Source organism: Steroidobacter agaridevorans, assembly GCF_009932555.1.
Classification (GTDB): Bacteria; Pseudomonadota; Gammaproteobacteria; order Steroidobacterales; family Steroidobacteraceae; genus Steroidobacter; species Steroidobacter agaridevorans.
Window position 1 is genome coordinate 687,249 of record NZ_BLJO01000002.1, and the last position, 57,671, is coordinate 744,919.

At 61.3% G+C, this 57,671-nt stretch carries 51 protein-coding genes and 1 tRNA gene (1 of these 52 only partly in view); 26 read left to right on the plus strand and 26 right to left on the minus strand.

Translation table 11 applies throughout. The features are described 5' to 3' along the window. The coding region (locus GYH35_RS09790) for a rhamnogalacturonan lyase family protein (RefSeq protein WP_456115294.1) at nt 1-1,090 on the minus strand (1,090 nt) is incomplete at its 3' end. 491 nt (nt 1,091-1,581) lie between these two features. Between GYH35_RS09790 and GYH35_RS09795 the strand changes: the two genes are divergently transcribed. From GYH35_RS09795 to GYH35_RS09820, 6 genes are all read left to right on the plus strand, one after another. Beyond that, nucleotides 1,582-3,780 (plus strand): FG-GAP repeat protein, encoded by a 2,199-nt coding sequence (locus GYH35_RS09795; protein WP_161828279.1) that lies wholly within the window; start codon nt 1,582-1,584, stop codon nt 3,778-3,780. A 286-nt stretch (nt 3,781-4,066) separates the two neighbouring features. Continuing rightward, nucleotides 4,067-5,128 carry a DUF3500 domain-containing protein gene (locus GYH35_RS09800; RefSeq protein ID WP_161815787.1) on the plus strand — a complete coding sequence of 354 codons (1,062 nt, stop codon included), beginning with the start codon at nt 4,067-4,069 and terminating at the stop codon, nt 5,126-5,128. Between the two features lie 188 nt (nt 5,129-5,316). After that, nucleotides 5,317-5,466 carry a hypothetical protein gene (locus GYH35_RS09805; RefSeq protein ID WP_161815788.1) on the plus strand — a complete coding sequence of 50 codons (150 nt, stop codon included), beginning with the start codon at nt 5,317-5,319 and terminating at the stop codon, nt 5,464-5,466. A gap of 497 nt (nt 5,467-5,963) precedes the next feature. Beyond that, complete coding sequence (locus tag GYH35_RS09810; RefSeq protein ID WP_161815789.1) at nt 5,964-8,138, plus strand: hypothetical protein; 2,175 nt, start codon at nt 5,964-5,966, stop codon at nt 8,136-8,138. Next, nucleotides 8,139-8,738: a hypothetical protein gene (locus GYH35_RS09815; RefSeq protein ID WP_161815790.1), complete on the plus strand. Its 600-nt coding sequence runs from the start codon at nt 8,139-8,141 to the stop codon at nt 8,736-8,738. A gap of 188 nt (nt 8,739-8,926) precedes the next feature. Next, the gene (locus tag GYH35_RS09820; RefSeq protein ID WP_161815791.1) at nt 8,927-9,547 is read left to right on the plus strand and encodes a LysE family transporter; all 621 of its coding nucleotides are present in this window, start codon (nt 8,927-8,929) and stop codon (nt 9,545-9,547) included. Between the two features lie 8 nt (nt 9,548-9,555). Here GYH35_RS09820 and GYH35_RS09825 read toward each other — a convergent pair whose 3' ends face one another. Then, a complete protein-coding gene (locus GYH35_RS09825) occupies nt 9,556-10,086 on the minus strand; it encodes a class I SAM-dependent methyltransferase (RefSeq protein ID WP_161828280.1) in 531 nt (176 codons plus the stop codon). A gap of 1,044 nt (nt 10,087-11,130) precedes the next feature. Beyond that, nucleotides 11,131-11,742 (minus strand): HupE/UreJ family protein, encoded by a 612-nt coding sequence (locus tag GYH35_RS09830; protein WP_202624205.1) that lies wholly within the window; start codon nt 11,740-11,742, stop codon nt 11,131-11,133. Nucleotides 11,743-11,839: 97 nt separating this feature from the next. Between GYH35_RS09830 and ureG the strand changes: the two genes are divergently transcribed. Next, nucleotides 11,840-12,454: an urease accessory protein UreG gene (gene ureG / locus GYH35_RS09835; protein ID WP_129648990.1), complete on the plus strand. Its 615-nt coding sequence runs from the start codon at nt 11,840-11,842 to the stop codon at nt 12,452-12,454. Between the two features lie 12 nt (nt 12,455-12,466). Here ureG and GYH35_RS09840 read toward each other — a convergent pair whose 3' ends face one another. Then, nucleotides 12,467-13,387: a response regulator transcription factor gene (locus GYH35_RS09840; RefSeq protein ID WP_161815794.1), complete on the minus strand. Its 921-nt coding sequence runs from the start codon at nt 13,385-13,387 to the stop codon at nt 12,467-12,469. Beyond that, the gene (locus tag GYH35_RS09845) at nt 13,377-16,745 is read right to left on the minus strand and encodes a hybrid sensor histidine kinase/response regulator (RefSeq protein ID WP_161815795.1); all 3,369 of its coding nucleotides are present in this window, start codon (nt 16,743-16,745) and stop codon (nt 13,377-13,379) included. The genes GYH35_RS09840 and GYH35_RS09845 overlap by 11 nt, the downstream gene beginning before the upstream one ends. A 285-nt stretch (nt 16,746-17,030) precedes the next feature. Between GYH35_RS09845 and GYH35_RS09850 the strand changes: the two genes are divergently transcribed. From GYH35_RS09850 to GYH35_RS09920, 15 genes are all read left to right on the plus strand, one after another. Further along, nucleotides 17,031-18,134 carry a porin gene (locus GYH35_RS09850; RefSeq protein WP_161828281.1) on the plus strand — a complete coding sequence of 368 codons (1,104 nt, stop codon included), beginning with the start codon at nt 17,031-17,033 and terminating at the stop codon, nt 18,132-18,134. A 29-nt stretch (nt 18,135-18,163) separates the two neighbouring features. Next, entirely contained in the window at nt 18,164-19,453 is a 1,290-nt protein-coding gene (urtA, locus tag GYH35_RS09855; protein WP_161828282.1) for an urea ABC transporter substrate-binding protein, read from the plus strand. A 118-nt stretch (nt 19,454-19,571) separates the two neighbouring features. Beyond that, the gene (urtB, locus tag GYH35_RS09860) at nt 19,572-21,155 is read left to right on the plus strand and encodes an urea ABC transporter permease subunit UrtB (protein WP_161828415.1); all 1,584 of its coding nucleotides are present in this window, start codon (nt 19,572-19,574) and stop codon (nt 21,153-21,155) included. A gap of 2 nt (nt 21,156-21,157) precedes the next feature. Next, nucleotides 21,158-22,282: an urea ABC transporter permease subunit UrtC gene (gene urtC / locus GYH35_RS09865; RefSeq protein ID WP_161815798.1), complete on the plus strand. Its 1,125-nt coding sequence runs from the start codon at nt 21,158-21,160 to the stop codon at nt 22,280-22,282. Then, the gene (urtD, locus tag GYH35_RS09870) at nt 22,279-23,106 is read left to right on the plus strand and encodes an urea ABC transporter ATP-binding protein UrtD (protein WP_161815799.1); all 828 of its coding nucleotides are present in this window, start codon (nt 22,279-22,281) and stop codon (nt 23,104-23,106) included. The genes urtC and urtD overlap by 4 nt, the downstream gene beginning before the upstream one ends. Before the next feature lie 12 nt (nt 23,107-23,118). Then, entirely contained in the window at nt 23,119-23,811 is a 693-nt protein-coding gene (gene urtE, locus GYH35_RS09875; protein ID WP_161815800.1) for an urea ABC transporter ATP-binding subunit UrtE, read from the plus strand. Beyond that, on the plus strand, nt 23,808-24,626 hold the full coding sequence (locus tag GYH35_RS09880; protein ID WP_161828283.1) for an urease accessory protein UreD: 819 nt from the start codon (nt 23,808-23,810) through the stop codon (nt 24,624-24,626). Before urtE ends, GYH35_RS09880 begins: the two co-directional genes overlap by 4 nt. An 8-nt stretch (nt 24,627-24,634) precedes the next feature. Further along, the gene (gene ureA / locus GYH35_RS09885; protein ID WP_116811514.1) at nt 24,635-24,937 is read left to right on the plus strand and encodes an urease subunit gamma; all 303 of its coding nucleotides are present in this window, start codon (nt 24,635-24,637) and stop codon (nt 24,935-24,937) included. A gap of 22 nt (nt 24,938-24,959) precedes the next feature. Beyond that, on the plus strand, nt 24,960-25,265 hold the full coding sequence (locus GYH35_RS09890) for an urease subunit beta (protein WP_161815802.1): 306 nt from the start codon (nt 24,960-24,962) through the stop codon (nt 25,263-25,265). Then, nucleotides 25,262-26,965, plus strand: coding sequence for an urease subunit alpha (ureC, locus tag GYH35_RS09895; RefSeq protein ID WP_161828284.1), 1,704 nt, complete (start codon nt 25,262-25,264; stop codon nt 26,963-26,965). The genes GYH35_RS09890 and ureC overlap by 4 nt, the downstream gene beginning before the upstream one ends. 11 nt (nt 26,966-26,976) lie before the next feature. Next, on the plus strand, nt 26,977-27,438 hold the full coding sequence (gene ureE / locus GYH35_RS09900) for an urease accessory protein UreE (RefSeq protein ID WP_161828285.1): 462 nt from the start codon (nt 26,977-26,979) through the stop codon (nt 27,436-27,438). After that, entirely contained in the window at nt 27,392-28,090 is a 699-nt protein-coding gene (locus tag GYH35_RS09905) for an urease accessory protein UreF (protein ID WP_202624206.1), read from the plus strand. The genes ureE and GYH35_RS09905 overlap by 47 nt, the downstream gene beginning before the upstream one ends. 70 nt (nt 28,091-28,160) lie before the next feature. Continuing rightward, nucleotides 28,161-29,408, plus strand: a complete 1,248-nt coding sequence (locus GYH35_RS09910) for an amidohydrolase family protein (RefSeq protein ID WP_161828286.1) — start codon at nt 28,161-28,163, stop codon at nt 29,406-29,408. A gap of 140 nt (nt 29,409-29,548) precedes the next feature. Next, nucleotides 29,549-29,905, plus strand: a complete 357-nt coding sequence (locus tag GYH35_RS09915; RefSeq protein WP_161828287.1) for a type II toxin-antitoxin system RelE/ParE family toxin — start codon at nt 29,549-29,551, stop codon at nt 29,903-29,905. Next, nucleotides 29,889-30,206, plus strand: a complete 318-nt coding sequence (locus GYH35_RS09920) for a helix-turn-helix domain-containing protein (RefSeq protein ID WP_161828288.1) — start codon at nt 29,889-29,891, stop codon at nt 30,204-30,206. Before GYH35_RS09915 ends, GYH35_RS09920 begins: the two co-directional genes overlap by 17 nt. A gap of 3 nt (nt 30,207-30,209) precedes the next feature. Here GYH35_RS09920 and GYH35_RS09925 read toward each other — a convergent pair whose 3' ends face one another. From GYH35_RS09925 to GYH35_RS09955, 7 genes are all read right to left on the minus strand, one after another. Further along, nucleotides 30,210-31,814, minus strand: a complete 1,605-nt coding sequence (locus tag GYH35_RS09925; RefSeq protein ID WP_202624207.1) for a serine hydrolase — start codon at nt 31,812-31,814, stop codon at nt 30,210-30,212. A gap of 23 nt (nt 31,815-31,837) precedes the next feature. Next, nucleotides 31,838-33,826 carry a serine hydrolase domain-containing protein gene (locus tag GYH35_RS09930; protein ID WP_202624208.1) on the minus strand — a complete coding sequence of 663 codons (1,989 nt, stop codon included), beginning with the start codon at nt 33,824-33,826 and terminating at the stop codon, nt 31,838-31,840. A 106-nt stretch (nt 33,827-33,932) separates the two neighbouring features. Then, complete coding sequence (locus GYH35_RS09935) at nt 33,933-34,187, minus strand: hypothetical protein (RefSeq protein WP_161828289.1); 255 nt, start codon at nt 34,185-34,187, stop codon at nt 33,933-33,935. Between the two features lie 20 nt (nt 34,188-34,207). After that, complete coding sequence (locus GYH35_RS09940) at nt 34,208-36,163, minus strand: serine hydrolase domain-containing protein (RefSeq protein ID WP_161828290.1); 1,956 nt, start codon at nt 36,161-36,163, stop codon at nt 34,208-34,210. 98 nt (nt 36,164-36,261) lie between these two features. Beyond that, nucleotides 36,262-36,972, minus strand: coding sequence for a LytR/AlgR family response regulator transcription factor (locus GYH35_RS09945; RefSeq protein WP_161815810.1), 711 nt, complete (start codon nt 36,970-36,972; stop codon nt 36,262-36,264). Beyond that, nucleotides 36,969-38,051, minus strand: a complete 1,083-nt coding sequence (locus GYH35_RS09950; protein ID WP_161828291.1) for a sensor histidine kinase — start codon at nt 38,049-38,051, stop codon at nt 36,969-36,971. The genes GYH35_RS09945 and GYH35_RS09950 overlap by 4 nt, the downstream gene beginning before the upstream one ends. Nucleotides 38,052-38,245: 194 nt before the next feature. Continuing rightward, a complete protein-coding gene (locus GYH35_RS09955; RefSeq protein ID WP_161815812.1) occupies nt 38,246-38,977 on the minus strand; it encodes a helix-turn-helix domain-containing protein in 732 nt (243 codons plus the stop codon). Between the two features lie 143 nt (nt 38,978-39,120). Here GYH35_RS09955 and GYH35_RS09960 point away from each other — a divergent pair, with 143 nt between their 5' ends. Then, complete coding sequence (locus tag GYH35_RS09960) at nt 39,121-40,962, plus strand: 3-oxoacyl-[acyl-carrier-protein] synthase III C-terminal domain-containing protein (protein WP_161828292.1); 1,842 nt, start codon at nt 39,121-39,123, stop codon at nt 40,960-40,962. After that, entirely contained in the window at nt 40,959-41,855 is an 897-nt protein-coding gene (locus GYH35_RS09965; RefSeq protein WP_161815814.1) for a DUF6999 family protein, read from the plus strand. The genes GYH35_RS09960 and GYH35_RS09965 overlap by 4 nt, the downstream gene beginning before the upstream one ends. Before the next feature lie 229 nt (nt 41,856-42,084). Here the strand turns inward: GYH35_RS09965 and GYH35_RS09970 are convergent, their stop codons facing one another. Beyond that, nucleotides 42,085-44,862 carry a TonB-dependent receptor gene (locus GYH35_RS09970; protein WP_161815815.1) on the minus strand — a complete coding sequence of 926 codons (2,778 nt, stop codon included), beginning with the start codon at nt 44,860-44,862 and terminating at the stop codon, nt 42,085-42,087. Nucleotides 44,863-44,963: 101 nt separating this feature from the next. Continuing rightward, on the minus strand, nt 44,964-45,542 hold the full coding sequence (locus tag GYH35_RS09975; protein WP_161815816.1) for a DedA family protein: 579 nt from the start codon (nt 45,540-45,542) through the stop codon (nt 44,964-44,966). 170 nt (nt 45,543-45,712) lie between these two features. On the opposite strand from GYH35_RS09975, the gene GYH35_RS09980 reads away from it, so the two are divergent. Then, nucleotides 45,713-47,341, plus strand: a complete 1,629-nt coding sequence (locus tag GYH35_RS09980; protein WP_161828293.1) for a serine hydrolase — start codon at nt 45,713-45,715, stop codon at nt 47,339-47,341. Nucleotides 47,342-47,383: 42 nt separating this feature from the next. On the opposite strand, the gene GYH35_RS09985 is transcribed toward GYH35_RS09980, so the two are convergent. From GYH35_RS09985 to GYH35_RS10020, 8 genes are all read right to left on the minus strand, one after another. Beyond that, nucleotides 47,384-48,661, minus strand: coding sequence for an RNA polymerase sigma factor (locus tag GYH35_RS09985; protein WP_161828294.1), 1,278 nt, complete (start codon nt 48,659-48,661; stop codon nt 47,384-47,386). A 14-nt stretch (nt 48,662-48,675) separates the two neighbouring features. After that, the gene (locus tag GYH35_RS09990) at nt 48,676-49,104 is read right to left on the minus strand and encodes a YciI family protein (protein WP_161828295.1); all 429 of its coding nucleotides are present in this window, start codon (nt 49,102-49,104) and stop codon (nt 48,676-48,678) included. A 244-nt stretch (nt 49,105-49,348) separates the two neighbouring features. Continuing rightward, complete coding sequence (locus GYH35_RS09995) at nt 49,349-49,882, minus strand: hypothetical protein (protein ID WP_161815820.1); 534 nt, start codon at nt 49,880-49,882, stop codon at nt 49,349-49,351. A 140-nt stretch (nt 49,883-50,022) separates the two neighbouring features. Beyond that, the gene (locus GYH35_RS10000) at nt 50,023-50,463 is read right to left on the minus strand and encodes a type II toxin-antitoxin system VapC family toxin (RefSeq protein ID WP_161815821.1); all 441 of its coding nucleotides are present in this window, start codon (nt 50,461-50,463) and stop codon (nt 50,023-50,025) included. Next, nucleotides 50,460-50,783: a type II toxin-antitoxin system Phd/YefM family antitoxin gene (locus GYH35_RS10005; protein ID WP_161815822.1), complete on the minus strand. Its 324-nt coding sequence runs from the start codon at nt 50,781-50,783 to the stop codon at nt 50,460-50,462. Before GYH35_RS10005 ends, GYH35_RS10000 begins: the two co-directional genes overlap by 4 nt. A 278-nt stretch (nt 50,784-51,061) precedes the next feature. Next, the gene (locus GYH35_RS10010) at nt 51,062-51,913 is read right to left on the minus strand and encodes a hypothetical protein (protein WP_161815823.1); all 852 of its coding nucleotides are present in this window, start codon (nt 51,911-51,913) and stop codon (nt 51,062-51,064) included. A 424-nt stretch (nt 51,914-52,337) separates the two neighbouring features. Next, a tRNA-Arg gene (locus GYH35_RS10015) sits at nt 52,338-52,413 on the minus strand. Between the two features lie 32 nt (nt 52,414-52,445). Further along, nucleotides 52,446-52,685 carry a hypothetical protein gene (locus tag GYH35_RS10020; RefSeq protein ID WP_161828296.1) on the minus strand — a complete coding sequence of 80 codons (240 nt, stop codon included), beginning with the start codon at nt 52,683-52,685 and terminating at the stop codon, nt 52,446-52,448. Between the two features lie 163 nt (nt 52,686-52,848). Here GYH35_RS10020 and GYH35_RS10025 point away from each other — a divergent pair, with 163 nt between their 5' ends. After that, nucleotides 52,849-54,513 carry a response regulator gene (locus GYH35_RS10025; protein WP_161815825.1) on the plus strand — a complete coding sequence of 555 codons (1,665 nt, stop codon included), beginning with the start codon at nt 52,849-52,851 and terminating at the stop codon, nt 54,511-54,513. 1 nt (nt 54,514) lies between these two features. On the opposite strand, the gene mgrA is transcribed toward GYH35_RS10025, so the two are convergent. The 4 genes from mgrA to GYH35_RS10045 all read right to left on the minus strand — a co-directional run. Next, a complete protein-coding gene (gene mgrA / locus GYH35_RS10030; RefSeq protein ID WP_161815826.1) occupies nt 54,515-55,531 on the minus strand; it encodes an L-glyceraldehyde 3-phosphate reductase in 1,017 nt (338 codons plus the stop codon). Nucleotides 55,532-55,551: 20 nt separating this feature from the next. Continuing rightward, nucleotides 55,552-56,853: a putative porin gene (locus GYH35_RS10035; protein ID WP_161815827.1), complete on the minus strand. Its 1,302-nt coding sequence runs from the start codon at nt 56,851-56,853 to the stop codon at nt 55,552-55,554. A 107-nt stretch (nt 56,854-56,960) separates the two neighbouring features. Continuing rightward, nucleotides 56,961-57,245: an Lrp/AsnC family transcriptional regulator gene (locus tag GYH35_RS10040; RefSeq protein WP_129649355.1), complete on the minus strand. Its 285-nt coding sequence runs from the start codon at nt 57,243-57,245 to the stop codon at nt 56,961-56,963. A gap of 39 nt (nt 57,246-57,284) precedes the next feature. Then, on the minus strand, nt 57,285-57,671 hold the 3' portion of the coding sequence (locus GYH35_RS10045; protein WP_202624209.1) for an Lrp/AsnC family transcriptional regulator. The gene runs 69 nt beyond the window's last position; 387 of the gene's 456 nt are visible here — the last part of the coding sequence; its start codon lies beyond the right edge, outside the window; it ends in the stop codon at nt 57,285-57,287.

Below are 57,671 nucleotides of genomic sequence, written 5' to 3' on the forward strand. Positions count from 1 at the left end.
TTTCCTGCCGGCCATCCGTGTCGACATCGGCGATGGACAAGTTGTGATTGCCCTGCCCTGCATAGGCGGAGTTGCCCGAAGTATTACTGTCGAAAGTCCATCGCTGCGTGAGCGCACCGTTGCGCCAGTCCCAAGCGGCAATGACGGCACGCGTGTAATACCCTCGCGACATGATCAAGCTGGGTCGCTGCCCATCGAGGTAGGCGACACCGGCGAGGAAACGATCGACGCGATTGCCGTAGCTGTCGCCCCACGAGCTGACAGTGCCACGGGCCGGCACATAGTTGGTCGTTGCCAGGACCGCGCCATTCTGTCCGTTGAAGAGGGTCAGGAACTCCGGCCCGCTCAGCACATAGCCGCTGCTGTTGCGGTAATCGGCGCTCGCACTGCCGATGACCTGGCCGGTCCCGCTGCGTGTGCCGTCGGCAGTCTTCGCCGCTACCTCGGCTCGGCCGTCGCCGTCGAGGTCATAGACGATGAATTGCGTATAGTGCGCTCCGGCACGGATGTTTCGACCGAGGTCGATGCGCCACAAGCGCGTGCCGTTGAGCTCATAAGCATCCAGATACACGTTCCCCGTGTAGCCGGATTGTGAATTGTCCTTGGCGTTGGTCGGGTCCCACTTGAGCACGTACTCATACTCGCCATCGCCGTCGAGATCGCCGATGCTCAAGTCATTCGCCGTGTAGGTGTATGCCTCGCCGCTCGGCGTCGTGCCGCCGGCGGGTATCTGCAAAGGAATCTGCAGATACTGTTGGGTCGCCGCGTTGGCTGGCAACGTGAATGAAGCGCTGTTGGCCTGCTCGACGCCATTCAACACCGGCCTGACGAAGTAAGTGTTGGCCTGCGTCGTCGGCGCCGAGTTGTCGACGAAGTTCGTGCTCGCCGTCATGGGCGTGCCATTCAGCAGCGTGGCGGCGCCACCGGCCGTCGAGCGATACAGGTTGAAGGCAATTCCGGAAGGATCATTGCCAAACAAACGCCAGCCCACATAGACGGAAGAACTGCCGGTGCGAACGGCCACGACGCCGCGCGACAGTCGCTCCATCTGCGCTTGAGCGTGCGCGTCGAGCATCGCTGCAAACAACATCGGGACAAACAAACAAGCACGCATCCATCCTTGATGCCTCATGACTGCTCCTTTGCATCATGTCAGCGCTGTCGGCTGTGAGGTCGCGCACGACCCATCCCGCAAGGCCACGGCCCAGCGTCAATTGATTTCGTTGCTACAGAACCCCCGGCGCTTCACCGTGTGAAGCTCTTCTTGGCGGGCACACAGTAGCGCAATAGCTCAGACAAACCAATCATATTCGATCATATAATTTAGGCCAGCAGTCAGCATCGATCGAGATCGCTGATATATCTTTCAATGCGCGATCTCTCGCCCGGCGTCGACCCTTTTGACACTTCGTCGCTCGAATGCCCTTGTTTTACCGAGGCCAGCGACTCGCAGCGGAATATTCCTTTCGCTGCCCGATGCGCACCGGAACTTGCTCACGCAACGTTCCGTTCATGCGTAACGCCGCTACCCAGTGGCACGGGGATCTGTAAGAAACAAGCAACGCGACGTCAGGGGGAGTCATGCGCAACGACGCGTATTTCCGTCGTGAGTCCGGCCGCCGGGGACGAGTGTTTTCTCTGTTGTTACTATTCAATTCGGCGCTGGCGCTCGCTGAGCCTGCGGTTCTTCTGGAAACGGCACGTTTGATACCTGGCGACGGCGTACCCGATGGCGGATACGGCCGCAGCGTAGCCATCGACGGCAACATCGCCGTCGTCGGCGCCACTATCGAGAAGTTTCCTGGCAACGGTTCGTCGAGGCCGGGCGCGGCCTATGTGTTCGAGCGCAATGCTCAGGGAATCTGGCAGCAAACGGCGAAGCTCGTTGGCACGACGCCGCCCGATGCCTTCGGCTTCGCGGTCGCCGTCGACGGCAATGTGATCGCAGTAGGCGAGCCGAATCACGAACGCGTGCACGTCTTCGAAAAACAGGGATCCAGCTGGGTGCGCACCGCCGAGCTCGGCCTGGCCCCGAGCCCGACCTTCGGCACCGGCAACGGATTCTCGGTCGCAGTGCATGGGGATCTGATCGCGATCAGCCATCGTGACGACAATGGCCTCGCGCTGTATCGACGCAGCACTGCCGGCTGGCAACGAATCGCTTCGTATAGCGACAGCTTTGCCGAGGAAGACCCTACCTACCTGGGGCCGCACGTCGACGTGACGGCGGGCATTGCTGTGTTCGGCACACCCTCTCTATTCGAACACGGCCCGGCCCCAGGGCACCTCAACCTCTACTCGCCGGGCGCCAACGGTGACTGGGCTACGCCGACAGTGATTTCGTGGGACCACCCGGACATCAATGGCGACTTCAACGGGCCCGTGTCGATCAGCGGCAACACGCTGCTCGCGGCGGGTTGGATATACGAACGCAATTCGAGCGGTACCTGGGTGCTCACCAACACCTCGACGCACGCGGACGCGCTCGATGACGACGAAAGTACCGTGATTGCGGGCGAGGCGCCCTATCAGATCGACCGGGTTTATCAGCGCGATGCTGCCGGTTCGTGGCCGCGAGTGGCTGAGTTGACGACCAGCATTGGATCGGAACTGAATCGCCTCGACGTAAATTCGAAGCGCGTGGTGGCCGCAAGCGCGCCCACGGACTCAGTCGTCAACGGGCAGGCTTTCATCTTCGAGCTGCCCACCACGCTGGATCGGCCCGCGTTGCTCCAGGATGATTTTCAGGATGGCAACGCGCAAGGCTGGACGTCTCTCGGCGGCAGCTTCAGCGTGGTTTCGGGCGGCACTTCGCTCGTCTATCGCCAATCGAACACGACCGGCAATGCTGCCGCGCTGCTCGCGAATGCGAACTACCCCGACCAATCCATCCAAGCCGACATCATTCCTCGCGCGTTCGATGGATCGGATCGCTGGTTCGGGTTGGTGGCGCGCTACGTGAACTCCGCCAACTACTACTACGTCACCGCTCGCAGCGGCGGCGGAGTCCAATTGAAGAAAATGATGGCTGGATCCTTCACCACGTTGGGCTCCGCACCGCTCACCGTCACGCTCAATCGAACGCATCGCCTGCGGCTCGAAGCGGTCGCCGATCACGTGCGAGTGCTGGTGAACGATCGACCGGTCATCTCGGTTCGCGACGACGATATTTCAGGCGGTCGGCCAGGCGTCATGATGTTCCGGACGCGCTCCGACTATGACAACGTGCTGGTCAACGCGAATCCCGGCGTGCCTGTGGTCGTCGATGACTTCTCCGAGCAGCGCTGGTCCGTGATGCCGACAACGGGACTCTGGAGCCTGCTGGCGGCGGGACTGTATCGGCAGGAGGACCTGACGGGCGGCGCCAGCCTGCTTACCAACACTTTCGGCGACAACGGCACGTACGGCGATCAGATCGTCGCTGCCGATCTGCGGCCGACGCAGTTCGACGGCGCCGATCGCTGGATCGGACTGGCCGCGCGCTATGTGGACGCCAACAACTATGTTTACGTGACTCTACGCAGCTCGAACACGCTGCAGATCAAGAAGCTGGTCAACGGCGCGATTCAAACGCTCGCCTCCGTTCCGTTCACGATCGCCACGAACACGACGTATCGGGTGCGGCTGGAGACGGTGGGATCGAGAGTTCGTGTTTATGTGAATGGAGAGCTGAGGCTCGAGGCGGCCGATGCGCCGAATACTTCTACTGCGAAACGCGCCGGTGTGGTGATGTACAAGACGGCTGCGGAAGTCGATAACTTCTCTTTATTCCAGCCCTGAGGTACAAACCCGCGGAGGCCGAGCCGGCCTCCGCGAGCTGAGTGAGCTGTGGTAGGTCTGCGGAATTGCAGACGGCGAGCCAGCCGCGCCAGGAGTCACGGGATCTTTTTCAAGTTGTTGGCAGCAATAGGAAAACAGTTGACCGGGCGTAGTCTCCGCGCCACACAATCCACCCCGGTGCAGCGTCTCGATCAGTTGGGTCGTGGCTAACAACATCGCTCGCCGTGTTGGATAGCCACAAACCAAGCGCATACTTGTCTCGGATTCTCTTTCATGAGCGCCTCACATGACTTACGGACTCACGATCGAACCCGTGCTGCTCATCGGCGCCGTCTTGATTTTCGTCGGCTTGGGAGCTGCGAACGTGCCCAATGAAAATGGTGACAAGCAACCTTCCGGAACAGCGGCTGCGAATGCACTTCTGGAGTCGCTACCGGAAGCCAAGCGAACACAAGCCCAGTTGTCGTTCGATTCGTCTGAGCGCACGAACTGGAACTACGTTCCCACGAAACGCGCCGGCGTTGCGCTGGCAGAGCTCGATGCAAACCAGAAAACGCTGATCGATCCATTGCTGCGTTCCGCGTTGAGCCCTTCAGGCTTCAACGCTGCTAAACAGATCGTGCAGCACGAATCGATTCTCGCGGAGATCGAAGGCAACCCACGGCGCGATCCGGAGCTCTACTACACCGCAGTTTTTGGGGAACCGGGTCCCCGCGCACCTTGGGCGTGGCGATTCGAAGGCCATCACCTTTCTGTCAACGTGACCCATGTCGACGATCAAATGCAGGTCGTCGCGCCGCTCTTCATGGGCTCGAACCCCGCCCGCGTACCGCACGGACCGAAAGCCGGTCTACGATTGCTCGCGGCAGAAGAAGACCTGGCTCGCGATCTGATTCGCATGTTGCCGAAGGAGCGACGCACCCGTGCGATGCTTGCCAATGACGCTTTTCCGGACATCGTCACCCGTAACGATCCAAAGGTACGTTCGCTCGGTATCGAAGGGCTTGCGGCAGGCGACATGTCTCAACCTGAGCAAGCGCAATTGCGCAAGCTACTGCACGTGTACTCGGATCGCATGACCGAGAGCGCTGCACGAGAGCAGCTCGAGCGCATTGAGCGCGCGGGCTTTGACAAGCTGCACTTTGGATGGGCTGGCAGTCTCGAGCCAGGCAAGCCGCACTACTACCGAGTGCATGGCCCAACGGTCCTCATCGAGTACGACAACACTCAAAACAACGCCAATCATATCCACAGCGTCTGGCGCGACCTGGAGCGCGACTTCGGCGGCGACTTGCTTCGTGCGCACTACGAAGCGCATCGGGCTGACGGTCACGGTCACGAGCACTAGCACGCGCAACTAGCGAGACGTCCGGGCGTTAAGCCGCGCTCCGCCGCGGCCCGGCGTCTTTCGCCGGTATACCCCCTCAGTTCGCCGGCAATCCCACTTTGCGATGTAACCCCAGAGCACTCCACCGTGTCCTAACACCAAGCCCCGCAATAACGCGGACAGCGCAGAGAGAGACCCAGGAGGCCGTCATGCTTACCGCCATCAGCCGCAAAACCCAGACCGTTGTCTGCATGTTCCTGTCGGCTGTCATCGTCAGCGGCAGCCTGTCACTCGGCGCATACGCCGCCGAAAGCGCGGCTCACAACGGTTACTCGGTGACGGTCACGCAGATCCAGTAAGTCTTTGCCCCCTGCCGGTGTCACCTTTCACGGTGCACCGGCAGGCTTTGGCCCCGGCACTGCGACCATGGCCAGCGCGCTCGTTATCTCAAGCAGCTTTCGATCCATCCAGATGCTTGCCCGAGCAGGAGGAGCGGAGCCTCCGAATATTTCGTCGAAAGGCCCATCTGTTCCCGAACTCTATGACGCAACTCATCTGTGAGATTTCCGTCGCCAATCGTCGCGGACGCATAAGCCTGTCCGCTTCGAGTCGGTGGGGACTTATGCCAGGGTGCAAAGAGCGACCATTGTTTTAGGCACAGTGCACTACGATGGAAGACAGTAGCGCAAGGGCAAAGCCCATTGACAGCCGCTTCTGGTAGAACCACCGTTGGGCCGGAGAACACTACCAACGAGATCACCGCGCCGCCGGCGAAAGTGAAGGAACCATGCCTACGAAACCGCTACGCCGGAAGGCCCTGGCCGTTGGCAAGTCGACGCCGCGAAAGAAGCCGTCGATGGCTGCGAAGAAAACAACACCTGCCACCATACCGGCTGGTGCACAACCCGCAAGCCCTGCCCCCCCAGGGGCCGTGGTGCCACCAGGAGGAGTACCGTTCAAGCCCACCCTTTCCCTGCCTGGGTCTGCTACTCCTGCAGGTCAGCCGGCGCAGACGCCGGCGAGCAATCAACTGCTGCTCTGCGCGCCGCCAAACACACGTACCGGCCCAGTTTTCGAACTTCAGTACCGACGACCGATTTTGTTGGCGCAGGCGGGGGACCAGGCCAACCCGGCAAGTTCTCTTTATCAGAGCATCTCCAAGCTCGTCCGCCTTGCCGGAGCCGATTACGCGCTCCAAGGAATCCACTTCGGTCTCGATGCACGCTTCTCGCAGGTCTGGAACCTGAGCAACGTGACCGTCGGCGACCTGGCCACGACACTCGCACTTGCACCGCAAGAACAGTTGACCATAGAGCTGGTGACATCGCAGCGCAAAGTGCTTGACCAGACCGCTTTGGATTCGACCGAGTCGTTGACGACGGCAGAAAGTACGACCTCAGACAAGGAGGCCGTCAACGTCGCCCGCTCTGCGTCCAAGACCGAAGGCTGGCACGTCGACGGAACCGCATCGGTGAGCGTCGGCTACGCATCGGCTAGCATCAGTGCGGGCTATTCCAAAAGCATTACCGACTCAAATCAGCAAACTATTAACCACGTATCGGAGGCCACCAAGAAATCGGCCAAAAACTTAAAGACACTCCACAGTGTCTCCGTGCGCGGAGTTTCGGAGTCCTTCGTGCAAAGCCGGATGACTCGCGTTCTGAGAAACCCATACGCGGACCGGACCATGGCGGTCAACGTCTTCCAGCTGCTGAAGCACTATTCCGTCGCCACCGATCTGGTTGACCAACGTGGCGCCTTTATCGTTCGCATCGAGTCCATCAACTTCGATGCCGAATTCGTGCTGAACCACATCAGCTTTCTTCAGGAAACCCTGCTCGACTCGGCGATGGTGGACAGCCTTCCCAGTGCAGTCCAGGGCGCCAAGCCCCTGGTGCGATCGGGTGCCTTGGGAACGGCGGTGTCGATGTCGACGGTGGCTCTGGACTATTTGTTCAACCTCACCGGCGGCGTGCCGCTGCCACCGTCAAACATCCTCAATCTTCAGGTCGATCCGAACAGCGTGTCGGACCAAAACGACCCGGCCCAGTCCTTCACCACGCAGACAGCGTCGCCGGCCGGCAATGAGACCTCTGGTCTGTCGGTCGGAGATATTGTTCTGGGAGTTTTAACCGGAGGGATGTCGCTAACTGCGGAAGCAGCGTTGAGTGCTTACGAAGAGTTCAAGAAGAACGAACTGAAGATGCGTTGGTCCTCTGGCTTTGACACTGCGGTACGTACCAAGGCATCCGCCCTGTTCATGACGCTCGCGTACTTCAACGCAATCGTCCGGACTTCGATACCCGATACCTCGCAACCAGGCTCGCCCATGGCGCCGATTCTCACCATCGGCAACAACGCCATCCTGATCGCCAATGCCCTGGCTACTGACTTGGCAGAGCAGTGGAACAAGCTCTACCCGGACCCGATCAAGAGCGACGAATTGCACGCGATGATGAGCAGTCGCAACTACACCGAGGTATTTCGCAGGGTCCCCGGATTTCTGGCGATGATCCGTCAGATCGTCAAGCCGCTCGTCGAACCCGCTGGCGAAGACGCAGCGGCGATAGCTGCGCACAACCAGGATATCTTCAATCTGAACCGGCTCCTCGGACACCTCGCCAGTTACAGCGACTTCTACACCTCCAGGTTTCTCGCTTACGTTTCTCGCATCACCAACGGCGAGTCGGTTGCGCAGTTCGCCCGTGGGATACTGCAGCAGACAGTCTTTGCCTTCAATTTCAATCCCGAAGAATTTGACCCGGACCGGGCGTTTGTCAGTGCGCGCGATGTTGTCATCCCAGGCTTCGGTTTGCTGACCGCGCAAGACTTGCTGGTCATCGGCAGAGCGCTTGGAGTCAACGCACCTCCCGCGGTCGTCAACCCGGTCAAGACTGTCGACAACATAGAAGTGCCTGCCGATGGCACGCACTTGGAGGCCGTTGCCGGCATGTGCGTGTTGGCGGGCGTCCCGCCGCAGCCTACGTTGGCGGGAACGGTCAACGCAGCGTTTGGGCGACAGGTGCTGTGAATGTGCGAGCTGGCAGAACACACCTGCAAGAACAAGCGCGGCGCAATAACGCGCGCGCAAGCAGAGGCAAAGAAGCGTCTATTGAAGGCAAACGGCAAGGTCGAGAACTACCGCGCGGCAGTGTCTCGAAGCGAAAAGCTGCAGGGCCAAAACAAAGCTGTGGGCGACGTGCTCAGGCGGTGTTTCGGTTGGCGAGGTGACGAATATCAGAAGGAACTGGCCGGCACATACACTGACACCCCACGGAATCTTCATAGGGCCATCAGAACCTTGTTGGAACACGTCGATGCACCTATTCACGCCGCGTGTGGCGGCGAGATTGCCCATGCCGCCTTGAACCCGAGATTCAAGGATGAGATCAGCTTCGTGATGGCCATGTCGCATGAGTCCAACCAGAACTGTTTTTCCTTCACTGATCGCTTCTTCGGAGCAACGCTGGAGAAGCAGGCAAAGACCATTCTTCACGAGATGTGCCATGCGTGGCTGTATATGTCGGATGTCGCGTACGAAGGGCTCGGAGGTTGGAATTCCTTGAACAAACACAACTCCGAACACAATCCGGACTCCTATGCCGTCGCAATTCGAGACCTGGGGAAATGAGCCCGGCACGGGCGCGTTGACCAAACAGTGCGAGCATGGGATCGAGCAGATTGGTGACGATGCCCTGCTCCAAACATTTCAGTAGCGAAGCTTGCGCCAAATGCCGGCGGAATGAGCGACGGGCAGCGGCGAGTTGATCTCGTACGATAGACTCTGACTCCACGCACGACTATCAGCCTGCTATCGCCATGATCGATTCGATCGCGCTCGTCGGTCTCGTTCCTGTGTTTCTGGCGGCCATGATCTCGCCCGGCCCGGACTTTTTCATCGTGTCTCAAACCGCCCTATCCCGCGGGTTCGCCGCCGGCGCTTGGACTGCCGCTGGGATTGCCTCCGGAGTGGCTTTCTATGCGGCGCTCGCCGTATTGGGCCTTGCGTACGTACTAAGCCAGGCAGCGTGGCTGACGATGGTCATCAAGATAGCTGGCGGCCTCTATCTTCTATGGCTGGCGTGGAAGATGCTGCAATCGAGCTCGACAACAGCATCGTCGGAGCAACTATCCGTTCGTCATCGCAATCCCTATCTCACAGGCTTGCTCTCCAATCTCACCAACCCCAAGGTCGTGGTCTTCTTCGGCAGTCTATTTGCAGCCGCCCTGACGCCTCAGGCATCGCTGGCAACCAAGCTCGCCATGATCGGCATGTCCGCCGTGTTGCCTCTCTTGTGGTTTTGTTTTGTCGCCGCGTGCCTGGCCCTGCCCGCGGTGCGCGAACGCTATCAGTCGATGCGTGATGCAATCAATCGCATCGGCGGAGTCATCATTGGCCTCTTTGGGATCAAACTGCTCTGGAGCGCCCGCTCGCAATAAACCAGCGTTCAGGCCACAGCCTTGCTCGTCAGGAAGACATCGCTGCCGCAAAGATCGGAAAGCCCATGTCGCAGCACGACGTGCAGGTCGAGATCGCCCAGGCGCAATGTTTCCAATGCGAGGTCGGCGGCGCGCAGCCGATTCTCGATGTCCGCCCCATAGCGGCGCACGTGATCTTCCTGAAAATATTTCAAGACCCTTTCTTCAGGCGTATTCAGCGGCTCGTCGCTCGTCCTCGCGCCCCATACGGGCACCTGAATGACAGCGAGGCCATTCGGTTTCAGAACACGGCGGATCTCGCGCATCGCCTTGTGGTCGTCCGCCACGTGCTCGAGGATGTGTGAGCACCACACGAGGTCAAAGGTATTGTCCGCGAAGCTCATGTTGCAGATGTCTTCCTTGTGCATGACCGTCGGCAGAAGCAGATCGGCCGTGTGGTAGTCGTCTGTCAAGGACGCCAACCATTTGGTCATGCAAGGCTCGGGGGCGAAATGCAACACCTTGCCCAGTCGTGCGGGCAGACGCTTGGCGAGCAACACGTAAGCGAGCCGATGCCGTTCCTGAGACTTGCAGCGGGGGCAGGTCGCATCGAACCTGAAAAAAGGTCCCTGATTCGCGGGATGGAACTGAAATCCGCTCCAGTTGCACATCGGACACTGGCGCGTGTGCTGGAAGTTGAGCCCGGTGATGACGGCTCGATAAGACCTGCGCGCGATCCTATTCACTAGACTCATATTGCACCTCGGGAGGGTCCCTGTTCCAACATGCCAGTGCGTGGAATCGTTCGTCTGTTGAAGCAAGCGTAAACGCGCCACTGACGACTTGACAAGATATTCCGAGATTGTTTCCTCGCAGCGCGCGAGCGCCGGCCTTCCGAAGCTGACCTCATAGCAAACCGTCTCTTAAAGGCGACGCGCGAGACGATCGGATCAAGTCAAGGCAGCTCATTTATAGCCCGCCGATTGCCTGCTACTGCCCTCACCTTCCTCGGCAATCCGCGTGTAAACATGCGTCTTCCTGCTGCACGAGCGTCTACTGTATGGTTCTGCACACCAACGCTGTGCCATGTGGAGGACGATGTGAAAGCTCCCTCTGAGTCCAAGTCTCGTCGTAAGCCAAACGCGAAAAAGCAGGCACGTAAGACCAGCACAGCTTCCGCGAAAGCCAGCACGAAAGGCGTCTCTGCTCAAGTTACAAAGTCTGCTAGGGCCGGAACTGTGACTATCGTGGCTGCAAGCCTGACGCTAGCCGTCGTGAACGCTTTGCCACTTGAGCGCGTGCAGGCTGCGCCTTCGACCCCTGCTGCTCATGTGGCGCTTCAGATGGAGCAGCCACCGCCGGCGACTGCGAACGAGCGAGCGCGAACGGCGTCCAATCATCAAACCCCAGAGCACAAGGCAAGTGAACAAGAAAATCGCGGGAAAGGCTTTTGGCGAGGTTTGGGCCGAGAAATTTTTGTGGCAGTCGTGGCAGGTGCCGTCGTCGAAATCGTAAAGTGGGCATTGACGACGCTGCCTGGCGTCATCCAAGGCATTGCCTTTGTAGCCGCGTGTCTATAGCGGAATGCTGTGTTCTGAACTTATCTAACCGGGGATGACGAGAAGCAAACCCAGTGAAACAGCCCCAACAGCCGCAATCGCACTCCCGCCCCATCGAACCAGTGAGAGCTGCTGCCCTGACTGCACCATCCTCGTCGAGATCAGCACGCCGAAGGCGTGCAACAGCGCAGTCGACATCACGAATCCGATTCCATACGACGCGGCCGACAGGTCCGCCCCCATCTCCGCTCCATGTGCGTGGCCATGAAACAAAGCGAAGCCCGCCGTCAGCCCGACCAGCACCGGCGCACGAAACGTTTGTTTCCAAACAAGCGCGGTCCCGAACGCCACGAGCGACAGCGCAATGCCAATCTCGATAAACGGCACATCCACCCCGCCTGCGCCGATCATCGCTCCAACGACCATCGCCATCACGAAGCTCACCGGCAGCCCCCACCGCAGGCGCCCAGCGCTGCAACCTGCCAGCAAGCCGACCGCCACCATGGCGAGCAGATGATCCAGGCCCCCAAGCGGATGAAGAACACCAGCGAGGAAGCTGTGCGTGACATGGCCAGTGTGTGCCAAGGCCGTGGCAGGCAGCGACAGGGAGAGAAACGATCCCAGCAACGATGTACGACGTAACATGATCACGAGCATGCCCTCGATGCGACGTTCCCGCCCTGAGTCAAATGACGTAGGCGGCCGGTTATGGGAAACGTATGATACGCAAGCATCCCGTGGGCGAGGAAGATCGATGTCGAAAGCTGAAGTGTTGCGACTGGGAGTCGGCGGTCCGGTCGGGTCGGGGAAGACAGCCCTGGTCGACAATCTCTGCAAGCGCATGCGCGAGCGCTTCAACATCGCCGTCGTCACCAACGACATCTACACGCGCGAGGACGCAGAGTTCCTGATCCGCAGCCAGGCCCTACCTCCGGAGCGCATTCGCGGCGTGGAAACCGGCGGCTGCCCGCACACCGCCATTCGCGAAGACGCGTCGATGAATCTCGCGGCCATCGATGGCCTGATGCAGGAATTCGCTGGCCTGGACATGATCATCGTCGAGAGCGGCGGCGACAACCTGGCCGCGACGTTCAGCCCGGAGCTGTCGGATCTGACCTTGTACGTGATCGATGTCGCCGCGGGCGACAAGATTCCCCGCAAGGGCGGCCCCGGCATCATGCGGTCGGACCTGCTGATCATCAACAAGATCGACCTGGCGCCCCATGTGGGCGCCTCGCTCGAAGTCATGGATCGGGACGCACGCAAAATGCGGGGCGAGCGGCCCTTCGTATTCACGAACCTGAAAACGGGCGAAGGACTGGACAAGGTGATCGCGTTCATCGAGCGCGAAGGCATGTTGAAGCAGTAGCCCCCTCCGCTCTTATCGCGCCAAAGTGCGAACCGCACGTGCGGCGGCGGCGGCGCGATTCTCCACACCCAGCTTCACGAACACCTGCTCCAGATGTTTGTTCACCGTGCGCGGGCTGATGCTGAGGATCTCGCCAATCTCCCGATTGGATTTGCCGCGGCTGATCCACAACAGCACTTCTGCTTCACGCGTGGTGAGCAACAGTGCGCTCTGCAACTGCTGCTCGTCGCCCCGCGTGCCTGACTCGGCCAGCCTGAACAGCAGTTCGTCCGGTCCGATGCGGCTCAACATCGAAATCTCCAGCCGCCGCGCGCCCACTTCCATGATGGCCGTACCCGCCCCTTTCACGCTCTGCCGTAATTGCATCAGCTGTTGCACCAACTCTGCCGGCAGGTTCGCGGCCTGTTCGTTTTGACCCGGAAACAACTCGGCGAGCAATGCCCTGGCTTTCGGCGTCGACCAGAGCAGCCGACCGCTCAAATCGGTGGCCAGCAGGAAACGTCCGGTCGCATCCAGCGCCGCATGCGTGCCGGAGGCGATTCTCGCATTCGCCAGGTGAACGCGGATACGCGCCAGCAACTCGTCGATGACGATGGGTTTAGCGACATAGTCGACGCCGCCCGCGGCGAGTCCCTCGACCACGTGTTCGGTATCGCTCAGGCCAGTCATGAAGATGACCGGCAGATGCGACAACAGCTTCTCTCGCTTCAAGCGCCGGCAGGCTTCGAAGCCATCGATGCCCGGCATTACCGCATCCATCAGCACTAGATCTGGCGTGATCTGATCGACCAGCTCCAGCGCACTGTCGCCGTCAGTGGCGATCAGCACGGTGAACCCAGCCTGATCGAGGGTGTCGGTGAGAAAGCTGAGCGTCTCCGGCGTGTCATCCACGACCAGCACGGTATCCCGGCGCGTGCTTGCTTCAGAGGTCATCGTCATTTCGCAGGGTTTCCAGCACGTTCATGTAGCGCTTCAGGTCGAAGTTCGCGACCAGCGACTGCATGTGGGTGGTGAAGGGTTTGCTGGCCGGGTCGTCGGCCTCGATCTGGCGCAGCTTGGCTTGGATGCCACGCACGTGCCCGATCTTGCCGAGTTGATAGAGATCGTTGACGTGATGTCGCGAGTGCAACGGCAAGTCGCGCGACGCGCCGACCTCCTCTATCGCTTCCTCCTCGGTCGCGTAGGTCCACTGCAGACCGAGCAGACCCGCGATCGTATCGAGCAGTAACTGCATGTCGACGGGCTTCATCACAAAGCCGTCGTGCGGACAATCGGCGCCGCCCGGGCCGTATTCATGTGCGTTGGCCGACACCATGACGATCTTCATCGACGTGAGCGCCGCGTGATCGCGCAGTTGGTTCGCGACGTCCCAACCCGACAGATCCGGCATCGAAATATCGATCATGACCAGCGCCGGACGCTCCCGGACAGCGAGCGCGATGCCCGATGTTCCGTTCGACGCCGTGAGAACCTCAAACTGCAATGGCCGCAGCAGACGCTGCACGATGTCGAGATGCGCGGGATCGTCATCGATAAGCAGCAACTTGCAGCGCGCCCCGGTGTAGCCGGTGATGCGCCCGGGTAGCGACGATTGCTGGACCGAATGCATCGCCTCGGACAACAGCAGTCGCACAGTAAACATCGTGCCCTCGCCCAGCGTGCTGCGCGCGAGCAGCTCGCCGCCCATGATTTGCGTCAGCAGCTTCGTGATCGTGAGCCCCAGACCGATGCCCGGCACCGCGCGCACCGTCGGCGTTTCACCGCGCTCGAAAGGCTGAAAGACCCGCTCGAGATCGGCCTCCGCAATGCCGAGGCCGGTATCGGAGATCTCGAACTCCGCCACTTGATTGCGATAGCGCACCACCAGGCTGGCATGGCCGCGCTCGGTGTACTTGATCGCATTCGACAGCAGATTGATCAGGATCTGCCGCAACCGTTTCTGGTCGGTGTACACCTGCGCCGGCAGGTGCGGCGGCCGTTGATAGCGGAACTCGATGCCGCGACTCGCCGCCTGCAGCCGGAACATGTCGACGATCTGGTCGAGAAACTCCACCAGCTGCACTTTGTCCCGATTCAGCCGCAGCATGCCGTTCTCGATGCGCGAGATATCCAGCAAGCCGTCGATGAGGTTGGTGAGATGCTCGGCGCTGCGGCGGATCACGCGCGCCGCATTGTCGGAAGGCCCGGCGATCTCCCGTTCGAGCAGCTGCGCATAACCGAAGATCGCATTCAGCGGCGAGCGGATCTCGTGGCTGATGCCGACGATATAACGCGTCTTGGCCACATTGGCCGCTTCTGCGACTTCCTTCGCCTTTTGCAGGGCCGCGTCCGTGCGTTTGTGAGCCTCGATTTCATCCATCAGCATTGCGGTCTGGCGCGCCGACTCCGCCTCGGCGCTGCGCCGGCTCTCGTGGGCTAGGACGATGAGCCACGCGGCCACGCCGGTCAGCACGAATAGACTGATGAAGACGACCCACAACGTCATGCCGATCGCCTCGCGATCCGCCGCGGTGGCGCCGCCGGCCTGATGATAGATCAGCGACAGCAGCAAACCCGTCGCCAAGTTGAACACCAGCAACAGGCCAAAGAAATGACCGGCGCGCGTGTTCAACGACACTGCCGCGCGCTTGGGCAGGATACTCGCGAAGAACCCCTGCAGCTGCTCGGTAAAGCGGCTGTCGGTCTTGCACAGATCGTGACAACGCGCCTCCAGCGTGCAGCACAACGAGCAGATCGGGCCCGAATAGGCGGGACACATCGCCATGTCGTTCCGGCCGAATACGTTTTCGCAGATCGTGCAACGAATCTCGGGCTGCTGCTCCGGTAGACCCGTCGGCTGGCGGGCCAGGTAGTACCGACCCTTCGTCGCCCACGCGATCAGCGGCGCGGCGACGAAGGCCACGACCAGCGCCACCAGCGGAGAAAGAATCTGCGGGAATGTGCCGAACACACCGAGGAACGCGAGACTCGAGATCACAATCGACAACAGCAATGCGCCCACGCCGACGGGATTGATGTCATAGAGATGCGCGCGTTTGAACTCGATGTACGGTGGGCTGTACCCCAGCGGCTTGTTGATCACCAAGTCCGCTGTCAAGGCACCGATCCACCCCGCCGCGAAATTGGCGTAGATCACCAGGATGCTTTCGATCGCGTTGAAGATGCCGGTCTGCATGAGCAGCAACGCGAGCAGCACGTTGAACACCAGCCACACGACGCGGCCCGGATGGCTGTGCGTCAGACGCGAAAAGAAATTCGACCACGCGATCGATCCGGCGTACGCGTTGGTCACATTGATCTTGAGCTGACAGACGATGACGAAGATGCCGGTCAGCACCAGCGCAAAGGTCGGCGACTGAAACGTCTCGCGGAACGCCAGGAAATACATGCCCGTCGGCTCATCCGCCTGCGCCGGCAAGACCCCATGCCGTAAGGCGAAGTACGCCAGAAAGGAGCCCGCGAGCAACTTGAACCCGCCCATGAACACCCAGCCAGGGCCCGAGGCGATCAACGCCGTCCACCAAGCCACCCGATTGCGGCGATCACGGTTTGGCAGAAATCGCAGATAGTCCACCTGCTCGCCAATCTGCGGCAGCAATGACAGCAGCATCGACAGCGCCAGACCGAACAACAGCGGATCGAGCGAACCGTCGGGCGAGCCTTGCTGGCCTGCGTATCCGGTCCACGCCGACACGTCGGCCGGACTCCGCCACGCTATATATGCAATCGGCAGGATCTGCAGCAGCAGCCAGATCGGCTGCGTCACCAGCTGCATCTTGCTGATCAGACTGATGCCATAGATCGCGATGGGAATGACGATCAGCGAGCTGATCAGATGGCCGATCGCGAGCGGAATGCCGAACAGCATCTGCAGCGCCATCGACATGATGCTCGCCTCGATTGCCAGCAGCAGGAAGGTGAAGGACGCATAGATCAGCGAGGTGATCGTCGAGCCCATGTACCCGAAGCCGGCGCCACGCGTGAGCAGGTCGATGTCCACGCCATAGCGGGCCGCATACGAGCAGATCGGCAGGCCGATCAGAAACATCAGCACGCAGAACGCCGCGATCGCCCACGCGGTATTCGGAAAGCCATAGGCAATCGTCAGCGCGCCGCCGATGGCCTCGCACGCCAGGAACGCGATCGGACCGAACGCAGTATTGCCGACGCGGAAAGAAGACTTGCGCGCGCGATCCGCCGTGTAGCGCAGCGCATAGTCTTCGAGCGTCTGACTCGCCACCCATTGGTTGTACTGACGGCGCTCGCGAACGATCCGTTGTCGTGCAGCCATTCTCGATGTTCTTGTGTCGTTGACGTTCCCATAAGCAAGCGATGTGCCAGGCCACGTTCTGGGGCAGCGTCGCGGCTGCCTTCCCCAATGCTGGTGCACGTTCGTGCCACATCGAGGTGCAGCGTTCAGGCCGGCTGCACAGTGATGGGTCGTACGCGACTCATTCGAGCACGGCTACGTCAAATGACGTGTATGCGCACGTCGCCAGCCCGCATAGCGTTCGACGCCAGGGATGGACTCGAGCTCATCTGGCCACACCAACAATCACGACTGCAGGGAACCTTCATGCGACCACCATCGATCAATTGCCGAACCACCGCGGGCTTGCGCGTCGTCGCGATGGGCGCGCTGGCAGCGCTGCCCGCGAGCAACCTGCTCGCCGCCGAGGTGGATTTGCCGCCCGTGTCGGTCGGCGCCGGCGTGCGCTCGAGCTTCACGTACTCCGATCCGGACTTTGGCGATGAGGTCAGCGACTTCGAGCTGAACAGCGCGCGCATCTACATCAGCGGCAAAGTGACCGAGAACATCAGCTTGATGTTCAACACCGACTACAACGCAGGGGGCGCGACGCCGGAATCGGTGCGCGTCATCGACGCCGTCGCGCAATTCTCGTTCTCGGATGAATTCAACATCTGGGCCGGCCGTTTCCTGCCACCGAGCGACCGCGCCAATCTTTACGGCCCCTATTACGCAAATCACTGGGGCGTGTATCGCGACGGCGTCCAGGACGGCTATCCGTTCGAGACCGAAGGCCGCAACGACGGCGTGATGTATTGGGGTCAGTTCGGTATCGCGAAGGTCTCCGCCGGCGCCTTCGATGTGCAAGGCCTCACCAAGGGCAGCTCGGACGTGCTGTACGCGGGCCGCGTGCAGCTGGATTTCTGGGACCCGGAGAGCGGCTATTACCTGAACAGCACCTACTACGGCGAGAAGGATCTGCTGGCGGTCGGCGTCGCGGCTCAAACAGCGGCCGGCGACAACGCCTACTCCGTCGACTTTCTGCTGGAAAAGAAGCTGGCCAACAGCGGCGTCGTGACGATCGAGGCGGAATACGCCAAGTATGACGGCCTGGGCGGCTACCCCTCGCCAGTGTCCAACATCAATGTCCCCATCCCGTACGACTCGAGCGACGGTTACTACCTGCTCGGCGCCTACGTGTTTCCGCAAACCGTCGGCATCGGCAAGTTCCAGGTGCTCGCGAAGTACGGCGAGGCGACCTACGACTACGGCTTCGCCGAGCTCGATCAAACCACGAGCGAGTTGAACCTGACGTATCTGATCAAGGACTTCAACGCGCGCGTCACGCTGTTCTACATCGACTCCAGCTTCGACCCCAATCTCGGCCTCGACGGCAAGCAGATGGGCGTCGGCCTGCAGGTTCAGATCTAGTCCCCACTCTTCCCTTCGGAGAAACATTCATGCGTAAAACAAACCCGGGCGGACTGAAGCAACTTGCAGCCGCCATCGCTCTCATGTCCGCCATGGCGGCGCAAGCGGCCGACACCATCAAGGTCGGCGTGTTGCATTCGCTGTCGGGCACGATGGCGATCTCGGAAACGACGCTCAAAGACACCGTCCTCATGCTCATCGACGAGCAGAACAAGAAAGGCGGCGTCATGGGCAAGAAGCTCGAAGCCGTGGTGGTCGATCCAGCTTCCAACTGGCCGCTGTTCGCCGAGAAGGCCGAGCAGCTGCTGGTGAAGGACAAAGTGTCGGTCGTGTTCGGCTGCTGGACCTCGGTCTCACGCAAGTCCGTGCTGCCGGTGTTCGAGAAGAACAATGGCTTGCTGTTCTATCCGGTGCAGTACGAGGGCGAGGAATCGTCCAAGAACGTGTTCTACACCGGCGCCGCGCCCAATCAGCAGGCGATTCCCGCCGTCGATTACCTGATGAACGAAGTGGGCGTGAAGCGCTGGGTGCTGGCCGGCACCGACTACGTGTATCCGCGCACCACCAACAAAATCCTCGAAGCGTACTTGAAGGCCAAGGGCGTCAAGGACGAGGACATCATGATCAACTACACGCCCTTCGGGCACTCCAACTGGCAGCGCATCGTCGCTGACATCAAGAAATTCGGCTCAGCGGGGAAAAAGACCGGCGTCGTCTCCACCATCAACGGCGACGCCAACGTGCCGTTCTACAAGGAGCTCGGCAATCAGAAGATCTCGGCCGAGGACATTCCGGTGGTGGCCTTCTCGGTCGGCGAGGAAGAGCTCTCGGGCATCGACACCAAGCCGCTGGTCGGCCATCTCGCCGCCTGGAACTATTTCATGAGCGTCGACACGCCGGCGAACGCCGAGTTCATCAAGAAGTGGCGCGCCTTCATCAAGAACAACAAGCGCGTCACCAACGACCCGATGGAAGCGCACGTGATCGGCTTCAACATGTGGGTCAAGGCGGTGGAAAAGGCCAAGAGCACCGAGGTCGGTAAGGTGATCGACGCCATGGTCGGCATCGAAGTGCCGAACCTGAGCGGCGGCACCGCCAAGATGCTGCCGAATCATCACCTCACCAAGCCGGTGCTGATTGGCGAAGTGCGCGCCGACGGTCAGTTCGACACCGTCTGGCAGACCGAAGGATTGGTGCCGGGCGACGCGTGGTCCGACTACTTGCCGGGCAGCAAGGACATCGAGGCGGACTGGGTGAAGCTCAAGTGCGGCAACTACAACACCAAGACCATGAAGTGCTCCGGACAGAACTACGAGTAATGGGTCCGCGGTGACAAACATCAGTTGCACGTTGTTCGCGGTCCCGGGCGCAAGTCCGGGACCGCTGTTCCTTGCCCGCCGCGCATTGGGGTGGCTCGCGCTCCTCCTGGTCGTCGGGATGCTCGCGCGCCCAGCTGCCGCTGCCGAGTCGACTTCATTCGAGCAGGCGCTCGGCCATCTCGCGACGGCCAACTTCAAACAAAAGGAACGCGCCGTCGGCGAGTTGCTCGACGCTCGCCATGCCAACACGCGCGCCGTGCTGAACGCGTTGCTCGAAGGCACTCTCTATTATCGAAAAGACGACAGGCGCGTGTTCATCGCCGCTGCGCAGGATGCGAGCTTGCGATTACTAGACCCGCTCACGATGTCCGACGCAGGCACCGCCGAGGCGTCCGACTACACCAAGATCACGACCAACAACCAGTTGCGTAAAACATTGAAGAGCGCGTTGGCCAGCTTCGACCTGGCCGATCCCGACGCGAATGTGCGACTGGCCGCCGTGAACGAGCTAATGCGCTCTCTGGATGCGGACAGCGTTTCGATCCTGCGTGCGCGCCAAAGCTCCGAAAAGAACGATGCGGTCCGTACTGCCATCAGCACCGGCCTGGCCATCGCAGATCTGGATAGCGCGGATGCCGCCGTTCGGCTGGCCGCCGTCGAACAACTCGAAGGCAGCCTGAATCCCGAAGCCTTCAACCGGCTCAGCGCCCTCGTGACCAAGGCCGACGACGGCAGCTACGCAGAGCCGGATGAGAACGTGCGAAACGCGGCGCGCGCCGCGCTCAACGAGATCGACAACTGGCGGAGCTTCTATCGCACGCTGGAAACATTGTTCTTCGGCCTGAGCCTGGGCTCGGTGCTGGTGTTGGCTGCGATCGGGCTTGCCATCACCTTCGGCGTCATGGGCGTCATCAACATGGCGCACGGCGAGTTGATGATGCTCGGCGCCTACACCACTTACGTGATTCAGCTGCTGATGCCGCAACACATTGGCGCCTCGGTGCTGGTCGCGATACCGGTCGCTTTCTTGGTTGCGGGCGGCGTCGGTGTCCTGATCGAGCGTGGCATCATGCGCTTCCTGTATGGCCGCCCCCTGGAAACATTGCTGGCCACCTTCGGCGTCAGCCTGGTGCTGCAGCAGATCGTGCGCGACATCTTCACCGCCAACAATCGCCCCGTGGAAACCCCGGCGTGGATGGCCGGTTCGCTGCAGATCAACGAAGCGTTCTCGATCACTTACAACCGGCTCTACGTCGTGCTGTTCATGCTGATCGTGTTCGCGATCCTGCAACTGGTCCTGAAGAAGACTTCGCTCGGCCTGAAAGTGCGGGCAGTGGCGCAAAATCGCGCGATGGCGAAATCCATGGGCGTGCGCACCGAGTGGGTGGACGCGCTCACGTTCGGGCTGGGCTCGGGCATCGCCGGCGTCGCCGGCGTCGCACTGAGCCAGCTCACCAACGTCGGGCCGAATCTCGGCCAGAGCTACATCATCGATTCGTTCATGGTCGTCGTGTTCGGCGGCGTGGGCAATCTCTGGGGCACGCTCATCGGCGGTATGTCGCTCGGCGTCGTGAACCAGGCGCTCGAACCGTACGCGGGCGCCGTCCTCGCGAAGATCCTCGTGCTCATCGCGCTGATCCTGTTCATCCAGCGACGCCCGCGTGGCCTCTTTCCGCAGAAAGGCCGGGCCGCCGAGAATTAAACATGCAGACATCTCATCCAGCGATCCGACTTCTCGCCGGCGAGCGCGGCACGCAAGTGTTTCTTGCGTTGCTGCTGACTGTCGGCGTCGCCGCGCCAATCATGCACCTCGCATTTCCGGAAGGCTCGGCCTTGCACCTGTCCAGCTACACGATGACGCTCATGGGCAAGTACATGACCTATGCCCTGCTCGCCATCGCCGTGGACCTGGTCTGGGGCTATTGCGGCATCTTGAGCCTCGGACACGCAGCGTTCTTCGCACTCGGCGGCTACGCGATGGGCATGTATCTGATGCGGCAGATCGGCACGCGCGGCGTCTATGGCGATCCGGTGCTGCCCGACTTCATGGTGTTCCTGAATTGGCAGGAGCTGCCGTGGTTCTGGCACGGCTTCGATATGTTCTGGTTTGCCGCGCTCATGGTCATCGTCGTGCCCGGGCTGCTGGCACTGGCATTCGGATGGCTGGCGTTTCGTTCGCGCGTCACCGGCGTGTATCTGTCGATCATCACGCAAGCGCTGACCTACGCGCTGATGCTCGCCTTCTTCCGCAACGACATGGGCTTTGGCGGCAACAACGGCCTGACGGACTTCAAAGACATCCTCGGCGCGAATATCAACGCGCCCGGAACTCGGGTCGCATTGTTTGTAGCCTCGGCGGTCGCGCTCGGTCTCGGCTATCTCGCCTGCCGTTACATCACCTTGTCACGTGCCGGTCGGGTGGTACAGGCGATTCGCGACGCCGAAAGCCGAACCCGATTCATCGGCTATCGCGTCGAGTCATACAAGCTGTGGGTGTTCGCATTCTCTGCGGTGCTCGCCGGTATTGCCGGGGCGCTGTACGTGCCGCAGGTCGGCATCATCAATCCCAGCGAATTCCAGCCCATCAACTCCATCGAGATCGTCATCTGGGTGGCGGTGGGTGGCCGCGGAACCTTGTATGGCGCGGTCGCGGGCGCTGTGCTCGTGAACTACGCGAAAACTTATTTCACCGCCACCATCCCCGAGCTGTGGCTGTACGCGCTGGGCACGCTGTTCGTGATCGTCACGTTGTTCCTGCCGAAGGGCGTCGTCGGGCTCGCAGATAAATTCACGTCACGCGAGCCGGCTGCTCGAGCGGTGACCGCATGAACGCCACCACCGCTCTTCGTAACGGTTGGCAAAAGGTATTCGGCGCCGGAGCGAGAAGCGCTCGCCCAGCGCCCGGCGACACTTCGCACGGCACGATTCTGTATCTCGAAGACATCAGCGTCAGCTTCGATGGTTTCAAGGCGCTCAACGCACTGACCTTGTATATCGACGCCGGCGAGCTTCGTTGCATCATCGGGCCGAATGGCGCCGGCAAGACCACGATGATGGACGTCATTACCGGCAAGACGCGCCCGGATGCCGGCTCGGCATGGTTCGGCCAGACCACCGACCTGCTGACATTGAGCGAGCCGCAGATCGCCGAAGCGGGCATTGGCCGGAAGTTTCAGAAACCCACCGTGTTCGAGCAGCACACCGTCATGGAGAACCTGGAGCTGGCGGTCGCCGGCACCAAGACGATCTGGACGACGCTCGGTTCCCCGCTCGATCGCCGGCAACACGAACGTATCGAAGAGGTACTCGAAACCATTCGCTTGCAGGATCGCCGCAGCATGCGTGCCGGCATGCTTTCGCACGGCCAGAAGCAATGGCTGGAGATCGGCATGCTGCTCGCGCAGGAGCCGCGTCTGCTGCTCGTCGACGAACCGGTGGCCGGCATGACGCCGCAGGAAGTGGAGCGCACCGCCGAGCTGTTGCTCTCGCTCGCGGGCAAACATTCCGTGATGGTCGTCGAACATGATATGGATTTCGTCCGCTCCATCGCGCGCAGGGTCACCGTGCTGCACGAGGGCCACGTCCTGGCGGAAGGCACGATCGATGAAGTCCAGAACGATCCACGCGTCGTGGAAGTGTATCTGGGCGAGTGACAGAGACGAACGATGCTGGAAATCCGACAGCTCAACCAGTTCTACGGCGGCAGCCACATTCTTTGGGATGTGGACCTGAGCATCGCCGCCGGCTCGTGCACCTGCCTGATGGGCCGCAACGGCATGGGCAAAACCACCCTGCTCCGCTGCATCATGGGCCTGCTGCCCGCGACCGGCGAGGTTTCCTATGACGGACAGAACCTGAATCGACTCGCGGCCGATCGTCGCGCCGGCCTTGGCATCGGCTACGTCCCACAGGGGCGCGAAATCTTTTCGCAGCTGACGGTGGAAGAGAACCTTCGCATCGGCCTGTCGGCACGCAAGCGCAAAGTCCGCGATATTCCGGAACAGATCTTCGAGCTGTTTCCGGTGTTGAAGAAGATGCTACGTCGTCGCGGCGGCGACCTGTCCGGCGGCCAGCAGCAGCAACTCGCCATCGGCCGTGCGCTGGTTCTGGAGCCGCGTCTGCTGATCCTGGATGAGCCGACCGAAGGCATTCAACCCAACATCGTTCATGAAATCGGCGATATCATCCTGCGGCTCAACCACGAGGCGAACCTCACCGTGCTGCTGGTCGAACAGAAATTGCCTTTTGCCCGCCGCGTGGCGAGCGAGTTCCGCATCCTCGACAAGGGCCGGGTCGTCGCGGGCGGGAAGATTCCCGAGCTGACGGACGATTTGGTACGCCAGCACCTCACGGTATGAGCGCAGTCGGCGAGCAATCGCCAACGTCGGGATGGCGCGCACGGCTGGAACTGACGTTCGCCCGCGCCGCCGGACGAACACGCATTGTCGCGCGACGACATCACGGCCCGCTGCTCGTGCAGAGACCGTTCTATCCCGAGGGCGATGTTTGTCACGCTTACATCGTTCATCCACCCGGTGGCGTCGTGGGTGGCGACGAGTTGCAGTTGCACGTCGAAACAGGAAACGACGCGCACGCCTTGCTAACGACGCCGGCCGCGGCGAAGTTCTATCGCAGCGATGGCCGCACGGCCCGACAGGAGCAGATTCTGCGTGCCGATGGAGCGACGCTGGAATGGTTACCGCAGGAAAGCATTTTCTATCCCGATGCCAGAGTGCGCAGTGTGACTCGCATCGAGCTGTCAGCGCGCGCCAGGTTCATCGGCTGGGAGATCGCCTGCCTCGGCCTGCCGGCTCGCAAGCAACCGTTCGATCGCGGCGAGCTGCGTCTGCACCTGGAATTGTGGGAAGCCGGCGCGCCGCTATTGATCGATCGGTTGCGCATTTCTGGAAGCACGGGCTGGGGCCTGGGCGGCCATGAGTCGATCGGAACATTGCTTGCCTATCCTGCGACACGCGTGACGGTCGACGCTGTCCGGAACGTGCAACCGCCGAATGTCGAACTCGGGGTCACGCTGGTAGATAACGTGCTGGTCTGCCGAGCGCTCGCCGCGCAGGCCGAGCCGATCAAGCGCGCGTTCGTCGAAGCCTGGAAAACATTGCGGCCCTCTTTGCTGGAGCGGCCGGCCGTGCCGCCCCGCATCTGGGCAACTTGAGACACGCCATGGAACTGACACCAAGAGAGAAAGATAAACTGCTCATCTTCACCGCCGCGCTGCTCGCCGAGCGACGCAAGGCTCGCGGCCTGAAATTGAATTATCCCGAGGCGGTCGCCTTGATCTCCGCCGCGATCATGGAAGGCGCGCGCGACGGCAAGACGGTTGCGGAGCTGATGAGCTATGGCGCCACCATCCTGACGCGCGACGACGTGATGGACGGCATTGCCGAAATGATCCCCGACGTCCAGGTCGAGGCCACGTTTCCAGACGGCACCAAGCTCGTGACCGTGCACCAGCCCATCGCCTGACGCAGATCGACGCGAGGACTTCATGATACCCGGCGAAGTGTTTCCCGCGGACGGCGAGCTCGAGCTCAACGTCGGCCGCCCCACCGTCATCATCAAAGTGGCGAACACCGGCGATCGGCCGATACAGGTCGGCTCGCATTATCACTTCTTCGAAACCAACACGGCGCTGCGCTTCGACCGAGCGGCGACGCGAGGCTTTCGCCTGAACATCGCCTCCGGGACCGCGGTCCGCTTCGAGCCCGGCCAGGAGCGCGAAGTGGAGCTGGTTGCGTACGACGGCGATCGCGTGGTGTATGGATTCAATCAAAAGGTGATGGGCAAGTTATGACCTCCATCGGCCGGACCGCCTATGCCGAGATGTACGGGCCCACCACGGGCGACCGCGTGCGCCTGGGCGACACCGAATTGATCGTCGAGGTCGAGCGCGACCATACGATCTACGGCGAGGAAGTGAAATTCGGCGGCGGCAAAGTCATCCGCGACGGCATGGGCCAGAGCCAGCGCACCGCCGCCGACGTCGTCGACACCATCATCACCAACGCGCTGATCATCGACCATTGGGGCATCGTCAAGGCCGACATCGGCATCAAGGATGGGCGCATCGTCCGCGTCGGCAAGGGCGGCAATCCGGATGTGCAACCGGGCGTCGACATCGTGATTGGCGCCGGCACCGAAGTGATCGCCGGCGAAGGGCTCATCGCAACGCCGGGGGCGATCGATTCGCACATTCATTTCATCTGCCCGCAGCAGGTCGACGAAGCATTGATGTCCGGCATCACGACCATGATCGGTGGCGGCACCGGTCCCGCGACCGGCACGAACGCGACCACGTGCACCTCGGGCCGTTGGTATATCGAGCGCATGTATCAGGCCGTCGAGGCGCTGCCGATCAACTTCGGATTGCTCGGCAAGGGCAACGCGAGTCTGCCCCGCCCGCTCGAGGAACAAATCGAAGCGGGCGTCATGGGATTGAAGCTGCACGAGGATTGGGGCACGACACCGGCGGCCATCGATAATTGCCTCGCCGTTGCCGACCGATACGACGTGCAGGTCGCCATCCATACGGACACGCTCAATGAGTCCGGTTTCGTCGAAGACACGATCGCCGCGTTCAAGGGACGTGCGATTCATACCTATCACACCGAGGGCGCCGGTGGCGGTCATGCGCCGGACATCATCAAGGCTTGCGGCGAAGCCAACGTGCTGCCCTCCTCGACCAATCCAACTCGTCCCTATACGGTCAACACCATCGACGAGCATCTCGACATGCTGATGGTGTGCCATCACTTGGATCCCGGCATTGCCGAGGACGTCGCGTTCGCCGAATCGCGCATCCGCCGCGAGACAATTGCCGCAGAGGATATCCTGCACGACCTGGGCGCCTTTTCGATGATCTCGTCCGACTCCCAGGCCATGGGCCGCGTTGGCGAAGTCATCACACGCACCTGGCAGACGGCGCACAAGATGAAAGTGCAGCGGGGCTCGCTGGCGCCGGACACGGCACGCAACGATAACTTTCGCGTGCGTCGCTATCTCGCCAAGTACACGATCAATCCAGCCCTGACGCACGGTGTGGCGCATGAAGTCGGATCGATCCAGGCCGGCAAGCTCGCCGACATCGTGCTGTGGCGCCCGGCGTTCTTCGGCGCGAAGCCCGCGATGATCATCAAAGGCGGCATGATCGTCGCCGCTCCCATGGGCGACCCGAATGCGTCAATTCCTACGCCGCAGCCCGTGCACTATCGTCCGATGTTTGGCGCGCTCGGTCGGGCTCGGTCCGCCACGTCTGTGAGTTTTGTTTCCAAGGCCGCGCTGGAGAACGGCATGGCCGAGCGCTTGAAGCTCGATAAGCGCTTGGTCGCCGTGCAGGGAACGCGTACTGTGCGCAAGCGCGATCTGGTGCTGAACGACTATCAGCCGACGATCGATGTGGATTCGCAAACGTACGAAGTGCGCGCCGACGGCCAGCTGCTCACCTGCGAGCCGGCGAAAGCGTTGCCGCTGGCGCAGCGATATTTCCTGTTCTGAAGTTGACCTCTGTGCTGAATATCACTCGAAAGCTGCCCGCCTCCACGACGCCTGCTGACGTGAAGCTCGTGCTGCCGTTTCAATTGCGGAACAAGAGCCGTCTGCGCACCACCTTGGATACTGGCGAAGAAGTGGGCCTGATCCTCGAGCGTGGATCGATCCTGCGCGGCGGAGATCTGTTGCTTGCGGAGGATGGCCGCGTCGTGGAAGTCGTCGCGGAGCCCGAGACGGTTTCGACAGTGCGCGCCTCCGAGCCGCTGGCGCTGTGTCGGGCGAGCTATCATCTGGGCAATCGACACGTCGCGCTGCAGATCGGCCCTGGCTGGGTTCGTTATCAACACGATCACGTGCTCGACGAAATGGTCCGCGGCCTGGGTCTTGCCGTCACAATCGAAGAAGCGCCTTTCGAGCCCGAGGCTGGCGCCTATGGTGGGCACTCGCATTCCGCACTTGCTCCGCATGCGCTCGGGTAGCACTCACCTGCTTCGCATCCTGCATCTGGCGAGCCCCGCCTTGCCGATCGGCGCTTTTCACTTCTCGCAAGGATTGGAATATGCCGTCGAAGCAGGCTGGGTGAAGGACGAGCCCTTCGCGCTCGAATGGATAGCCGGCGTTGCTCGATGTGCCATCGGCACGCTCGATCTGCCGGTGCTGCTCCGCCTGCATCGTGCCGCTCGCCTTGGCGACGACGATGGGCTGCAACGGTGGGGCCGATTCCTGCTGGCGGCTCGAGAGACGGAAGAACTGCGTGCCGAGGACCGCCATATGGGATCCGCACTGGCTCGCATCTTGCGAGAGCTCGGCGCGAGGCTTCCAAGCCGGAACCATCCCGGCTACGCCGAGATGTTCGCTGTTGCCTGCGTGCACTGGAACATCGGTGAGGACGAAGTCCTGCAGGCGTATGCATGGGCTTGGGCGGAGAATCAGGTTCTCGCAGCCGTGAAGCTCGTACCGCTCGGACAAAGCGCCGGACAGCGCATGCTGCACGCCCTTGTGCCGTTGCTCGAAGAAATCGCGGTGCAGGCGTTCGATATCGACGATGAAGGCATCGGCGCCTGCGCAGTCATGCAAGGGCTCGCCAGCGCGCGACACGAAACCCAGTACACTCGGCTGTTCAGATCCTAAAAGCGCCAGACTGCAACTTTCTCGGCGCCTGGCAAGTCACAACGCTGCGTCGATTCAAGGAAGCTGAAGCATGTCGAACCGTTGCCTGGGCGTCTTGCTGGTGGCTCTCACCGGAATAGTATCATCAGTGGCTCAGGCCCAGCAGGCCTGGACGTTGGACGGCGTGAAGATCTATCCGGCCCCGAATGCGCCACCGGTCAGTGGCCACGTCATCATCGCGGGCAACAAGATCGAATCGGTCACAACCGGCAAGTCGCGCGCGACGGCCGAGAACAAGCACTCTCAGTGCGATGGCGGCGTAATCGTGGCGGGCTTCCAAAACAGTCACGTCCACTTCACCGGCGAGGAGTTCAGCAACGCTCGACAGCGGCCGGCCGCAGAGCTCGACGCTGCATTGACGCGGATGCTGACGCGCTACGGCTACACGACTGTCTTCGATGTCGCTTCCGATGGCGAAAACACATTGGCTCTGCGGAGCAGGATCGAGAAAGGCGAGCTGCGCGGACCGAGAATCCTCACAGTGGGCCTGGCTCTCTTTCCTCCGCACGGCTTACCGATTTATATCTCGCACATGCCCAAGGAGCTGCTCGATCGGCTCCCGCAACCCGACTCCGCCGACGCAGCGGCGCAGATCGTGCGCAAGAACCTGGATGCCGGCACTGACGGAACCAAGCTCTTCATCGCAACTCCGCAAGGTGACGGCACCAACAAGCGCATGCCCGCCGACATCGCCAGCGCCGCCGTACAAGAAACACACCGACGAGGCAAGTTGGTGTTCGCCCATCCGACCGACATCCAGGGCATCCAGGACGCGCTCGCCGCCCACGTCGACATCCTGACTCACCCGCCGCTCGGGGCGCCGGCGCCGTGGCCGGAGCCACTGATGAAACAACTGCGCGACGCCGGAGTCTCGATGACGCCGACGTTGCAACTCTTCCCCTATGAGCTGAACAAACAACGCGTCCCAGCGGATATCGCCGAACGGCTCGTGAACGAGACTCTGACCGAGTTCGGCAAATTCGCGACGCTCGGCGGCCAGGTGCTGTTTGGCACTGACGTGGGTTACATGACCGACTACGATCCGACTCGCGAATACGAGCTGCTGGCGAAAGCGGGCATGACGCCCATGCAAATGCTCGCCTCCCTGACCACAACCCCAGCCGCGCGATGGAATGAGCAGGATTCACGAGGACGCATCGCGGCCGGGATGGCTGCAGACCTCGTCGTACTCGACGCCGACCCCGCCGACTCACCTCGCAACTTCGCCTCCGTCCGCTGCGCCATCCGTGGCGGCGAAGTCATTTACTCGCGGCGCTGATCAAGCTCCCCTAACCCGGAAGCCGACATCACAGGGGCAAAATAAGCCGCAAAACGCGAACATATCTGGCGAATTCGCCCCCTCCACGCTCTGTAAGTTATACGCCGAGTGCGCTCTCTACGTAACTTGCGTATACTTACATGCACGCCGTTTTTATTGAGTTGCCAGCCTTCGAGCGCCATCGCTCCGCCTACCTCGATGACGATGGCTTTCGGCGGTTGCTAGACACGCTCATGGCCAATCCGGAAGCTGGTGATCCCATCGAGGAGACCGGCGGTCTCAGAAAACTGCGCTTCGCCGATGTACGGCGTGGCAAAGGCAAGCGTGGCGGGCTGCGAGTGATCTACTACTACTGGACCGGCGGGCCTGAGTTCTGGTTATTCACGTTGTACGGCAAGGATGAGATGTCTGACCTGACAGCCAAACAACGAGCGGCGCTGAAGGCACTCGTCAAGGCTGAATTGAATGTGAGGAAGGCGCATGAAAAAGAAGCGTGACTTATTTTCCGACTTGTCGGATGGCTTCGATGCACTCGCCGAACACCGCGCTGGCAAACGAACGCTGCGTACTCATACGGTGAAAGCCAAGCCCGCCCCGAAGATCACGCCTCGCGAGCTTACAAAAGTACGCACGGACATGAATCTCTCACGCGGGCTGTTCGCGGGCTACCTCCGCACCAACGTTCGGACGCTCGAGAATTGGGAACAGGGACGCGCCAGGCCCAACGCTCAAGCCGCGCTGCTCATTCGCCTGGTGCAGCGCTATCCGGACACCGTCCATCGGCTTGCGGAGATCTAACGTCTAACGCGTACTCCGCACCGGCTTGAACAGCAGGTCCTGAAAATCGAAGCTGAAGTCGGCGAGTGGCGAGATGGCCTTCATGGTCATCGTGGCGATCGAGCCGTCGGGCTGCAGCGAGAAGGTCACGTATGCGTCTTCCGTCAGCGTCCGATCCGTCCAGCGTGTGCGGAAGGTGTCGTACTGGACGTGCTCGAGCTTGCCCGAGAATGCCGGCGTGTGCTCGAAGCGGATCGACAGGCCGTCACCGCCATTCTCGATGGTGACGCCGCCATACCAGTCATCTCGATAGCTGCCCGCATATTTTTCCAGTAAGAGCGATGGCCCCTTCCCGCCCTGCGCCGGCGCAGTCGGCGCCGCGGCTGCCAAGATTTCCTGGCCCTTTGCGATTCTTGCCTTGCGTACATCATTAAGTGCGCCGATCCAATCGGGGCTCGACAGGCCGAGATAGTGATCCAGCAATCGATACTGGACCGCTGCCAGCGCGGAGGTTTCTTCCGAATTGGTCATCATCGCAAACGCAACGTCCTTGCCAGGAACGATCACGACCAGCGCAACGCTGCCCAACACGCCGCCGCCGTGGGAAACGATCGGCTGGCCACGATAATCGCTGTAACCCCAGCCCAGCGCATAGGCACGGAAGTTAGCCTGAGCGAGCTCGAGCGGCTTCGGGTTCTGGGCCACCGGGATCAGTGTCTGACCGGTCCACATCTCGCGAGACTGAGCTTCGCTGAACAGACGCACGTTCGTGCGAGGATCAAGGCCACGGCCCAGCTGCAATTCGAGCCAACGCGCAACGTCAGCGATGCTGGCGTTGAGCGATCCGGCTGGCGCTGAATTGTCGAAGCTCATCTGCTTCGGCAGCGACGTCATCGGCCCGACGCCGCGGAGCTCGGTCGACACACGTCCATGCGGCCAACCCTTGTTGGCGCCGGGCGGCGTCGTTGACGAGGTCGTCGTATGTTCCATCTGCAGCGGCGCGAGGATGCGCTGGCGAACGACGTTCTCCCACGTGTCCTTGCAAACCGCTTCGATCAGCTGGCCGGCAACCACGTACAGCATGTTGTCGTAGGCATAGCCGCTGCGGAAGCTCGTCGCAGGCTTGATGTAACGAAGCTTCTCGACGATCTGCGCACGAGTCAGCGTCGTCTCCGGCACAAACATCAGGTCGCCGGCGCCGAGACCCAGGCCGCTGCGATGAACGAGTAGATCTCGCACCGTCATCTCGCTGCTCGTATACGGATCGTACATGCGGAATCCCGGCAGCAAATCCACGACTTTGCTGTCCCACGACAGCTTGCCTTCATCGACGAGCATTGCCAGCACGGCGCTTGTGAAAGCCTTCGTGGTCGAGCCCATCGAAAACATCGTCTGCTCGTCGACTTTGGCCGCCTCCCCCATGCGGCGAACGCCATAAGTGCGCACGACCGGCGCCTTGCCGCGCTCGACAATCGTGATCGCCATGCCCGGCGTCTCGAAGGTATCGAACACGCGCTTTACGTAGCGATCGAGATCGCTCGGCGGCGCTGCGTGCGCCGATGCGACAACGAGCACCGTGGCCGCGATCGTTACACGCAGGGCTGCTCGAACGTGATTCAACATCGACATCGTCCTCACCCCAGGCAATTGGTTCAGTAATTCACGTCGAAGGCGATGAGATGGAATGCCAGCGCGACCCAGAGCACGACCAGCAGCGCAAGCGCGAGCAGCACCGCCCAGGCCTTGGCGTACCACTTGCGTTCGCCACGCACGACGACCATGGCGTTCCACACACCGATCGCAGCGGCCCCGAAGAAAACAATCGCGGACAGCAGCTGCACGATCATCAACAAGACGTCGCCCGTCGAGGAAAGCAGTTGATCGCCCATGACCAGCGACACCACCACACCCCAGAGGACGAACAGCGCAATCACCGCGGACGAGGCGACGCGTATCCAGCGATGAGCCTGCGCGTCCCGACCCGATAGACTGTAGCTGGCGCCATAATGCCTGCGCGTCAGCGCGGAGATGGGCCATGCGAGCGCCGTAAAGAGCAGCGCGATCAAGCCAGCGACGAGCGCCGGTGTGACCCATGCCGGGGAAATCGACGCCGGCACCGGCTCGAACACCATGAACGGCGAGACCCATTCGAAGCCGAAGCGCGTGACTCGCCCGTCCTCGACCTTCGCCGACAGGAAGCTTTCGCCATCGACATCGCGCCAGACGAACGGCTCGACTTCACGCCACTTGATGGGCGCGCCGGCGACGTTCGTGGCCAACGAAACGCTGATCGTGCCATCTTCGTTCGGAAATACCTTGACGGGACTCGCCAGTCCCAGCACACGCAGGAAGTTCGTCTCCATACGGCGCGAGACTTGATACAGGCCGGTGATCATTCGCGCGTGCTCGGCCGCTGTTTGCGGATCGACCTTGCCGTCGAACGTCGGCCCCGGCAGATAGCGATCGGCAAACTGCTCGAACACAGCCTTGCGGATCTTGCCGGCCGCGCCCTCCTTGCCTGCACTGTTCAACGACAGGAACAGACCGACATTGTCGTCAAGGAACAAAAACAGATCGGAATGAAACCACGCCGTATCGCCGGCATGCGAAATGATTCGCCGGCCATTGCGGTTCTGCTCATAGAACCCCAGCATCATGCGATCGACACGCGGCAACACGGTGAGCGCCGTGGCGTGCATCTGCTCGGCAGTCTCCTCCTTGAGAATGCGGTTGTCGCCGAACGCGCCCTTCTGCAGATGGGCGATCATGAATCGCGCCATGTCCGCACCCGACGAGGCTTGACTGCCGGCCGGCGCCGAGACGACGACTTCGAAGGGCTTCGCCTTGCCTTCCGAGGCTCGCGCATAGCCCTTCGCCATGAATGGCTGCAAACGCTCGGGCAACGGCTGACGGAACGTCGAATGTTCCATGCCGAGCGGCTGCAGGATGTGCCGATCGACGTAGTCGTCGTAGGACAGACCGGCAGTGCGCGCGACGATATAACCTGCCAGCGAAGTGGCGTAGTTCGAATAAGCCGGTGTGGTGCCGGGAGCGAAGATCCGAGCCGGCACCCACTCCTTGAGGTAGACATCCAACGGATCGAAAGGCGCACCTTCGGGAATGATCAGGTCTTTGACCCGCTCCTCGAACCCGGGCGTATGAGTGAGGATGTTCCGCAACGTGATCGGCTGGCCGTCACGCGCCGGAATCTCGAAATCCAGATATCCGTTCACATCCGCATCGAGATCGAGCTTGCCCTGCTCGACCAGCTGCATCACCGCGGTCCAGGTGGTCAGCTTCGAAATCGATCCTGGACGAAACAATGTCGTTGCCGGATCGACCGGCTGGCGCGCCTCAACGTCGGCGTAACCGTAGCCTTTCTGCAGGAGAGTCGCGCCGTCCTTCACGACAACCACCACCGCACCTGCCACGTCGCCGGTTGCCAGGGCGTACGGCATGAAGCCATCGAGCCACGCTTCCAGATCTTCGCGCGTCAGTGGCCTGACATCACTGGCCGGCATTTCGGCGGATGTGACACTGGGCTCCGGAGCAGGCGGCTGCGAAGGAGCATCCCCAACCGCCGCCGCGAACAGTGCTCGCGAAAACAGCAGCATCGTCATCAACGTGACAGCAGCACGCATTTCCGTCCCCATGGTTTTAGTAATGGGCGAACAAGCCTTATCAGGACATCTTAGTCCTATATAGAGAATCGTCAACCGCGGCCTGGCGCCGCGAGACCGCCCGGCATCACTCCTTGTGACAGCCGAGCGTGCCCACGGGTATCAAGAGCACATAGGCCTGCTCGCACTCGAAGGTCAGCTTCTGTCCGCATCCCGCGGCTTCGAAGACATAATCGCCGAGATACCGACGCTTGATTTGCGTAACCGTGACTTGCGAGGCATCGCAGGTCAGCGCGCTGCTGGCCTGCTCGCGCACAGTTTGTGGAGCGGATACGCAAGCCGTGCAAAGCATGGCGGCGGCCGCAACAGAAAACATCCTCATGGTGTATCTCATCCAATGGCTCAGTAGTAAAGGTTGAGCTTCACGAGATTCAGGGTGAACGCGACCCAGGTGATCGCGACACAGGACGCAGCCAGCACCACGCTCCATGTTCTACCGAACCAGCGGTGATTGCCTTGGAACGAGAGCCACGCATTCCAGATCGCAACGCCTGCACCAAACAACCCGATGAAGCCGAACAGATGGAGCACGACGAACCACACATTCGTTCTGCCATCGAACAGCGCGAGATTCCCCAGGCCGTACTGGATCATCGTCATCCAGCCAACGACGACAGCGAGGTTGACGATGGCCGTGCCGCCGACCAGCCAACGCGCGAGTGTTTGTTGTTTCGTCATTTCGAGCGTCACCCCGTGGCGGCGCCGGATCCAGGCGGCAACCGGCCACCCGATAAGTGTCAGCAGCAGACTCAGCGCCGCGATGACGACCACTGGAACGATCCAGCCGGCGGAGGTCCCTGCCGGGACCGGCATGAAGACTTGAATGCCGCTCGATGTATCGTGCCCCAGGAACCGCACGCGCCCGTCCTCGATTTTCGCGGCAAGACGCTCCTTGCCACCGACCTCGCGCCACACGAACGGCGCGACTTCACGCCAGACTTTCGGCTGGCCATCGAGTTTCGTGAGCGGCGGAATGATCAACGTGCCGTCCGCGTTGGCAGTAACGTTGAATTGGCTGAGCACGCCCACGGCCCTGAAGAATGTGTTCTCCGCGCGGCGTGAGCTTTGGTATCGGCCCGCCACCAACCGGCTGTGCTCGACCGCCGTCGACGCTGTCGGCTCATCCGGCACGGGCGCGGGAAAATATCGATCCGTGAACTGCTCGAACAGCGCGGTGCGGACACCGCCCACCGCTCCCTCCTTGCCAGTGCTGTTGAACGACATGAACAGGCCGACGCCTTGGTCCATGAACAGGACCAGCTGGCTGTGGAAGACCTGCGAATCGCCGCCATGCTCGATGATCCGTTGGCCATTGCGATTCGCTTCGAAGAAACCCAGGGCCATGCCGTTGACCGGCGGGGTCGCCTGAAACACGGAGTTGTGCATGAGGCGCGCGGTTTCTGGCTGTAACAGAGACGGAGCCCCGCCCTGTTCCGCACTCAGATGCGCGATCATGAATCGCGCCATATCGGCGCCGGTGGCGCTGATGCTGCCTGCAGGCGCGGGGCCGACCAGCTCGAAGTACAACGGCGACCCCGATGCGCGCCCATATCCCTTCGACATGTCAGCTTCCAGCTTCGCCGGCAGCGGCTGCCGGAATGTCGAACGCTGCATCCCCAGCGGCTCGAAGATGTGACGATCGAGGTAATCGTCGAATGTTTCTCCGGAGACGCGTTGGACGATGTAGCCCGCGAGCGCTATGCAGTAGTTGCAATAGGACGGCACTTCGCCCGGCGGGAAGATGCGCGCGGGCGGCGATCTCTTCACGAACGCCTCCAAGCTCGGAAACTTTTCCGGATCGGAGTGCATGAGCTCGCGCACCAGCTCCTCGAACCCGCCGGTGTGGGTGATGAGATTGCGCATCGTCACCGGCTTGCCGAAACCTTCCGGAATCTTGAAATCCAGGTACCGATCGATGGGCGCGTCGAGATCGACTTTGCCCTGCTCGACCAGCTGCATCACCGCGGTCTCGGTGAACAGCTTGCCGACCGAGCCGGCCCTGAACAGCGTGCGCTCGGGATCCACGGGCCGCTGCTTCTCGACATCGTCGTAGCCGTACCCTTTTTGCAGCAGGACTTCGCCATCCTTCACGATGACGACGACGCCTCCCGCGATGTCACCTCGCTGCAGCTCATAATCCAGGAAGCCGTCGAGCCAAGGCTCCACATCGGCGCGCGTGAGCGGAAGAGCCGCTGCGCTGGTGGCGGTGCTTGCTTGTGGATCCGAATCGTTGGCGAGCGCCGCGCTCAGCGAGCCGAAGCTGCAAACTAGGACGGCGAGAGTTCTGGCGAGGCGCATACGTTCTCCGGCACGGTGCATCTGGCCGGAAATTTACGATGCGGCCCGGCCGGTGGGCCGATTTCGTGTCGAACGGTCCGATCGCCTGAGTGAATGGTCTACACGCTCATCTGCATGCGGAACAGTCGCGCCTGACGGCGGGAGATCTCGACTTCGGAGCCGCCTCGCAGCCGAACATGCAACTGCCCGCCGATCCCGAGCTCGACGTTCTCGATGCAGTCGACGTTGATGATCTGCTTGCGGTTGGCGCGAAAGAAACGCTTGGGATCGAGCCGCTGCTCCAGGCTCTGCAAGGGCCGCCCGAGCAACGGACGCTCCTGGCCCCAGAACAAACGCACGTAATTCCCTTCCGCCAGCAGCATGCACACTTCGCGCAGCGGCACGAACCAGCAACGATCGCCATCGCGCACGAACAGGCGCTCGAGGATGTCGTGCGGCGGAGCTTCGACACCCCGCTCTTCCGGCATCGAACGCGCCCTGGTGAGCGCCGCCGCCAGCCGCTGCGGCTCGATCGGCTTGAGCAGATAATCGAGCGCGTTCACCTCGAAAGCGCGTACCGCATGATGGTCGTATGCGGTCGTGAAGATGACGCGCGGCACGTGATCGAGTCGCGCGAGCAGATCGAACCCCGATCCACCCGGCATCTGGATGTCCAGAAAGATCAGATCCGGCGCGAGCGCCTCGACCCGCGCGGCTGCTTCATTCACGTCGCCCGCTTCCCCCACGACCTCGACCCACGGAAACTCCGCGAGCAACCGTCGCAATTCACGCCGCGCCAGCGGTTCGTCATCGACGATGAGCGATTTCATGCTTCGACTTCACTTGGGACACGGATTCGTGCGATTGCCAGGTCAGGTTGCGACAGGTCCAGCTCGAGGCTGGCTCGCGACCCGAACAGCAATCGCAACCTTTCGGCGGCATTGTACAACCCCGATCCCTGCTGCTCGCGCGGCGTCGGATTGATCGGACGCGGATTGCTCACCTCGATATGCAAGGCGCTGTCACGCAAAGTCGCGGAGATCCGCAGAACACCGCCGCCGGGCAACTCCGCGATTCCATGCTTGATCGCATTCTCGACCACTGTCTGCAGCAGCATGACGGGAACGCGTACATCTTGCGCGCCGGGTGCGATGTCGAGCTCCACGCGCAAACGATCGCCAAGACGCAATGACTCGAGGGCCAGGTAATCGCCAACAGTTTTGAGCTCGCGCTCCAACGTCACCAGTTCCTCGTGATCCGATCTCAACGTGTAGCGCAGGAGTCCGGCGAGTTGTGTGACAGCATCTCGAGCACGCGCCGGATCTTCGGCGATGAGCGCACGCACGCTGTTGAGCGAATTGAACAGGAAGTGCGGATTGAGCTGCGATTTGAGCAGCTTCAGCTCGGCGGCTTGCAGCGCCCGGCTCAGCTCCGATTGGCGCAGCTCGGCCGCCTGCCGCTCGCGCACCGACGTAATGCCGATGTACAGCGCGATCCAGATGAAAAAGATCAGGCTCCAGTTGACGGTCCGGAGCATCACCGGATCCATGGCCACGAGCAGCGACGGCAGCGCTTCGAGGACCGCGGGGTCGTGGATCGTTTCCAGCCCCCACAGCGGCGCGACCGCCATGAAATGCATCGCCGACGCTACCACGCTCCCTAGCAACACACTCGCCACCAGCGCACGCGGCAAGAGCTGCCGGATGCTCAGCTTCTTCCAGCCTCTGCGCAGCATGAATTCACGAAGCAACTGCGTGAGGCCGATGGCTGCCAGATTCAGCACAGTGACTTCCACAACGATCCGCTCCCACGGGATCGGCAGCGTAGCCATGGCGTTGGAGACCTGACTCGAGCCATAGAGTCCCCAGCCGAGCAGCTGGCAGGCCCAGTACGCGCGCGAGGTGTTCATTGGAGCGATGGATTGTCTCATTCGGCCGCTAAGCTAACCCAACGGCGGCTGGCGAACGAGATGGCGGGGTGAACGGTCGGAGGACCGGTCGAACGGCTTCGGGTCGTGGCGAGTGGAATTCCATCGGACGCAGGGCCGCGGCGAGCGGCCAATTGGATTTGAGCACATGTTGCCGGTCGTGCCGATTCGATAATCTACTTGCGCCGGAGCTTCTGGAACTCCGAGAACTCCCAGGAGCGTAACGACAGTATCGCGCTACAACTGTCCCGCTCCTCGAGCGGACGCCTCGCATCTTTGTGTGCGAGGTCCTCGAACTCCGTCGCCAGACGATCGATGCCCGCTTTGAATTTCATCAACGATTCGGCGGTGAGCAGGCCGCCGAAGAAGCGCAGCTCATCGCCCTGGCCGTCGAAGCGTCCGCCGAAGAATTCCGGCACCACTCGTTTCAGAAAGAATTCATGGACCGGCCCGTCCTTGCGCCATGAGAAATTGCGCGCTGTGAGCTTGCGGATCCGATTGGGCGGCTTGAACTCGGCAATGCCCAGGCGCTCGAGCTTGATCAGGATGTCGATCAGCTCGCTTTCGCTCAGCTGGAAGGTCGAGAGGATTTCCTGGAAGCGCCAGTCATTGGCGGTGAGATAGGCCACCAGCAGCAGCTTCGGCCGACTGACGATGGCCCGCTCCTGCTCATCGCTGAGCTGAGTCAGCATCGCGCCCGGCACGGGCGGGTGCACCAGCTCTTCAAGGTCGATGCCCACCGCGTCGCAGATCCGGTCGAGTCGCTCCAACGAAAACGTGCCACGGCTCAGGTCCCGCTTGATCGTGGGCTCGCTGACTCTCAGGCGCCGCGCCAGCTCGCCATAAGTCACACCGCGCAGCTTCAACACCGCTTTCAAGTTTTTGATGAGCGTCTTCGAATCGGCCATGGATTGCGCACTCCCCGTCCGGCGCCCGCAGGACGGTATAATAATACGATACCTTCCGTATCGACCGGTGTCACGCCGCCGCGAGTATTTGGCGTGCGAACGGCGCCCCGTCAACCTGCCCACGGGTTCCACGGGAGATCCACATGCCGATTCGATTCGACAATGTTTATGTGACATCGACGGGGTCGTTTCTACCGGGCGCGCCCGTCGGCAACGACGATATCGATCGCTACATCGCTCCTATCAACGCCACGTCCGCGCGCATCAAGCGGCGCATTCTCGCGGAGAACGGCATCACCCGCCGGCACTACGCGATCGATGCGAACGGCGAGACGGTGCTTTCGAACACGCAGATGGCGGCGATGGCGATCAACCGTTGTTTGTCGGATGGCGAGGTCGAGCTGCAGGACGTAACCATCCTGTGCACTGGTTCATCGGGAGGCGATCTCGCGATGCCCGGCTTTGCCAACATGGTTCAAGGCGAGCTGCATGCGCCTCCCATGACCACGAGCGCGCACCAGGGTGTGTGTGCCGCAGGCATGGCAGCCCTACAGCATGCGGCCACTGCCTTGGAGCTGAGCGACAAGGGCAATGCGCTCGTCACCGCGAGCGAGATGCCGTCACGCATGTTCAAGCATTCCAGGTTCGCTCCGCGAGGCTACGCGACCGATTTCGACTCGCACTTCCTGCGGTGGATGTTGTCGGACGGCGCAGGCGCCTGCTTGCTCAGCAAACAGCCGCGACGCTCGGGCGTGTCGCTCAAGCTGAAGTGGATCCACAACCGATCCTTTAGCGGCGATCTGCCAGTGTGCATGCAGATCGGTCAGCCGGGCGGCGCACAGGGCCGGTCCTATCTCGATTACCCTTCGCTAGCGGACGCAGAAGCCGACGGCGCGTTTCTCTTGCGGCAGGATGTGCGCTTGCTGCCGCACTTGTTCGAGCTGGGCATTCATGAATATGCGACGCTGGTCCAGCAGGCCGCGTTTCGGCCCGAGCAAATCGATCACTTCCTCTGCCACTACTCGTCGCAGAAATTCGCAGGCGTCGTCGAAGATCTCATGCAACGCGCCGGGCTCGCGATCCCCCGCGAGCGTTGGTACAGCAATCTCACCTGGCGTGGCAACACCGGCGCCGCCTCGATCTTCATCATGCTGGCGGACTTCGTGCGTGAGCGCGAGCTCAAACCGGGCCAGCAGATTCTGTGCTTTGTCCCGGAGTCGGGCCGCTTCAGCATTTCTTTCATGCACCTGGAGGTTGTAGAAGGCGACGCTGCCGTGCAGATGTGTAACATCGCCCCTCCCCACGAAGCTTGGCCGACGCAGTCTGCTCCGGCGTCGCGCTTGATCCAGGAACTGGCGTCGGTGTGGCACGAGTATCGTTCGCGCGCCTGGCGCAGCGGATTGATCCGGAAGATCGTCGCTGGCGAGTTCACCAATGCCGACTACGTGCGCTGGATGTCGTGCTGGATTCCGCAAGTCCGTGAAGGCAGCCGGTGGATGCTCGCCGGCGCCAGCAACCTCGATCCGCGCTACGCCGCTTTGACGGCGCTCGTGAGCAAGCATGCCGGCGAGGAGCGCAACGACTTCAAGATCCTGTTCGAGGACTATCGATTGGCGGGCGGCGTGGCCGGCATGATCGAGGAGCTGCGCCGCAATCCAGGCGGTGAGGCCCTCAATGCCTACATGAATGCGCTCGCGAGCGAGCCGACTCCGCTGGGCTTGCTCGGTGCGATTTACATCATCGAAGGCACCGGCCAGCGAATCATTCCGGCCCTGTTGCCGCTCTTGCGCGATCAGCTCGACCTGCCCTCGCAGGCGTTCCGCTTCCTCAGCTATCACGGCGAGAACGACGCCTCGCATCTCGAGCGCTGGCTCACTGCCGTCGAGATGGCCGTGCAGCTCAGCCCGGGTTGCGAACGGCAGATCCTCAACGTGGCCCGCCACACCGCGGAACTCTACGTCCTGCAGATGGAGCACGTCCTGTGAACAGCCAACCGAATTTCCTCCGCGAACCGCACGATCCGAAGGACCCGAGCCCGTGGCGCGCCCTGTATCTGGATCAAAGCCTGCCGCTCGCCGAAGAGTGCAAGCGCGCCTGGCTGGAGGACGTGAGCTCCCGCTCGCGGCAGTTCCTGCTGCCGCTGGTGAGGCCGATCGCGCGTCTGACCATCGTCGCCCTGCAGATCCTCAAGATCGTGATTCCGAAGCGCTTCACTTCCTCGGCGCTATTGCATCGGCTGCTGGAATGGAACATGCGCACCTGGCTGTCACCCAACGCCAATCTGCTGATCTTCCGGCACTTCCATCTGGGCTCGGAGATCCTCGACTTCATCGCGCGCAACACGCGAGGAGTGACTGTGACGACCAACCCGCTGAAGCCGAGAAGGCTCACGGAAGTTCGCGATCACCTCTATCTGAAGCACGATATCAATCTGTTCAATTTCGTGATCGCCCTCAACGAGCAGCTGCGCGAGCGCGGCCTCGAGCTGGCGCCCATCGACGAACTCGACTTCAGCGGCATTACCGACGGACCGCTGCCGATCGAGCCCATGCCCGCGCGCTGGAGCAACTTCATCGACCTGCAGACCGCCATCGAGCTGTACACACCGTTCTACCAGCTGCTGCTCACCGACAACGACTTCTGGCGCGCTTCGAACTCATTGCAACTGGATGAGACGATTGGACTTTATGTCGCGCGTCTGCTCGGTACGGCCTGGACGCCGGCGCTCATCAACAACCGCCATCCGCTGGTGCCGCTGTCGACCATGCAGGCCGGCTTTCGCCTGGTGCTCCATGGACTTGCCACCGAGATGCAGCACGCATTGCTGGTGCAGTACAAGCGCGCACAATTGCAAGTCTTGACAGCTCGCTCGTCTTGACTCCGCGACTCGGGTCGATCGTGCCTGCCAAGTGATCCACAAAAGTTGTGGGCAACCCTGTGGATATCTTTGGACGCACGACCTTTTGCCGGGAAATTCACGCGCCAGAATCGCGTGCTCAAGTTTTGATCAATCCGTGACGCTTGCGCACGGTGTTCTGCGCGAGGCGCGGCTATGCTGAGCGCCGAGACCTGGCCCGGATTTTCCGCCGAAGGTCAAGGCGCTCGCGTCAGAACTTGACGCGGGCGCCGACGCTGTAAATCGTCTCGTCGCCCATCAGCCCGAGGACGACTCGTTCGTTCCCCCAGTAGCTCGAGGTCTTGTTGCGCAGGATGTTCGTGCCGCCGATGTCCACACGCAACGCATCGGTCACGTCGTAGCCGATGCTGAAGTCGAGACGGCCGGCGGGCCGGACATAGGATAGGAAGACCGGCACATAGGCTTCGTTCACCCGCTCCGGATCGAACGGCCGCAGCGCCACGCCGCCGGTGTTGTCGGCGTTGATGTATTTGGAGCGATGGGTCCAGATCAAGCGGCCGCTGATGGCGGACTTGTCGTAGAGCAAGCCGACCGTGTAATTGTATTTGGACACGCCCACCAGGGGATTGCCCGCGAGCGGATCGTCGCCCTTGATCTCCGAATCCGCCAGCGTGAATGCGCCCTGCACGCCGACGCCCGACCACGCTCCCGGCAGGAAATCGAAGAAATACTGGGCACTGACTTCGAGACCTTGCAAGTCCACCGAGCCGACATTGCGCGGGCTGGAGATCAGGTAATTGAGTCCGTCGATCGTCTCCTGAGTGCTCGAGGTGACGACACGGTCCTTGATCGAGCGATAGTAACCAGTCACCGCGGCATAGCCGCTGTCGAAGTAATATTCCGCCGTCAGGTCGATGCTGTCCGATGTCTGCGGCTTCAGATTGGGGTTGCCGCGCGTGCCGTTGTTGAGCAGAAACACATTGCCCACCAGCGTCAGCGATTCAGCGGGATTGAGCGACGCAAAATCCGGGCGCCTCATCGAGCGCGAATAGGTCAGGCGCGTCTGGAACGAATTCGGGAACACTAGCCGCGCCGTCGCCGCCGGCAGGACGTCGACGTCCGATGTATCGGCCCGCACCGGACTGAAGGTGCTGCCCGTCCGCTCGAAGCCTTCGATGGTCCGCTCGGTCTTGACCACTCGCGTGCCGATTACGCCGTCCAGCGTCAGCGATCCCAGCGGAATCTCATAGGCGCCCTCGACGTAGGCGGCATATGTCGGCTCTTCGGCATTGAATTCCTTGGTCGGCTCGTAGTCGGGCTGCCGCAGCGGCAGGTTGAACAGGCTGCGCAACTCGTTGCGACCGCGCTCCGAGCGGAGATAGGCCGGGTTCACGCCGAGAAACTCGGCCCCGCCGTTGAGCCTCGGCGCCTCCCCAATCACGCCCAGGAAATCGGGTGACAGCGGCAGGCTGGAGATCAGCCGCGCGTTCGCCTCGGTCGGGGTGCCGATGTTTCCAAAGCCGATCGACTGGACCGTGTTGGTCTGTCGCACCTCCTGAAATCGCGTCTCGCGTCTGGCGTAGCGCAGGCCCGTCTTGACCTTGGGAACGATGCCACCCAGCTCGAACTCTCCATCGAGCCGCGCCTGGAGCAGTTCGCCCTCGCCGAGCGTGTAATTCTGGTTGATCGAGTTGCGCAGCGAGAGGTTCGCCGAGCTCAACGGAATCGAGGGATCGATCGTGAACGACGGACCGTCGTCGTCATCCAACTCGACGAAGATCGTCGGCACGCGCTGACCGACCTCGGCGTTGAAGTTCTCCAGGAACGATCGCGACGTTTGATAGGCCACGTCGAACATGACTTTCGCGCGATCCCGCTCCCAGTTCAAACCGCCCGCGATCATCTTGTTTCGCTGAGTCACGTCCTCCGACGAGGAGTTCTGGTTGATCACGACATTGTCGAAGCGCGCGCTCTCGAGCTCGCACACTCGCCGCACCGTGAATGGCTGGATCGACACCGTTCCATCGGCATTGTTGACCAGCGTCGGGTTGGTGCCCTGGGCATTCACGCGAGCGTCGAAGCAATAGTCGCTGACCGTGACGTCGGACATCCGCGAGTTGTTGGTGAAGGGCTGCGGATTGAAACCGGCAAAGCCGGTCGTGCTGCGGAAATGCGTGTAGAGGCCGTCTGCGTAGACCTGCAGCGCCGGCGTCGCCTGCCACTGGACCGCCGCATTCGCTTGCTTCCGGTCGATGTCGCCCACATCGGGCATATTTCTCAGCACCTGAGGAACGAGCAGGTCGGGCACGTTGAGCGGGGCCACGCCCGAATAGCGGCGTTCGCTCAGGTTGGAAACGCTGCGGATGTTCTCGGCGCGAGAATAGGTCGCGTTGATCAGGGCGCCGATTTCGCCGATCGACGTATCGGTCGTGCCTGCCGCAAGCACGCCGAACTGCGGGTTGTGCGCATCGGCAATGTCGGCGTAGTTGTCTCGTGCTGTTACGACCAGCGTCGGTTCGCTGAAACTGAACGGGCGGTTGAGCCGCAGGTCGAGCGCACCGGCCACGCCGCCCTCGATCTGATCCACCGTCTGCGACTTGAACGCATCGATGCGAGCGAGCGCCTCGGCCGGCACATCTTGCAGATCGAAGCCGCGCCCGGTTGTTGTGATCACCTCGCGCCCATTCACCGTCGTCAGGATGTCGGTCAAGCCGCGAATGCGCACACCCGACAGCTCGTTGTTGCGGTCGTTCTGCACCTGAATGCCGGGCACGCGCTGGAGCGCGGCGGCGACGGTGGGATCGGGCAGCTTGCCGATGTCGGTCGCGACGATCGAGTCGACCACCTGCACCGAATCGCGTTTCACTTCCGCCGCGCGTTCGAGCGACTGGCGAACGCCAGTCACAACGACTTCTTCATAGTCCGCCGGCGCCGTTGCGTCTGGCGCCGCCCCACTCTCCTGGGCCATGACGGGAATGGAAACAAACACAGCCGTGGCCGACACGGCGCTAAGGAGCTTGAGCCGCATATCCCCCAACCTTTTGTACGTTTTGCGTTGTTCGCCGCCTCACATCCGGCGATCCGATGTGGCGACTATTGGCGGATTAATATTATAAAGCTGAGAAATCGTCAACTGCCGCCCGATCCGGGGGCCGCTACCGATCTGGCAAGCCACCAGCGGCGCAGCAGGATGCAGCTCGCCAGAAGCATCAGCCCCGCGACGATGTGTTTCTCATGCCGATGCAGCTCTTCGATCCACTGGGCTGCGACATGCGTCCCGGCGTAACCGATCGACGCAAACACTACCGACCAGATCGCCGCGGCCAACAGATCGAGCTTGAAGTAGTGCCTAGCATTCATTCCGCTCATGCCGATGGCCATGGGCAGCGCTATGCGCAAGCCCCACATGAAGCGCATGCCAAGAACAACCAGAGTGCCGCGTTGTTCGATGAGGCGTAACGCCGTATCGATCTTGGAACGCAGCTTCGGCCGGCGCATCAGAAATCGAGCTCCATGTCGGCGGCCGAACTGAAAATACAACTGGTCGCTGATCACGCCAGCGACGAACGCCGTGGCGATCACCCAGGGCAGCTCCAGATAACCTCGATGGGCTGCGAATCCGCCGAGCAGCAGCATGCTTTCGCCTTCGGCCAGGCAACCAACGAACACAGCCAGATAGCCGTATTGTTGAAGCAGGCTCGATAACATCGGTAGGTTTGCCGACAGCTGTTAGCGGTGCGGGTCATCATGCGCAACGCCAAGGAAAAACGCTTCGCGTGACCATGCCTCACGGACTTCCCGAACTACGGATTGGGGGCCGTTTTGCCGAGATTTTCGTGGGCAGCTATGATGCCTCGAAACCAGACCGAGGGACTCCCATGCACTGGACGGCTTTTCGGGGCGTGATCGCGGCGGCGGCCTTGGTCTTATCGGCGGTCTGTCATGCGCAGGACATCGAGCGCATGGATCAGATCGTGCAGCATCTGGTCGATGGCAAGCAGTTCATGGGCTCGGTGCTGGTGGCGCGTGCCGACCAGATCGTGCTCCATAAGGCGTACGGAAGCGCCAACCTGGAATGGGACATCGCGAACACCCCGACGACGAAGTACCGCATCGGCTCGATCACGAAGCAGTTCACGAGCGCGAGCATCCTCCTGCTGGAGGAACGCGGGAAACTCAAACTGGACGATCCCGTCAAGAAACATTTCGCCGAGGCGCCGGCCACGTGGGACAGCGTCACGCTCGAGCATCTGCTGACTCATACGTCCGGCATTCCGAATTTCACCAGTTTCCCCGAGTACCAGAAACTCAAGCAGTTCCAAACGCCGCTGACGGACCTCATCGGCCTGTTCAAGGACAAGCCGCTCGAGTTCGCCCCGGGCGAGAAGATGGCTTACTCGAACTCGGGCTACCTGCTGCTCGGTTACGTCATCGAGAAGGCTTCCGGGATGTCGTATGCCGACTTCGTTCAAGCAAACATCTTTACGCCGCTCGGCATGAAGGATTCGGGTTACGACTCGAATGCGTCGATCATCCCTCGCCGGGCGGCTGGCTACACGCGCAGCGGTGAGTCGCTGGTCAATGCCGATTTCGTGCATATGAGCATCCCGCATGCCGCAGGCGGCTTGTACTCGACCACCGAGGATCTGCTGCGTTGGCAGCGCCAGCTATACGGCGGCAAGCTGCTGTCAGGCGCATCGCTGACGAAAATGACCACCCCTTTCAAGAACGACTATGCGCTCGGCCTCGCCGTGCAGACCGGCAAGCGCAAGATGTACAGCCATGGCGGCGGCATCGAAGGCTTCAACACACTTCTGGCCTACTACCCTGACACGCAAGTCTCTGTAGTGGCGCTCGCCAACTTGAACGGCGGCGCTCCGGCGGAGATTGCCGCGAAGCTCGGCTCTCTGGCGCATGGCGAGACGATCACGCTGACTCACGAGCGCAAGGAAATCGCCGTCCCTCGGGCAGTGCTCGAAAGATACGTCGGTACTTATGCGTTGTCGCCGCAGGTGAACGTCATGGTGACGCTCGACGGCGATCAACTGGTGACCCAGGTCTCGGGCCAGATACGGGCGGCGGCGTTTGCGGAATCGCCAACGCGTTTCTTTCTCAAAATCGTCGACGCGCAGTGGGAGTTCGTGGAAACCGATGGCAAGGTGACGCACGTCGTCCTCCATCAGGGAGGGCGCGAGACCAAAGCACAGCGCACCAGCGATACGGTTGCGGTGAAACGTGAGATCACTCTGCCGGCCAATGCGTTGAAAAAATTTGTGGGAACCTATCAGCTACGGCCCGGTTTCGACCTGGTCATCAAGCTCGAGGGCGAGCAGCTCGTCCTGAACCCGACGGGACAAAAGTCCGATCGTCTCTACGCCGAATCTGCGGACACCTTCTTCAGCAAGGTCGTCGACGCCTCGATTCAGTTCCATGGCAACGATCAAGGCGAGATCACGCACCTGACGTTGAACCAGGGGCAGTTCAAGGGGGATGCGCGGAGGAAGTGATTTCTTGCGATGAAGTAAGCCGTCTATGACTGCCCCGCGCGCTCACGGAGGCCCGGTCTCGCCAGCGCACGCCTTCGCGCGCGCCAGGAGCAACTCCCGCTCGCGCACATTTTGCGCCATGACTGCCGCTCGCCCAAACTCCTTGTAAGCCTCCTCCACGCGCCCGAGCTTGCTCAGCAGATCGCCGCGCACGCTCGGCAACAGGTGATACCCCCGCAGAGCCGGCTCGTCTGTCAAAGCATCTATCAGCTCGAGACCCGCCTCCGCGCCGAAAGCCATACCTACCGCGATCGCGCGGTTTAACTCTACGAGCGGCGATTGCGTGATCTCGACCAACGCGTCGTAGAGGGCGACGATTTTTTTCCAGTCCGTCTCGTCGGCCGAACGAGCTTGCGCGTGGCACGCAGCAATCGCCGCCTGTAGCGCATAGGGTCCAAGCGGACTGGCGAGCGCTTCGGCACGAGCGAGTGCGGCGAGGCCCCGATGCACCAGAAGCTGGTCCCAGCGGGAGCGGTCCTGATCGAGAAGCAGGATCGGCTCCCCCGACGGACCGAGGCGCGCGCTAGCGCGTGAAGAATGTAGCTCCATCAGTGCTACGAGGCCGTGAACCTCGGCGTTGTCGGGTACCCGTTCGGCCAGAATCCGAGCCAACCGCAGGGCTTCTTCGCAAAGCTCCAGGCGCATCCAGTCTTTACCCCGGGTAGCCGCGTAGCCCTCGTTGAAGATGAGATAGATCACTTCGAACACCGAGGGCAACCGGTCAGCAAGATCCTCGCCACGCGGTATCTCAAAAGGCACGCGGGCCTCCGCCAGAGTTCGTTTCGCGCGAACGATACGTTGCGCGATGGTCGTTTCCGGGACGAGAAATGCCCGGGCGATCTGATCCGTCGTGAGCCCGCCGAGAAGACGCAGTGTGAGTGCTACTCGCGCTTCTTTCGAAAGCACCGGGTGACACGCAATCAGAATGAGGCGCAGGAGTTCGTCATCGACGCCCTCGTCGCTATCCGCTTCGATTTCGTGACGGTCGGCCGATGTGCCATTGGTGGCGTCGCTTTGGATGCGCGCATGGGTCCGATCCAACATCCCACGCCGGCGCAGCTGATCGATGGCGCGGTTCTTTGCAGCCGCCATCAGCCACGCACCGGGATTGTTCGGAACACCGGTGCCCGGCCAACGCTCGAGCGCCGCGAGGAGCGCTTCCTGAGCGAGATCCTCAGCAAGGCTGAGATCGCGCACGACGCGAACGAGACCACCGAGCAGCCGAGCTGACTCGATCCGCCAGACCGCTTCGATGGTCTCTCTCGTGACTGACTCTCGCATCGATGGGCACCAATTCAACGTTTCCCTCTGAAAGTTTCGCTCCAGGTGGGAGCGGCTTTACGAATCACCTCGAGGTACTGGGGCGGGATATCGGATGGCTCCGTCATGGGGTGAATCGTGAGCACATCGGCGGCGCCCAGTCCAACCGGGCAACGAAGCGCCCACTGGGTCGCATCCTCCAGCGAGGGTACGTCTATCAGATAGAAGCCGCCGACCAGTTCCTTGGACTCTACAAAGGGCCCGTCGAGAACGGTGCGCTTGCCCTTCGATACACCAACCCGTACCCCTTTGCGGGCAGGATTCAGCCCTTCCGAGGCGACGAGCACCCCGGCCCGGTGCATTTCTTCGTTGAACCGCATGTAAGCGGCGAAGGTCTCGTCGTCGACGGGCCGGTCGGACGCCGGCGCCTGCGGATCAGAGGCGGCTGTGATGAGAAATCGCATCTTTGGTCTCCTGTAGTCACGCCGGCTCGCCGGAAGCCCCAAGAGCATCGGTGCCGGTCTTGCCCGGATACGACGAATGACGGCCGGTCCGATCGACGTCCCGCCGATCTTTTTTTTGGGCCCGCGATTGCAGCTGATCCACGAGCTACAAGAAGTCAAGTCAGAGACCGGCCTGGAGCCGATGGCCACGATACCCGGATAAATAACAACAACAACCCCGTGGAGCAGTCATCCAGCCTACGGACTATTCAATTGCATCCGTTACTCTGAGCAGCAGGTTTCCATCCGGCGTACAGAACTCCCTCGATCTGTATGCGCCTCGTTTGATTCGCGTCAGTTGCGTTGCGGGCACGAACCGCTCCCCATAATTGGGCAACTCCCAGGCATCGATAACAGTCGCCTGCCCGCTCTCCAAGATATCGGCGAGCAGCAATTCCATATCGACAAGATACAACGCGTCCTTGAGGAGCAATACAAACAGGTCTTTCGAATTGCCGGCTGGAAGACCGTCGCGAATATCTTTCAGCAGGCGCTGGGCAGGAGATGAAGCACCCTTCGCCCGCGGACGAATCCGCTCCTCCAGCTTTCGCACCAACGTCGCCGGTTCCACGACGATCGCGTAGTGGTCGGCACGATAATAGTAGAACTCCTGCAGCGTTCTCTTTTGCAGAGTGATCCTGCTGGTCGGATAGTCGGTGTTTCCTTTCGTGTCGGCCGAGCACCCCGCCTCGGCCTTGAAAGCCAGCCAACATAGGAGCAGAACGAAACAGCTTCTCATGACGATACCCAAGCGCTACGCAGCCATGAGTTCTTTCTGTCGGCCTCGGATGGCTTCGCAGGCAGGATTGGTGCCCCTGAGCGGAGCTGGGTTGAACCGAGTCCTTGAAACGCTGAGGGAATGGAACGCCTTACCGGCACTCAGGAATCGGGTAAATTGTCGACCCATGGATTGAACACCGGCACGCGCGCCTTTGCATATTCGGCAGTATCACGCGAGACGACTGTGAGACCGTGATGCTGACCGGTCGCAGCGATGATGAGATCGGGTTGCGGGAAGGTATGTCCGCTCTTGCGCCCTTCCTCAACCATGAGTCGCCACTTGAACATGACGTCCTCGCTGACCGCGAGCGCTCGCCCCTCAAACATCGGGCGAACTTTGTTAGTAAGCCAGTCCGTGAGTTCGGAGCGGCGCCCGGGATCGGGAACGAGCTCTATACCAAAGCGGATCTCGGCCAGCGTCACGATGCTGATATGAAGTAGCTCGAGGGGTTGGCTCGCGACGAACGCAAGTACCTTACGTTCCGGCCTTGGCCGACGGAGCTCCGAGAGAATGTTAGTGTCCAGCAGCCAACCTGTCACAGAGAGATATCTCGTACGGGCATGGGTTCCCGCTTGGGCGCGATATCGACATCACGATAAGGCGATGCTTGCATCGCCGCTATGAGCGCCTCACCGGTCACGTCGCCCTTCATGCGTCGAAAGTCCTCAGCGGCGATTACTACCACTTCATCGCGCCCATGCACGGTCACGTGCTGCGGCCCTTCGCTTCTGACCTTGCGCACGAGTTCGCTGAACCGCGCCTTGGCGTCCTGCAGGACCCAATATCCCCGTCGATTCTTCGCAGCCGCGCGCTGAGGCTTCTTGGGTGCTCCGGATTTGGATTTTGGTGACCTAGTCATGCTGACTAGATTAGCATGTCTCGTAAGCTGCTGCGGCGGCCTCTTCTCGCTTGTTTTATCTTGCGAAAATGGCGGCTGAATGTTCGCAATTATTTGATTCAAAAAGATTTTTTGTGACTTTACGCAGACTGAACCGGAAGAATTCTTCCACCTCGCGCACTCGACGCGTCGCGTCCTCAGCGAGCCAATCGAGACGACCTTTTCCCATTCTGCGCGCCGCCATTCGGGCCTCCATCAGATTTGCATTCATTCGACAGACCGTCAAAAGATGCTGAATTTTACGGATCATCTGGCGCGCGCTGTAGCACGCCCCTCAATCTGGTGCGCGCCGGTGTGGCAGCAGCTTCGAGAGCCTCCAAATCTTCAGAATTCGCTTCGGTCTTGCCCTGAATGTATTGGTGCGTTGGTAGCATCACGTAGTCCAACGCGCGCTTGTTAATGACAATGGTCCGGTGCCAACCCTCGGCGGCCAGAACGATCATGCCATCTGCCGACTGCCCGCCATCAAGATCGATCAGCTCTGAGAAGGCTCGGTAAAGCCTCTCAGGACCGTCGACGTAAACACTTCGTCGGTTACCCGAAGACAGCTGGTAAGTTGTTCTGTTAGCGAGAGCGAAAATCAGATCTGTTTCCTTCTGATTCTTCTCGCGTTCACTTTCAAGATCCTCTGGCTTGATCCGCCCATCAGCCACCAGCTTTTCGTACTGCTCATCCGTGATCATTACTCGCTCAGTGACCCGCTGCACATCGACCGGATCGAAGTCCTCCAGACCAATACCATCTGCTGCCAACGCCTCGACAATCTCCCAGTCGCGCGTATCCGGCATTTGAATGCTTACGTGATCTGGATAGTCACGGAACACTTCGCCCTCGGGCCCACAATCGTCGTACGCCTCGCTGGAGAAGTACAAGTCAGCGATAGCGCCGCTTCTAATGACTACTGTCTGATTCGCTAGACTTTGGACCATCACGAACGCTAAGTCTTCCTGCAGTTCCTCGTGCAGACGACGAAACGCTCCGTCTGAAATGGAAAGCAGCAGAGGAGCCCCGCCGCCGCAGAACTGAATCGACACTTCCCCATAGTAGTTAAGGTCCTCACCCACCGGTGATTCACGCGCCGAGAGAGCCACTAAGCGTTCGATGAGGAGTTGGTATCCTCGAGCGGACTAGGTTGAACCGTTCTAACGAAACGGCTCGAGTTCTGGCGAAACTGCAGGAAAGGCACACCGAATTGAGCCGGAACGCGAGCTATTCAACGCGCGCTCCTATCCGGCGATGAAACTGAAATCCACGTTTGCGCAACCTCGATTCCAACAACGTCCACACAACGACGAGCGCAGTAGCGAAGACCGCCTGCCACAGAGCGCCCCGCGCCCTACGTGGGCGCCACCAAACTCAGCTGCTTCGAGCGCAACTAACAGCATCTAGAGACGCTCGCATACTAAGGCACTTGAGCAAGTTGACGCGTCACGCGGTCCTTCAAGGCCGCTGATCGAATACTTGGCTGGCATCCCTGCCGTGCATACTGAGCTACGGATTGGTCTCTTTTTGAGTTGGTGCGCCCGGCAGGAGTTGAACCTGCGACCTACCGCTTAGGAGGCGGTCGCTCTATCCACTGAGCTACGGGCGCAACCAGGCGACATTCTAGCAGCTCACACAACTTCATGTCCTCGCGGGGTCATTCTTCTTCGCCCCGCGCAGGTTCAGGACGAACAGGCCGACTTGCAGGACGATCAGGGCCAGGGCGTCTTCGTGCCAGCCCCAGACGATCCACAGCACATTGCTCACGATGAACGTCCAGAAGCCCCAGTTGCGGCGGGCTTTGGACTGGGACGCGACCAGCCAGGCGGCCGCCAGGGTGACGACCATCGCGGGCCATTGCAGCAGCGACAACGCATCCATGAATACCTCGGATCGGGCGATTCGGCGTGGGAATGCCGGCGATCGAAGCAATCGCCCGGGTGCGGTACGAGTTCCGGCGCGGTGACGATGCGGCTGTCGGGAATGCACGTGCTTTGCTAGATTGCCCGCTTTGTCGGCGGCCGACAGCTTCCCATCGAATTACATGCTCGTCAGACGCATCCGCAAATGGTACGAGGCTACGCAATTCCTGCGCGAGCACATCTGGCTCGGCTATGCCTTTGCCTTGTTGACCAGCATCGGCGCCATGTATGTGCGGGTGCTGCTCAGTGGCGTGCTCGAAGGCTTTCCGTTCATCACGTTCTTCGTCGCCATCGTGCTCACGGCGTTTATTTTCGGCTGGCGGGCCGGCGCCCTGGCAGGCGCGCTGGGCGGCGTGATTTCCGGGTACTTCCTGCTGCCGTCCGACTGGTCCCTGTTCGGCAGCGGCATGTCGAACTGGATCGGCATGGGCTTCTACATCGTACTGGTCGGCGTGATCCTGCTGTTGACCGCGGCCATGCATCGCGGCTTTGCCGAATATGCCCAAGACGACCGCTTACGCCGGCAGCTGAACGACCTGCTGGAAATTCGGGTCGCGGAGCGCACCGCCGAGCTGGAGTCGGCGAATCAGAAGCTGCGCGACGAAGCCCAATCGCGAGCGGCCGCCGAAGCGCTGGTCAGACAGATGCAAAAGATGGAAGTCGTCGGCCAGCTCACCGGCGGCATCGCGCACGACTTCAACAACATGCTCGCCATCATCGTCGGCTCGCTCGACATGGCGAAGAAATACTTTCAACGCGATCCGGCCAAAGCGTCGCGATCCATCGACCATGCGCTGGAAGGCGCCACGCGCGCCGCCGAGTTGACAGCGCGGCTCCTGGCGTTCTCGCGGCAGCAACCGCTCGATCCCCGCGTCGTGGACGCGAATAAACTGGTGAGCGGCATGTCGGAGCTGCTGACGCGAACGCTCGGCGGCAACGTGCGCATGGAAACGGTGCTCGCCGGGGGGCTGTGGCGCATGTTCGCCGACCCGCCGCAACTCGAGAGCGCGATCCTCAATCTGTGCGTGAACGGTCGCGATGCCATGCCCGACGGCGGCAAGATCACGCTGGAGACGATGAATGCGCATCTCGACGACGTCTACGCCGCGGCGCATGCCGAGGTTCGGCCCGGTCAGTACGTGGCGATCGCGGTCACCGACACCGGCACAGGAATGACTGCCGAGGTGCTGTCACGCGCGTTCGACCCCTTCTTCACGACCAAGAAGCCCGGCCAGGGCACGGGGCTGGGGTTGTCGCAGGTGTATGGCTTCGCGAAACAATCCGGCGGCCACGTGAAGATGTATTCGGAAGTGGGCCAGGGCACGACGGTGAAGCTCTACCTGCCCCGCTACGTCGGCGAGGATGAGCCGCTTCAACACGAGCTGCCCATGGATCGTCAGCTCCAAGGGTCGTCGTCGGAAGTCATTCTCGTGGTGGAAGACGAAGACCGCGTGCGTCGGATGTCAGTGCAGCTGCTCAGCGACTTGGGTTACACAGTCATTCACGCCAGCGATGCGAAGCAGGCGCTCGCGATGCTGGAGACCGGGGGCGTCGCGTTCGACCTGCTGTTTACGGATGTCGTGATGCCTGACATGAACGGCAAGCAACTCGCCGATCGCGTCCGCGAGCTGCGACCGGGAGCCAAAGTGCTGTACACCACCGGCTACACGCGCAATGCGGTCATTCACAACGGCATGCTCGACCGCGATGTCTCATTCCTGCCCAAGCCCTTCACGATCCAACAGCTCGCGACCAAAGTCCGCCAGGTATTGGATCAGAAGCAGTAGCTCACGCCGGCCCCGGAGCGATGCGGTCGATGGCCGCCAGCTCTTCCTTGGTGAAGCTCAGTTGCTTCAACGCGCCGAGATTCTCTCGCACCTGAGCCGCGCTGCTCGCGCCGATGATCGCGGACGTCATGCGCGGATCGCGTAGAACCCAGGCAATCGCCAGCTGGGCAAGCGACTGGCCGCGTGCCTGAGCAATTTCATTCAGCGCTGCCGCCTTCTTCACGACCACGTCGGACACCTGCTCCGGCCGCAGGAATCGAGTGCCTCGCCCCACGCGCGAGTCCGCGGGAATGCCCTGCAAATAGCGGTTCGTCAGCAAGCCTTGCTGGAGCGGCGAGAAACAGATCATGCCGGCGCCGATCTTCTCGACCGCCTCGAACAGGCCCGTCTCGATCTCTCGTTTCAGAATGCTGTACGAGGGCTGATGGATCAGCAGCGGAATGTTCCAGCGGCGCAATACCGCTTCCATCTCCAGCGTCTGCTCGGGCGAGTACGCGGAGATGCCGACATAGAGCGCCTTGCCCTGCTGCACGGCCGTCGCAAGCGCCGAAGCGGTTTCCTCGAGCGGGGTCTCGGGATCGAAACGATGCGAATAAAAGATATCGACGTAATCGAGACCCATGCGTCGCAGACTCTGATCGAGGCTGGCGAGCACATACTTGCGTGAGCCGCCGCCCTGCCCGTACGGCCCGGGCCACATGTCCCAGCCCGCCTTGGTGGAGATGATCAGCTCGTCGCGATGCGCCTGAAAATCTTCCTTGAGGATGCGGCCGAAGTTGCTCTCGGCGCTGCCATACGGCGTGCCGTAGTTGTTGGCGAGATCGAAGTGAGTGATGCCGAGATCGAACGAGGCTCGCAGGATCTCGCGCTGACGCTCGAGCGGCGTGTTGTCACCGAAGTTGTGCCATAGCCCGAGCGATAGCGGCGGCAGTTTCAAGCCGCTGCGGCCGACCGGGCGATACGCGAATTGATCATATCTGTCGCTGGAAGCGACGTAACCGGTGGCGGGCTGTGTCATGCCCGCCATCGTAGCAGTTATCAGAACGAGACCATAAACGCGACACGGATCCGATCCAGCCAGTCGCCGATGGCATTGCTACCCGCGTCGACAGCGTTCTCCGGCTTGTAGTGATACCAGATGGCGGTGAGCAGCGTTTTCGGCATCGGCACGTAATCCACCGTGAGCGCATGCAGCTCATAGTTGGTGCCGATGCCGATGTTGTCGTGTGAGAACGCGCCCAGCACCGCATCCGTCTCGGCCACCGAGTAGCCATAGGTCACGCGCAAATCGTGGGGCTGAGTCACGCGACCGATGCCCAGGTCCGCGCCGTAGCCGGTGTCCTGTGAAGTCTCGGCGCCGAAGTTCTTCACGTAGTTGCCGACGAAACGCACCGGCCAACGCGCGCCAAGTCCCGAATAGCTCGCACCGAGGATGAAATCGCCAAGATTGAAGTCGGAGAGATAGCTGCCGTCGGGCCGACGCAGATTGCTCCGGAAATCGCCGGCGTCGGCGCCAACGATGCTGCCCAAGGTGTAGTCGTAGTAAGCCACGGACGCATCGAACTTGAAGTGGCCGAGCTCGGCGGAGTCGTAACCGAGCTGGACGCCGCTCATGGTGCTGTCGGGGCCGACGGCATCTTCATCGACGATGAAGAACAAACCGCTCGCGCGCAGGGCCGAACCGTCGCCGAGCTTGTGCCTGTACACGCCGCTCAGGCCTTGCGGATTCACGTCGCCATCCCACACCAGGTCGGTTCGCGTAAAGGGCTGCGGAATCTTGCCGCCGTAAACATTCAGGTCGCCGAAATTGATCTGCGCGTAGGCCTGATCGAGGCTGACCTGAAAGTCATCGTCCCAATTCGACATCTGCACGTCGACGCTGTTCGGATCGTCCGCATCGCCGGTCACCAGGCGGGCGCCGACGGTGACGCGATCGGTGACGGCATACGTCGCACCGAGACGGCCACGAACCTGTCCGCTGTCACGTGCGCGGGCATCGTCATCGGAGTAGTCGCCTTGATAGCGCAGGCGCAGATCGCCCGACACCGTCAACTTCGGCTTGCCATCGGGATTCGCAAACTGCGGAGCCGGCGAGGAAGGAGCAACCGCGGGCGCGCTCTGAGCCGCAGCGCTGGTCGCGCCGACACTCGCTTCCAACTCACGAATTTTCGCTTCGGTCTGACGCTGCCACTCGGCGATACGCGCCTGCTCTGCTCGCAATGCTTCGATCTGCGCGCGAAGCGCGGCGGTGTCGGTGGTGCTCGCAGCTTGAGCGAATGCGTTCGGGCTCGCGGCCGCCAATAGGACGGCAACAGCTGCGCCGAGGTTGTTGGAATTCATGAATGCTCCACGGTTGAAAACTCGGGCGCGCCTGTTCGGCGCGACCGCGGAGCATGATGCCGAACGAGTACTGACGTTAACCTGACGCTCTTGTCAGCTGCCGAGGGTCAGCTGCCGAGATCGAACATCCCTTCGACCGCAGCCTTCGTGAACACACGGAACGCGATCATCGTCTCGGTCAACTGCACGCCGGGCAGCTTGCGCATCTTGTCGCTGACCACCTCGGCCAGCTGCTCGTTTTCCTTGACGCGCACGATGGCGACGAGATCGTACTGCCCCGCCACCGAGAACACTTCGGCGACGCCTTTGAGCTCGACGAGCTTTTGCGCGAGCTCGTTGACACTGGAAGTTTCGGCCTTGATGAGGACCACTGCACTGACGCCGCCGACCATGACTGACTCCTTGAACCTTTGTAACTTTACTTTCGTCGCTCACCGCAGGCAGGCCATCACCGAGCCGCGATGCTTGATGGTCTTCATGCAGACCGTCGTTTCCAATCGTTGCACACCGGGCAGCCGCGAGATCTGCGCCCGGAGCAATTCATCCAGTTCGCCGATGCCACGCACCAGGACATGCAGCAGGTAGTCCGCCTGCCCCGCCGTCGTGAAGCACTCCAACACCGACGGGTGCCGATTCACTGCCGCCTCGAAATCGGTATGCCGCGTCGGGTTGATGGTCACTTGCACGAAGGCATGTAAATCCAACCCGACCGCCGCGGCGTCGATCTCCGCCCGATAACGCCGGATGACGCCCTGACGCTCCAACTCCCGCACTCGGGACCAGCACGGACTCTTCGACAACCCGACCTTCTCGCCCAG

Excerpts from the sequence above, each read along its gene's own strand:
- GYH35_RS09940 (WP_161828290.1), bottom strand. The coding sequence starts at position 36,163 with ATGCGCCTCGCCAGAACTCTCGCCGTCCTAGTTTGCAGCTTCGGCTCG.
- GYH35_RS09800 (WP_161815787.1), top strand. The coding sequence starts at position 4,067 with ATGACTTACGGACTCACGATCGAACCCGTGCTGCTCATCGGCGCCGTC.
- mgrA (WP_161815826.1), bottom strand. The coding sequence starts at position 55,531 with ATGACACAGCCCGCCACCGGTTACGTCGCTTCCAGCGACAGATATGAT.
- GYH35_RS09945 (WP_161815810.1), bottom strand. The coding sequence starts at position 36,972 with ATGAAATCGCTCATCGTCGATGACGAACCGCTGGCGCGGCGTGAATTG.
- ureA (WP_116811514.1), top strand. The coding sequence starts at position 24,635 with ATGGAACTGACACCAAGAGAGAAAGATAAACTGCTCATCTTCACCGCC.
- GYH35_RS09955 (WP_161815812.1), bottom strand. The coding sequence starts at position 38,977 with ATGGCCGATTCGAAGACGCTCATCAAAAACTTGAAAGCGGTGTTGAAG.
- GYH35_RS09935 (WP_161828289.1), bottom strand. The coding sequence starts at position 34,187 with ATGAGGATGTTTTCTGTTGCGGCCGCCGCCATGCTTTGCACGGCTTGC.
- GYH35_RS09850 (WP_161828281.1), top strand. The coding sequence starts at position 17,031 with ATGCGACCACCATCGATCAATTGCCGAACCACCGCGGGCTTGCGCGTC.
- urtA (WP_161828282.1), top strand. The coding sequence starts at position 18,164 with ATGCGTAAAACAAACCCGGGCGGACTGAAGCAACTTGCAGCCGCCATC.
- GYH35_RS09845 (WP_161815795.1), bottom strand. The coding sequence starts at position 16,745 with ATGGCTGCACGACAACGGATCGTTCGCGAGCGCCGTCAGTACAACCAA.
- urtB (WP_161828415.1), top strand. The coding sequence starts at position 19,572 with ATGCTCGCGCGCCCAGCTGCCGCTGCCGAGTCGACTTCATTCGAGCAG.
- GYH35_RS09905 (WP_202624206.1), top strand. The coding sequence starts at position 27,392 with ATGGTGGGCACTCGCATTCCGCACTTGCTCCGCATGCGCTCGGGTAGC.
- GYH35_RS09950 (WP_161828291.1), bottom strand. The coding sequence starts at position 38,051 with ATGAACACCTCGCGCGCGTACTGGGCCTGCCAGCTGCTCGGCTGGGGA.
- GYH35_RS10040 (WP_129649355.1), bottom strand. The coding sequence starts at position 57,245 with ATGGTCGGCGGCGTCAGTGCAGTGGTCCTCATCAAGGCCGAAACTTCC.
- GYH35_RS09815 (WP_161815790.1), top strand. The coding sequence starts at position 8,139 with ATGTGCGAGCTGGCAGAACACACCTGCAAGAACAAGCGCGGCGCAATA.
- urtC (WP_161815798.1), top strand. The coding sequence starts at position 21,158 with ATGCAGACATCTCATCCAGCGATCCGACTTCTCGCCGGCGAGCGCGGC.
- GYH35_RS09795 (WP_161828279.1), top strand. The coding sequence starts at position 1,582 with ATGCGCAACGACGCGTATTTCCGTCGTGAGTCCGGCCGCCGGGGACGA.
- GYH35_RS09910 (WP_161828286.1), top strand. The coding sequence starts at position 28,161 with ATGTCGAACCGTTGCCTGGGCGTCTTGCTGGTGGCTCTCACCGGAATA.
- GYH35_RS09985 (WP_161828294.1), bottom strand. The coding sequence starts at position 48,661 with ATGCGAGAGTCAGTCACGAGAGAGACCATCGAAGCGGTCTGGCGGATC.
- GYH35_RS09990 (WP_161828295.1), bottom strand. The coding sequence starts at position 49,104 with ATGCGATTTCTCATCACAGCCGCCTCTGATCCGCAGGCGCCGGCGTCC.
- GYH35_RS09960 (WP_161828292.1), top strand. The coding sequence starts at position 39,121 with ATGCCGATTCGATTCGACAATGTTTATGTGACATCGACGGGGTCGTTT.
- GYH35_RS10020 (WP_161828296.1), bottom strand. The coding sequence starts at position 52,685 with ATGGATGCGTTGTCGCTGCTGCAATGGCCCGCGATGGTCGTCACCCTG.
- GYH35_RS09840 (WP_161815794.1), bottom strand. The coding sequence starts at position 13,387 with ATGACCTCTGAAGCAAGCACGCGCCGGGATACCGTGCTGGTCGTGGAT.
- GYH35_RS10035 (WP_161815827.1), bottom strand. The coding sequence starts at position 56,853 with ATGAATTCCAACAACCTCGGCGCAGCTGTTGCCGTCCTATTGGCGGCC.
- GYH35_RS09925 (WP_202624207.1), bottom strand. The coding sequence starts at position 31,814 with ATGTCGATGTTGAATCACGTTCGAGCAGCCCTGCGTGTAACGATCGCG.
- GYH35_RS09980 (WP_161828293.1), top strand. The coding sequence starts at position 45,713 with ATGCACTGGACGGCTTTTCGGGGCGTGATCGCGGCGGCGGCCTTGGTC.
- GYH35_RS09930 (WP_202624208.1), bottom strand. The coding sequence starts at position 33,826 with ATGCGTGCTGCTGTCACGTTGATGACGATGCTGCTGTTTTCGCGAGCA.
- GYH35_RS09970 (WP_161815815.1), bottom strand. The coding sequence starts at position 44,862 with ATGCGGCTCAAGCTCCTTAGCGCCGTGTCGGCCACGGCTGTGTTTGTT.
- GYH35_RS10025 (WP_161815825.1), top strand. The coding sequence starts at position 52,849 with ATGCTCGTCAGACGCATCCGCAAATGGTACGAGGCTACGCAATTCCTG.
- GYH35_RS10005 (WP_161815822.1), bottom strand. The coding sequence starts at position 50,783 with ATGACTAGGTCACCAAAATCCAAATCCGGAGCACCCAAGAAGCCTCAG.
- ureC (WP_161828284.1), top strand. The coding sequence starts at position 25,262 with ATGACCTCCATCGGCCGGACCGCCTATGCCGAGATGTACGGGCCCACC.
- urtE (WP_161815800.1), top strand. The coding sequence starts at position 23,119 with ATGCTGGAAATCCGACAGCTCAACCAGTTCTACGGCGGCAGCCACATT.
- GYH35_RS09810 (WP_161815789.1), top strand. The coding sequence starts at position 5,964 with ATGGCTGCGAAGAAAACAACACCTGCCACCATACCGGCTGGTGCACAA.
- GYH35_RS09820 (WP_161815791.1), top strand. The coding sequence starts at position 8,927 with ATGATCGATTCGATCGCGCTCGTCGGTCTCGTTCCTGTGTTTCTGGCG.
- GYH35_RS09920 (WP_161828288.1), top strand. The coding sequence starts at position 29,889 with ATGAAAAAGAAGCGTGACTTATTTTCCGACTTGTCGGATGGCTTCGAT.
- urtD (WP_161815799.1), top strand. The coding sequence starts at position 22,279 with ATGAACGCCACCACCGCTCTTCGTAACGGTTGGCAAAAGGTATTCGGC.
- ureG (WP_129648990.1), top strand. The coding sequence starts at position 11,840 with ATGTCGAAAGCTGAAGTGTTGCGACTGGGAGTCGGCGGTCCGGTCGGG.
- GYH35_RS09880 (WP_161828283.1), top strand. The coding sequence starts at position 23,808 with ATGAGCGCAGTCGGCGAGCAATCGCCAACGTCGGGATGGCGCGCACGG.
- GYH35_RS09995 (WP_161815820.1), bottom strand. The coding sequence starts at position 49,882 with ATGAGAAGCTGTTTCGTTCTGCTCCTATGTTGGCTGGCTTTCAAGGCC.
- GYH35_RS09915 (WP_161828287.1), top strand. The coding sequence starts at position 29,549 with ATGCACGCCGTTTTTATTGAGTTGCCAGCCTTCGAGCGCCATCGCTCC.
- GYH35_RS09975 (WP_161815816.1), bottom strand. The coding sequence starts at position 45,542 with ATGTTATCGAGCCTGCTTCAACAATACGGCTATCTGGCTGTGTTCGTT.
- GYH35_RS09830 (WP_202624205.1), bottom strand. The coding sequence starts at position 11,742 with ATGCTCGTGATCATGTTACGTCGTACATCGTTGCTGGGATCGTTTCTC.
- GYH35_RS09890 (WP_161815802.1), top strand. The coding sequence starts at position 24,960 with ATGATACCCGGCGAAGTGTTTCCCGCGGACGGCGAGCTCGAGCTCAAC.
- GYH35_RS09805 (WP_161815788.1), top strand. The coding sequence starts at position 5,317 with ATGCTTACCGCCATCAGCCGCAAAACCCAGACCGTTGTCTGCATGTTC.